The following is a 54683-nucleotide window of genomic DNA, read 5'->3' on the forward strand; positions in this document are numbered from 1 at the left end:
GGCGGCGTGCAATGGGCCGAGAATCGCGCCGGGCCGGGGAAAGTTCCCGCCTTGGAGCCGTTCCGACGCCTGATCGCGCCGGGCCCTAAGACCGAGTACGGGGTAATCGTTCGCGACTCCGACCTCAAGGGGCCGCAGACCGACACCCGGATCTGGGTCGACGACGTCAACTCCGACGGCAAACTCGACATCCTCGTTGGCGACCTGACGACGCTTCTTTCCCCAGCCGACAACGTCACCGAAGACGAGTTCAAGACGAAGTTCGCCGACTGGCATAAATCGCTCAATGAGGTGTCCAAGGCGATGAGTTCCTCGGAGAACGACCCGAAGGCGCGGAACGAGGCGAACCAGCGCTACCAAAAGCTCTATCAACAGCGTAGCGAATTCATGAAGGAGGACCGGACCGGCTTCATCTGGCTCTACCTGCGCAAGTGAGCTCGTGTCCGGCAAACGATCGGCAATGAGCCCTGGCAACACTCGACGTCATGTCCGAATATCGGCAGACGCAGAGGTGTTGCCAGGGCCGAAATGAGCTGGGAAAGTTCGGGAGAAGTGCCTGCGATCCTCATCCAGCACATGTGCGGAACGGAACCGCTACTTGCTAGAAACGTACGGAGACGGCCGTTGGTCCTATCTCGCGTCCTTCCGCTCGAACGCATCACACCGGAAATCGACCTCGCCATCCTGGTCGAGCCGAATCAGGGCACACAGCGGTTCCTCCGCCGGGTCGTCGTCCTTGGCACAGCCGAGGCATAATCCCGGCTTGGCGATCAGATCTGGTCTGATTTCTTCGCCGTCGTCATCGAAGAAGTGAATCCGATCGTCGTCCATCAACATCCCACTCCTCCTCGGACATCGGGCTGGGCACTATCACCACCCGAATTCCAACAACCCATCTGTAAACATCATCAGGCAAGACTCTCTCCACGCTGTCAAGGACGGCATCAGTGCGAGTCACAGATTCACTTGTTAACATCTCGACTCAAAAAAGACCGATCATCCAGGACTTCGGGGTTGCCCTAGCCTTTCTTGACGATCCGATAATGCACCGCCGCTTCGGAGGCCTCGAAGCCGGCCACCTGGTAATCCTTCTCCACCCCCAATCCGCCCAGGAGTCGCTCGCCTTCTCCCACGAAAACCGGTGACATGACCAGGTGCAGTTCGTCGAGGAGCCGGGCTTCCCAGAAGGCCCGGACCGTGGAGACGCCGCCGTTGATTTTGACATCCTTTCCACCGGCCGCGGCCTGGGCTTGCGTCAGGACCTGTTCCGGCGAGCCGTTGACGAAGCGGAAGGAGGTGCCGTTCTCGAACTCCAGGGTGGGCCGAGGGTGATGTGTCAGCACGAAGACCGGGTGCTTGAACGGGGGGGTGCCTTCCCACCAGCCCTTCCAGTCCTCGCTAGCCCAGGGGCCTCGAAGGGGGCTGAACATGTTGCGGCCCATGATGGAGGCACCGATGCCGTCGAAGGCCCTGGCCGCGTAACCATCGTCCAGCCCGGTGCTGCCCTCCCCGCCGCCGATCATGGACTTGAAGGTCTGGGTGGGGAAGAACCAGTTCATGATCGGGAAGGCATACTTGCCGAACGGTTCCGACAGGCTTTGCTGAAGGCCGGCTCCGAAGCCATCCAGGGAACAGGCAAAGGCGCGAACGACGACCTTAGACATCCAATGTCCTCCGATGAGACGCAAAGCGGCCATGGTTAACGAATCGGGTCACAGGGGACAGGAGGAGCCAGAGTTGCCAAAGGGCCCATCGGTGGTCCCGTCTGGCGATAACGGCACGCCCCTGCGTGACACGGTTCATGAACTTGTCGATCGCAAACCGGCCTGATCGACAATCCGCCCACGACTCTCCCGATTTTTTTTCAGCCTCGATCGCGGTCGAGGGCCGTGGACTCGATCGTCCGACGGAGCCCTTCCTCGAAGTCGACGGCCGGACGATAGCCGAGGGTGGCGCGGATCCGTTCGAGGCTGGCCTGGGAGTGTCGCACGTCGCCTTCGCGGGGTGGTTTGAATTCGGGGGTGATGCGGGTCCCGAGGATGTCGTTGATCGCCGAGACGAGGTCGAGGAGGGAGATGCGTCGGCCGGTGCCGACGTTGAAGACGTCGCCGGCGAGGGGATCCTTCGCGTGCATCGCGGCGAGGTTGGCGGCGACGACGTTGTCGACATAAGTGAAGTCGCGCGTCTGCCCGCCGTCGCCGAAGAGGATCGGGGACCGTCCTTCGGACATCGCCCGGGTGAAGAGGGAGATGACCCCGCTATAGGGGCTCGAGGGGTCCTGGCGCGGGCCGAAGATGTTGAAGTAGCGCAGGCTGACGCCGTCGAGGCCCATCGTCTTGGCGTAGACCGACACGTAGGACTCGCCGGCGAGCTTGCCGGCCGCGTAGGGGCTGAGGGGTTGCGGGAGGATCTCTTCGTGTTTGGGGAGGGCTTCGGTCTCGCCGTAGGCGCTGCTCGACGCGGCGAACATGAAGCGACGGACGCCCGCCTGCCTCGAGGCCTCGAGCATGTTGAGCGTGGCGGTGGGGCCGCTCGCGTGCGAGTCGAGGGGCTCGCGGACCGAACGCGGGACGCTCGGGATCGCCGCCTCGTGGAAGACGTACTCGGCCCCCTCGACCGCCGCCTGGCAGGTGGCGAACTCCGAGACATCCCCCTCCATCCAGTCGTATCGCCCCTCGAGGTGCGCGAGGTTCTCGCGACGGCCCGTCGAGAGGTTGTCGACGACTCGGACGGGGTAACCTTCGGCCAGCAGCGCCTCGACCAGGTGCGACCCAATGAACCCGGCGCCCCCCGTCACCACGACCCGTCCGGCAGTCTTCATGTCAGGAGCGCCCCGATCTCGATTCCCGTGTCGCGTCCGACCCAGGTGTCGGCTCGTGACGTGTTCATCACAACGATGTGATTAGAGACACCCAAAACGCCGCGACGTCACCCGCCGCGAGTTTTAGGAGGTGAATTCGCACAACGACCGGACGTAGTCGCGGCTCCCGTCGTTAGCCCAACCGTCGAGTTGGGCCGTGTCCTTGAGTTGCTGGCCTCGTCGACGATGCACGGCGAGGAACGAGCAGGGGAGGCCGGAGAGGGACGTCAGGTCGCCCCAGAGTTTCTCGAACTGGGCGACCGGGAAGACGTCTTCTTGCCCGTGCCCCCAGCGCCGCTTGACGTCCTTAATCGTCACGTAAGTCGGGACCCGCGAGGCCATCGCCCGTACGGCGTCGGCAACCTTGGACGGGTCGCCTTGCAAGTCGGCCCGGGTCAGGCCGAAGGCGGTCAAGAGGCCGTCGATGTCGACCCAGTTCGTGTTCGAGTTGTAATAGCGGAGCTTGAACTCGGTGTCCTCGCGCGGCGACGCCAGCCCCTCGAGCAGCCTGGGCCGGCCGCCGACCCTGGCCAGGCCGCCGCCTCGATCTTCGATCCGCCGGGCGATCACCTCGAAGCTCAAGGTGGCCCGGCTCTCGATCACCAGGCCGAGGGTCCCGGGGTCGATGTCCGCGCCGAGCGTGTCGATGTTGTGGACCATGAGCCAGCGGAGGCGGGGGTACTCCGCGAGCATCCGGGCGAGCACCCCGTTCCGCAGGAGGTTGGGGACTTCGTAGAAGTGCCCCGGCGGGTTGAAGCGCTGGATCGGGACGTTGTCGGTGTAATCCGCCCCTTCGCCTTGCGAGCGTGCCCAATCGAGGATCGCCCGACGGCCGGCCTCGCGGACCTTCTGCTTGTTCTCATCGAGAGTCTCGTGGGCCCCTTCTTCCCAAAGGAAGGTCAGGTCGCGGGCCATCGGGATCAAGCGCTGGCCGATCGACTGCCCGCGTGAGAGGTAGACCGGGCCCTGGTGCCCGTAGTTCCGCTCTTGCTCGAGGTGCCGCTCGATCGCGGAGTGGGTCAGGTAGCTCGTCGTGACCACGTGCGGGATGGTCGTCGAGTAGAGGCGCTGGACCCGAGTGGTCTTGGCCAGGTGGAGCTCGAGGAAGCTCCGGTGGCGTCCCGCGAGCATGACGAACGGGTTGACCGCCTTGACCACGCCGGCGCCGGAGGTCCATCGGCTCCCGACCCCCGCCGCGAGCGAGACGACGGCCACCTCGCCGGCCCGGATCGCCTCGGCCCCGAGGTCGATGGCCCGTTGGGGCAGGAGACTGTGCTCGGCGAAGATCAGGTCGGAGTCCTCGACGTCGCGGATATCGCTATCGACGGGGAGGCGATTCCGCGCCAGGCCGATCCGCCCGCGCTGGATGTCGTCGCGGAGCTGGTTGTGCTGGACGGCGTCGAACCCGTTTTCCTTGCGGATCCTGGCCGCCGCCTCGTCCCAGGAGCTCGAAGCCGAGTCGGCGGCCGAGCGTGTGACCGGGAAGAGGTTATTGATCATGGTCCGAAAGACCCGGAGCAGCTCCCCGGTGTCTCGGCTCTGATTGGCGAAGTGGTCGACGTCCGACATCCGCAACGGGTCGAGTCCGGCCGTTCCCTCGGCGATCATCCGGGGGACCTGGAGGGTGTAGTACCGGGCGGGCATCATCGCCTCGGCCCCCTCGTGGAGCTCGGCGAAGGTCCCGTGCGGGTTGACGCGGAAGTCGTAGACGACCGACTCCATGGCGAAGGGCAGGGCGTCGTCGAGGCTCTCCTTGACCTTCCTCATGATCCGGGCGATCTCGCCTCGGAACTCGGCCTGGCGGTGGGGCGCGACGAAGAACGCCATGCCGCCCCCCGACATCCCGCCGAGCATCAGGAAGCCCCAGAAGTCTTCGCCCAGGACCTCGCGAGCCTCGCGGATGATCGACTCGGTGAACCGGTTGCTCACCCAGGGGATGATCTTCTTGAGCGGGCCGTCCCAGTTCTCGGTGGTCAGCCGGCCGAGGGCCCGGACGTCGGCCGCCTTGACCGCTTTCACGATCTCCTCGAAGATCCGGAGGGCCTCGTGCCGGGCCTCCCACTCCGCCTTGCTGCGGAGCAGGTATTTCTCCGTGACCATGTTGAGGATCGGCCCGACGTTCTGGGCCATCCCGCCGTGGACGAGGACGAGGCTCCGCGCCAGCTCTTCCTGAAAGGCCCCGGGAGCCCCAGGCCCGGAGCGGCCGTCGAGCAGCTCGTGCTTGGGGAGGAGCCGGCCTCGGCTGATGCCCGACTCGGGGTCCGTCTCGCCCGCGGGGACCCCGTGGATCACTTTGACGCCGGGGAAGACGCCGCCGGAGTCCTGCCAACCGCCGCCCGAGCCCCCGAGCCATTCGCCGAGGATCGCGCGGGCGACGACGACCTTCGCCTCCTCCGGCTCGAGTTCTCCCGTGAGGCTCCTCGCCTGGCTGGTCGCACGCATCAGCAGGCTGATCAGCGACGCAAGCAGGTTCGTCGAGACCGCGAGCCGAGACCCCTTGGGGATGTCGTTGACCTTGCTCACGACCTCCAACCCGTAACCGGGCCGGACGATCCGGCCAAGGAGGTCGTCCAGGCGGGTCGCCGTCCCCTCGAACGAAGGGGGGATCAGCCCCGAGGCGATGATCCCCGCCTTGACGAGGCCGAGGTAGTCGTTGCCGAAGTTGAAGAGCTCCTCGAGCGTGGTGACGTCCTTGCACGCCGAGAGGTCGATGCTGGTGAGCCGAAGCAGGGGCTCGGGGATCACCCGGACCCTGGTCTCGATCGGCGGCCGGGGCTGGTCATCTCGCCCGTGGACGCCGAGGTCGACCGAAATGTTGAGGACTCTCGCTCCCTCGGGGAAGTCCATCCCGAGGAAGAAGATGTCCGACCAGGCGCTGTGGGAGAGGTCGAGGCGGACCGGGGTCCGCTCGACCAGGATCGGGAACAGGCCCTGGTCGGATTCGCGTTCGAGGAGTTGGGGGTGGATCCGGATCGGGTGCTCGTCGGCCTGCCCGACGCGGAACATCCAACGATTCCCCTGGCAGTTCCGGACGGAGCGCCGGACCTGGTCGGCCAGGCTCTGGAAGGCGATCTGCTCGTAAGCCTGCGAGAGGGCGCTGGCGACCGTCCCGTTGAGACCTTCCCGGCGGATCGCATTTCGGAACAGGCCGATTGCCTGTTCGAACCGGCGTTCCAGGAGGTCCTTGAAGCCGTCGAACGGGATCGTCCCGGTCGCCCGGATCGCCGGCTCGTCTTCGAGCCGGAACCGGTAGATCGCGTGGAGGAACAACGACGCCCGGACCCGTTCGTAGAGGTTGTCGGCCGACCGCCGGAAATTTTCGAGGTCATCGCAGGCGCGCAAGACCTCCTCCGGGCCGGCGCCTGCGATCAGCTCGTAGACGGAGCGATCGCGCGACGAGGGATCCTGGCTCGTGATGGTTTCGATCAAGAGCGTTCCGCGAGGGCTCATGAGCCGCCTTGCTAAAGGTCAGGGTGCCGGGCTCGCCGGACCGTTATGCTGCTCGATCCTGACGATCGACTCGAGGAGCTCGGCGAGCATCCGCTCGCGGTCGACCCCCGCCAAGGCGAGCGCGATCTGGGTCTCGACGAAGCCATATTTGACGCCGAGGTTGTGCCGGGTCCCCTTGGTCTCGAGGGCGAGGTACTCCTCGCGCCTCGCCAGGGCGTTGAGCGCGGTCGTGAGCTGGATCTGCCCTTGCTCCCGGACATCCCGGGCGACCAGGTCCTCCAGCAGCTCGAAGACCGTCGGCGTGAGGACGTGGACCCCGAAGAAGCAGAGGTAGTGCCCCGTCCGCAGGCCGGGGACCTGGAGCCGGAGCTCGGCCAGCGTCGGGTTCGGCTTCTCGATGATCTCATCGACCACATAGACATCGGGCCGATCCTGGCGGCGCTTCCCGGAGACCGTCCCATACTGTCGGATCAGGTGTTCCCGCGTCGCTTGCACGGCTGAGACCGCGCACCCCTCGGCGGCGGCGAGGTCGAGCAACTGCCGGGCACATCGCCGCGACTCACTCGAAATATAGAGGTGGTCGCCGAGGAGCAGCAAGAACGGCGCGTTCCCGACGAGTTCGCGGGCGCACCAGACGGCGTGCCCATACCCCTGGGGGTCGGGCTGCACGGCGAACCTCAGCCGCTCCTCGAGGTCGACCAGGCGTCGGGCCTGGAGCTCCGCCCATTCCACCCCTCGGAACGACGACCGGAGGTTCTCGGCATACCGGCGGAAATGCCCCCGATAGACGGCCTCATCGCCCGGTGCGCTGACGACATAAACCTCTTCGATCCCGCTCTCGATCGCCTCTTCGGCGATGATCTGGAGGACCGGCTTGGTCAGACCGTCGCGGTCGACCAGGGGGAGCATCGCCTTCTGCACCGTGTCCGACGCCGGATACTGCCTCGCACCTCGTCCCGCCGCCGTGATGACCGCCTTGGAGATTTGCACGTCCGCCCCTTGCCCTGGCCCGCAGCGCATCCCGATCGGATCACTCGCGCCGCCCTCGCCGCACCGCCGACGCGACGCGTCGGCACGACGGGTCGTCACTCGACCTAGGCAAGCCTATCAAGCCCCTCCGAACCTGACAACGGGGTCGATTCTTACCGGGTGCTTGACATCGCGCGTTCCGTCCTGTATCTTACATTCCGTCGCCGCTAGCGAGGGGATGTAGCTCAATTGGTTAGAGCACCGGCCTGTCACGCCGGAGGTTGTGGGTTCGAGCCCCATCATCCTCGCTGAATCGCGAACCCCTGGGAAACCAGGGGTTCTGTGTTTCGAAAGCCACCTCAAAATTGCCCCCGGAAATCACGTCCCCCGGATTCAATCCCCCGGTTATCCCCCGGATTGGCGCACTGGACTGGTGCCTAAAAGAGGTTTAAACTCCTCTTACGGTACACTTAGACAGTGCGACGGAGGACGTGACATGGGGCGTCGAGCGTCATTCCATTGGGACAAACGGGAGCAGGCCTACCGGACCGAAACCGGGGGAAAGACCAAATATTTCCGGGGGATCGCTCGGGAGGACCACTCGGGGATAGCCAATGCCTTCGCGACTTACCTAGAAGACCTGGATGCCGCAACTCGCCCAATCGAGTTGACTGCCGAGGATATCGCGACGGCGTTCGTGAAGGCAGGAAGAGGGGTAAAGGCCCGGACGGTCCGCACCCACAAGGAGCGTCTCGTCGCATGGATGGAGTGGGATCCGAAGGATGGTGGCGGGATCATCGCGGGGAGGCCGGTCTCCTCTCTCGAGGCGAAGCATCTCCGCAAGGCGCTCTCCACCTGGGCGGAAGAGGGGTTATCGGATAACTACCGCGCCGGGATCTGCCGGAGCGTGAAGGCGGCCTTCACCTGGGCCACATCGGAGGAAGGGGGGAGGCTCGTCGCCTCGAATCCCTTCGCCGAGGTCAAGGTGCCTTCCGTGGGCCGATCGCCCATCCGGTATGCCGAGCGCAAGGAGGCCGCCGCGTTCCTCCGGTACACCTGGCGTCGAGCCGACGAGTCGGTCGGAGTCTACCGGCGCTTCGGGAGGCTCCTGGCCCTGATGGTCCGCGTTGCCGCCCACACCGGGGCTCGGCCCGGGGGAGCTCTGCTCCGCATGGTGGGACGACTTCGACGCGACCCGCGGGACGATCTCCATCCCACCCGACCGCCACAAGACCGGGAGCAAGACGGCCAAGTCTCGAGTCATCTTCCTGACCCCCACCCTCGTCAGTGCGCTCGAGAGGGAGCGGATGCACCCCAACCGACACCCGATCTCGATCTTCGTCCACAAGCGAGGCAAGGGAGGGATCGCGCGAGGCGGAGAGAAGGAAGTCGGCGAGCCCTACGGGACCTTCACCACGACACCGAACGGGCGGCCAAGCTTCGAGGCCAACTCCACAGTGCTCTCGCGGAAGATCAGGCTCCTACGTAAAGAGGCCATCGCCGAGGGGAAGCGGCTGAAAGAGGCGGGGAAGCCGACGCGGGGGTTGGACATGATCAAGGATGTGGGTGATAACCGCTTCGTCATGTACCAGCTCAGGCACACGACCGCCAGCGATCACCTGATGAACAAGGGCGATGCGTCGACCGTGGCGGAGTTGCTCGGGACGTCGGTCCGCATGCTCGAGACGACGTACGGCCATCTCCTCGACGACCACCTGGCGCGAGCGCATTCCGAACTCACGGGCAAGCGGCGGAGCAGGGGCAAGGCGTAGGCGAATCCTACGCCTGCCTCAGCTTGTTCGCGCGGGTCGGGGGTGCCTGGGGTGTCTTCCGAGGCTGGGGGGAGGTTGCGGGGCGAGTGTAGCGCTGTCGCGGTTCGGGAGGCTTCGTCGAGGCATCCCGAGCGGCCTCCCAGTCCGAGCGACGGAACCGGGCGGCGGCCATGACGGCGCGTTGAGGCTCGAGGACAGGGACCCCAATCCTACGGATCATGGCCCATGCCGCCCGGTCGCTGATCTTGAGCTCGGCCGCCACTTCAGCGACCCCGATCCATTCGTCGGTCGTCGTTGCCACCTTCATGCTCCCTTCGCCTTCCATCGATAGACCGTCATCACCTTCCCCGTCCGCGTCGCCTGCTCCGCGCTCTCGACGAACCCGCCCGCCCGGAACTCGGCGAGCGCTCGATGTATCTCCTCGGCACTGGCCGTCGGCGTCACGAAGTTCCGCAGCGAGCCCGTCGTCTGGGGACGCTCGGCCAGCGCCAGGACGATCCGGCTGTGGTCGAGTCGTCTCACGTCGCCACCCCTATGCCCAGGTCCTGGGCGGTAGCGCTCCTACCCGCGTTCGGCGGCCAGCTCGACGGCGGAGAGTAGTCCGCTGGGATCTCAGCGAGCTGGCTCGACGCTAACCAGCCGACGAGGTCGAGGCTACATGCCGAACAGAAGTCCAACTCTTTGAACCGCGTCCGCAGCGGGCCGGTCTGGACGGCCAGGAGGGTTCGCTCCTCCAAAATCGTGGCTCCGCATCGGTCGCAGTGATAGCGGGTCTCAGTCATCGCACAAGCCCTCCGATCGGGGTCGGTTGCTTCGGCCCCGCGACGGGTGGGAGCCAGAGCGGAGTCATGAACGGGTTGGCTGCGAGAGAGGCCTCGACGGCGGCGCGGGCCGCTTGTCGCTCCGCCTTGCGCTCGGCCTTCTCCCTGGCGATTTTGGCTTCCCAAAATTCATAGGCCTCATGCGCCACTCGATGGACTTCGGCGTTGTGGGCCTCGGCCGCTGGGTGGAGGCTCAGCCAGTAGGGCAGTCTCGTCCCGCGTCGGCACTGGGCCGCCTGGTGGCTGACGACTTCGGCGGAGAGGCCCCAATCCCAGCGCCAGGGGTGGCGATGCTCCGTCCCGCATCGTTGGCAACGGATGACGATCCCAACGAGCGGACGGTTGCGGGAGCCTCGATACCACTCGAGCCAGCCGAGTCGGATGCTCTCACCGGCCGGGACGTCGGCTCGGGTCAAGGGGACGTCGGGGAGGTCCCAACTGTCGGATGCGGGGGTAAGCCGGCCTTCCAACTCATGTCTCCCGTCGATAGGTTCGGTCATAGGTCCTCACCTGTAGAAGGGGCCTCGGACCCCGGCCATGTACTCCTCGACCACTCCCGACTCGACGAGCCGCCGACAGATGCGTTTCACCCGGCCCTTCTTGAGCTTCGTGACCACGGCCAGGTCGCTCGCCTCCAACGGTCGGATCCGGTTGCGGATCGCCTTCAAGACCCGGTCGGTGTCGGCCCCCTCGCGACGGCTCATGGCTTGGCCCTCCGGCGCTTGTCCCAACCCTCCTGGAGGACGCGGACCTGATTGGTGATCTTGTCGTTGTGGTTGACGTGCGAAGGGTCGAGGCCGACGTAATAGCCAGTCGGGGCCGCTGGGGAATTGCAGTGCGCGTTTCGGTGGGAGACGTCGTCCCGGCGGAACGGCGGGTCTCCCCACCCGTGGCTGTGCTCGCGCTTGCAGAATGGGCACCAGGCAACCAGGCCCAGGTGCGGTCGCGTGTTCTTCAAACCCGCGTCGAGGACGACGAGGCGCCCGACGAGGAGGATGTCTTCGGGCTTGAGGCCGCGAACGATCATCGGGGCTCTCCAGGTTCGTGGGACGTGGAAGCGATCTCCTCGAAAGCCAGGCGCTCGGCCTCCCGCCAGTCGTGGCCTTCGTCCTCGAGTTGGTTGGCCCGGCGACCCCAGCGCTCTCGGATCGCGACGGACCAGTCGGCGACGGTGGCACGCCAGGGCGTCGAGGAAGGGCGACCGTCGACGCGTCCCCACCATGCCAGGATCTCAGCCTTCCGCGCCAGGACCTTTCGGGCGAGCGAGTCGGCGCCCTTCGGTCCATCGACGAGGACGCGGGAGCCCTCGATCTGGATCGCCACCCCGGCCGCGTGGGCGGCGTCGAGGAGGGCCATGAGGCTCAATTCGCCACCCTCCCGGGGGGGGACCGTGATTTTTTTATATACCTGGGGGTAAGTGCCTACAAAACCTACAGAACCCCCCTCAGAGGGCTCCGAACGGGGTTCTGTAGGTTTTGTAGGCACGTCGCCATAGGTATTCTCAGAATTCGCAGGGAGCGGAGGACTGGCCAGGAAGGCGTCGAGATACTTCATCAGCCCTCCCCGAAAGCGAGGGGGTTGATGTGGTAGATGACGCTACTCCGGCCCCCGGTCGGCCCGGGAGGAATCTCTTCTCGCTGGATCCACTCGTGCTCCTCGAGGATCGAGACGGCCCTCTCGACCTCGTCGGTCGACGACAGTCCCGACCAACCCTTCTGGACCACCTGCCTCACCGTGAAGGGGTTGGGGAGGCTGTTCGAGATCCGTTCCGCCAGGCGCTGGGCCGGCTCGACGTCGCCGTCGAAGGCGAGCTGATAGATCCGCTTCGCATGCTCCTCGAGATAGTCGCACCACGCCGCGGCTCGGCCGGCGGCATGGATCGAAACGTGTTCGTTGGTTGCCCCGCCCGCGAGGTCGATCAGGTGGAAGATCAGGGCGAGGGACGGCATGAGCGACCGGTACTTCGCCAGGTGGGATTCGGTCTGGGGGGTCTCGCGCCCCGATCGGAGCTTGTTGACCTCGAGGTCGGTCCGCCACTGGTTGAAGAAGTCCTGCGCGTCGGGGTCGAACCGCATGAACGGCGGCGCCTCGTCGTCGTCCGGGTCGGCCGTGGCCCCGATCGCCAGGGCGTCGAGCCCGTCGAGGTATTGGAAGACTTCGAAGGCCAGGTTCTTCGCCGCGGTGTCAGGCCAGTGGTCGACGTTCCTCCACTCCCCAGCTTCGTCGGGAAAGACGCCGAGCTGGAAACGCGAGACGAGGCCGTCGTCATTCGAGCCCGAGACGCCTTCCCTGATGCACCGGGCGATGGGGCCGGGTTGCGTCCCCCCGAAGACGGAGACAACGGCGGAGGGGATATAGACCGTCCCCCTCGCGATCCGGTCATAGGTGAACGACCCGTTGCCGTTCCAGGCCTCGATGTAGAAGGCACGGTCGGACTCGTGCCCTTGCTTCTCCATCGAACGCAGGAAGCCGAGTAGCTCGTCCCGGAAGACGAGGACGCCATTCGGGTTCGCCTTGAGGACCTCGCCGAGCTTCTCGACGGTCGTGTCATTCAGGATGTAACGGCGCTCCTTCGGCTCCTCGGCCGCGGCGGCCGCGAGGGTCTCCTCGGCGAGCCGCTGGAGGTTCTCCGCGGAGAAGTCCTTCGCCGCGGCCTTCTTCAACTTTGCCTTGGCGGCATCGGCCTGGGCCTGCCCCACGATCAGGTTGACCTGATGTTCCTTGATCCGAGCGGCATAGTCCTCCCTCGCCATTGCCTCCAACCGCCGGAGCGGCTTCATGGCCTCGTTGAGCGCGGGGGTCTTGAGGAGACCAGGACGACCGACGATCATCCCCCAGAGGTTCGGGACGACGGTCCAGTCGTCGTGCCGCTTGGGGCGGATCGCCACCTTGCGGCCGATGACGGTTGCCGCCGCGACCATCGAGGCGACCGCGACGAAATCGAGGGAGCAGCCCACCCGGTCCGATATGTCCCCGAGCCATGGGCGGAACGGCTTGGGGAGCAGCTCCAGGCGCATCGGCGGGACGGGCCGGAGATCCGTCCGGATCGGGCGGGGCGCTGAATTAAAGAAGTCCTGCCCCTGGGACCCTACAGAACCTACAAAACCCTCCTCAGGTTGCCCGTCCGCCCCCCACGACTGATGAGAGGGCTCCTCGTCTCCACCCTCGCCATTGGGCGGAGACGAGGAGCTCCCCCGGCCGTTCGAACCGCCCCCTCGGCCATTGCCGCTCGCCGTGTGCTCCCGGGGCGGTGGACCGTCGGCATGGTTTGTTGCAATGAAGGGACGCGACCAACCGACCAGCTTCGCGTCGTGGAAGAGGGTCCCCAGCTTGAGACCGCCGTCGCGGGAGAACGTCTGCCATTTCCGCTCGCAGGCGCCTTCGTCGAACTTCGCCCCCTGCGCCGACCAGTCCTCCCAGAGCGCGAGTCCCTCGGGACCCAGGGACGTCAAGCTCATGCCGATCTGGATCCAGGCGTCATACTCGTCGACGACGTGGCGGAGCGAACCGAGCGCGTCCCGGGCGAGCGTCGCGTCCTGCGAGCCGTCCCATTGACGGTTCGGCCCTCGAGCCTTGGCGCGTGGCTCGGGGCGCAAGGCCTCGGCCGGGATGACTTCCGCCGGTGTCCCGCCGGTCGCGAGGATCGCCGCAACGGCCTCATCCCCCTCGAGCCAACCGAGACCATCCCACACCCGCGAGTAGTGGTCGCGGGTGTGGTGACGACCCGGGAGCCGGAGCCAGTTCCCATAGCCACCGAGCTTGATGGCGAATTGCTTCGGGAAGGTCTCCGGTTGTCCCGATAGGCCCTGCGCTTGCCAGTCCCTCGTCAACCATCGCCCGAAGTTGAAGACCTTCGCCGTCGAGACGGGCCGGGCGAAGACGAGGAGGAGGTGATAGCCTCCCCGGCCATTGGAGTCCAAGAGGAGCGGCGAGAACCCGATCGACCGCGACGCAACGTACCAGGCGTGGGCTGCCTCCCATGTCGCGCCCGGATCCGTGGCGTCGTCGTGCCGGTCGATGTCGACAGCGATCCACCGCGACCAGCACGCGCCAACCTCTCCATCGCCACTCGCCTCGTCGCGAGCGGTCGAATGGAGCCCGATCACGTCTCCGGCGTGCGAGGCACGGAAGTGCCTCACGAGGACTTCTCGAGTCAGGCCGGACTTGTCGGTGTACGCCGACAAGTCCGGGTCCCGGCGATCCTCGGGCCTGATGTAATGGCCGAACGCATCCCTGCGATTGACCATGTGGGCCTCGACCCAGTCGGCCAGCTCGCCGGCACGTTCCATCCAACTTTGGGCGATGCTCTTCGTCCCGGCGCTGCTGACTGTCAATCGAGGATCCTCCGTTCAAAGCGAGGACGTCGCCCCTCGGCCAATGCGTCGCCGAGGGAGACGAGGAATCGATAGCCGACGCGGACCCGGCGGATCCGCCGGGCCGCGACGAGGCGGTAGAGTTGATAGGGAGTGATCCCGGCGAGCTCGGAGGCGACGCGCTGCAGCACGAGGCCCGTGCCGTCGCCGGGGATTGGATCGGGTGGGTTCCGAGCCATCACGAGCCCCCCGGATTGGAGGCCAAGACCGCGTCGAATTCCGGCCAGTCGCGTTGCATCGAGGCCTCCAACGTGATCCACCCGAATCCGGGGATGTGCTGCGCCTCCTCAGGCCTCTCGGCCTCGTGCATGAGTGACCACTCGTCCTCGCTCCAATGCTCGAGGATCGCCTTCATGCTGAAAGAGGTGAACTTGAACCCGACGAGGCGACGAGGCCTCGCGGATAGGGAATGCGCGGGGAGCACGCGGAGTCGAGGGCGACGTTTGCCGCGGCTGATGGCCATGTTCATCGAGCGCCCCTCCTCGTCATGTCCTCGGTGATGAGGTCAGACCAATCCGAGTCGCTCAGCCCGACCGGCTTGATCGAGACCACGACGACGACCGGCCCGGCCTTCATGACCCAGGGGTGGGCCAGTCGGAACCTGACACACTCCCTCAGGTCTCGTCTCCGCCATGCGAGCCGTGAGGCCACGCAGACGGAGAGGACGCGATAGCCGCCGCTGGGGTCGCGATAGAGTTGGCTCCAGAGCGCGGTGAGGTCGCGCCAGGAACCGGGCAACTCGAGGGAGGCCCCGTCGCCCCCCAGCGTTCGGAAGATGCGGTTGGTCACTCGGCACCTCCCTTCGCGAACGTCCTGTCGAAAAGATCCCCGATCTCCCCCTTGAATCCAGGTTTGAACACCCATCGAACCCCAACGAGGATGACGATCGGCCCTGCGGCGATCGGGTGAAGTCCCTCCGCCCAATCGCCGGGGCCACGCTCCCACTTTCCGCGGGCCACGGCCGCGACGGTGACCTGCAGGTGCATGTCGGGCCACATCTCGTAATGGACATGCTTCCCGACGAAGGGGAAACGGGCCTTCCGCCGAGGGACGACCATCGAGGCACCGTCCCCGCCGACTTGGGCGGGGATGAGGTGGCCGAACTTGACTCGTCTGCTATGATCCATGCGGGTCTGACTCCAAATGAGCCTGGGGTTTGAGACCAGAGGGCCGGGGACCGATGCCAGTCGGGACCCGGCCCGACGTTTTGTCAGGGCAACGGACGCCCGAACGGGTGGTAAAAGAAGAAGTCCGAGGAGTCCGGCCACTCGGCCGGATCCCTCTCGACGGCGCCGGCTGGGTTCGTCTCGTCGAGCCCGAGCTTGATGGCCAACTCCTCGGCTGACAGTGCCGAGGGGTCGCGTGAAGGCACCTTGGGGCGGGGCGTCCGCTCCCGTGGTGCAAGGATCCGGATCGGCGCGGTAGACTGAAACATGAGGCTTCTCCTTACGCGGGGGAACCTACTCAGGGCCGGGGGGTGGCAAGACCCTCGGCCCCTTTCCATGCGCGGACGTTGACCGGGTCCGTGCGAGCCGGATCGAACCGAAAACGGTTTGCTCTGAGCGAGAGATTAGGCGGGAACCGGCACCTTGATGCCACGGAACTCTGCCTCGCGATCGATCTCCGCGAAGGCGATCTTTAGCTGATCGAAAGCCTCGTCCGTGAGGCCGATCGATCCTCCCAGGTGGATGGTCGGAATCCGACGCGCTAGGATCAACGTCCGTGAGTCGCGAGGGTTCCGCCCCAACTCCGCCGAGGCTTGCGTCATGGTGCGAATGGGGACCTCCTTCCTTTCATGAGCTGAAGAATGTGTGCGGTCAAGCGAATATTACATTCTGATAACCGAACAGTCAATGCGTCGATTGAGATTCGGCGTGCGATCCGGCGTACGGGATGGACTTGCCGAATAATTCGTGCCAGAATCCGCAAATGAAATTCGCCGACAAACTCACAATGCTCTGCAACCAAAAGGAATGGAGCCAGCGACGGCTCGTCCCTGTCGTTGGTCGAAGCGCGAGCACGCTGAGCGCTTGGTTTAAGGGAACATCCCTGCCCGATATGTCAGACGCACTGAAGTTGGCGCAAGCGTTCGATGTGCCACTGGATTGGCTTGCCGACGACGAGAGGGAATTTCCCCCTCCCACTGACCTCCCAGACAAGGATTTTAGGGAAGACGAGGCTGCGATCGTCGACTTGTTCCACGCCCTACGTCTGACTAGGACCGAGGCATTACGGGCGCTAGCGTTGGAGGGCCAGCAGGGAAGCGAGCTCCTCCCTGAAATCATCCGCGGGCTGAATAAGGGTGGCGATGAAGCGAGGGACTTGGCTTTCGATATCATCGCTCTCGGGTGGCGTGATTTTGGTTACCACCATGCATTAAAAGGTGTGGATTTGACCGGCGAAGACGTCGACCGCTGGCAACGCTCAATGAATCGGGCTGAAGAAGGGAAGAGAGATAGATGGCGCTGGCGTCGACCCCCCATGCATGAGAGGCATCCGACCGAATCGTTGCGGACCAATCCGGTTACAGGCCGATCCGAGCGTATGACCCAGGAGGAGTGGGAGGAGGAGATTCGCGAGGCTCGTGAGGCGGAGGAGAAGCGAGCCAGGGGAGTGACTTCTCTAAGGCCCAGCGAGGAGCCTCAGCCGATCACCGTCCATCATGAGCCCATCCCCGACGAGGATTTGCGGGACGAGATCCATCGTGCACGGCTTCATGAAAAGGCCGAGAACGAACGGATGCAGAGGGAAGAAGGAGATTGGCCTGAATACGCCATGGGCGCCATGATCCATGTCGGCGCTACCCTCATCGTCAGGATCGACAGTAAGCCTTCGAAGATTGGCGAGTGCGATGGCGGCGAGTTTAGAAATCCTCTTGATCCATCTAACAGAATCCACCGCTTGTATGGTGGTGCCGAGATGTTTATCCCATCAGAGGATGATGCGGCAGCAGCCTTGCTTCGCACGAATCCGAAAAGACGTGAACTCGCGGCTCCGACGATTGGCCCGACTATCGTGGTACACTCTCGCGCGGTAATCGATTGGGGACGGCCAGGGTGGGCGTCATCCCGATTGACTGGCCCTGCGATCTACCAAGTCGTTTACAATCCGCCGGCGCAAAGCGATCGCAAACCCAAGAAGAAGTAACCCCGCCGAGGTCACTCAGAAACCCCTATAGGGGTTTCTGAGTTCTTGAGTGACCGGCGAGGGTTGGGCCTTGCTGACGATCAGCTTTAGTCCGCGACCTGGGTCATGACTTGGACGACGTGCTCGATCAGGATCCACTTGGCCGAGTCGTCATCGTTGAGGATGACGAGTTTCGACCCGCCCTTCCTGTAAGCGATCGCATCTCGGTTCGACACGACCACCTTGCTATAGTCAGTCAGGTAGATTTCGAACGGCAGGAACGGGCGCTGGTTGATGGTCCTGTAAAGATCGCTGGCTGTGATCGCGGTCTGCTCTGTCATCGGAACCTCCATCGTGTTGGACTCGGGGCGAGACACATTTCGCCCTACTAACCCGCCGGCACCGAAACGACATTTGGCCTGCAGACCACCCTTAATTGGGGTGGGCAATAACCTTCCCCTGGGTCTCGAGCGAGGGAAGGGCCGTTCCACCGGAGCGCAACTCACATGGCCACTGACCCGAGCAAGCCGAAGGGCTACCTCAATCGGCGCCTTGCCTGGTGTCAAATTGCGCTCGGTCTTGTCTACATCCCGGTTGCGATTGCGATCCTCGGACCAGGGAAGTCGGACGGCGCAGTGGTGGCAATTGGGATCCTCATGACTGTCATCGGGTTTCGTTGGCTCTACAGTTCCAAGCCAACCACTTGAAGCCTGATACGCGAGGCCGACCCATGCGGCTCCCCAGGCTACGGATCACCACCATGCGGCTCATGATCGTAGTGGCGATCGTGGCATTGGCCCTCGGCGTCACCGACCAGATTAGGATGCGAAACAGGGCCGCGGAGTACCGCAAATTGGCGGCTCTTTTCGCGAGCGAGGCCGACCAGTTGCGTGAGTGGGCAAATAAGGACGTGGCGAGGCGGCTCCACGCGCCGGGGGATGCAGTTGATGACCTCAACCTCATGGTTCTCAAAACAACCCGGGGGCTGATCCAAGCTCTTGAACAATCGAAGCGCCGCTATGAGTACGCCGCCGAGCATCCCCGTGAACCGCTCCGCAAAGACTAGACCTCGACGTCGAGCCGTGGCAAACCCGATATCAGCTCTCGCGCAGTATCGAAAATCCTAATAGTGATAGGTGTCGGACGTCCTCCTTGGGCCGACCTTTGGTTGAGGGTCTTGAATCAAGGAATGAGCCCCTATGCGAGTCCCCAAGATGACGGTCAGGCGACTCATGATTGCGACCGCGATCGTAGCCTTGTGCCTCGGGGTCGCCGACGAGTTGAGGATGCGTGCCAGGTCTGCAAGGGACCGTTCGTTTGCGGTCAAGTATGGCGAGCTGTTAGGTCGCTTCCGTGTGCTCCTCGCAGATCGCAAAGCGTCGTTGGCGACTGCACCTATGAACATGCAGGCTAGTCCCGGCGTTGAACTGATACAGGAGAGGATCGCGCAGTACGAGAACTTGAAGCGGGTTCACGAGTACCGCGCCGACCATCCTCGAGAGTCGTATCGCGGTCACTAGGACCTCTCCGGACAGTCGCGGCCGTCACCTGTCGGCGACAGCCGCTCCGGCCGACAAGAGCATAGGCGTCGCCTCAAAGACGACGCCTATGTTCGTCAGGCCCATGTCCCCGCCGGGGTCAGTTCGGGTTCCGGATCCGGGCATCCGTCCTCGAGCCAGGCATGGAAGTCGGAGACCTCGGGCTCGACGACGACCGCGCACCGACCGACGACGTTGTACAGCTCGTTGCGCGTGGGCGAGTGCTCAGCCCACCACTGTCGATCGGACTGGGACGGGATGAACAGCCGAGGGGCCGCGACCGGCTTGACGACGGAGAGGCTGGGGGTGAGCTCCTCGATGGTGGGCTTGGCCACCTCGACCACTCGGGGCTTGAGCGGGGGAGCCGCCGGCCGGTCTCGAAGCGTCCGCCGGAGCTCGTCGGTTGCCGCCTTGCGGGCGACCACGTCGCACTCGGCAAGCGAGGCCTCGGGACACGATCGGGCATACTCGGCCCGCGCCCGGTTCTGACACCCGGTAACCCGCCTCGACTCCTCGGCGGTCAGGCCCGCGCCTTCGACAGTCGGCAGGTCGCGCTGATCGATCGGGGTCGCTCGGACGACCTCGGCCAGCGACAGGGGGATGTCGGGGAGCAGCCCGGCCCCGAAATGAAGCTCGGACCTGGGGGAGATACGTCTCGGCTTGACGGGCGCACGGCGAACGGCGAGCATGGCCATCGGACTGGCTCCTTAGACTCTTGACGGGGTTCACTGGGCTTTCCACCAGGGCCGTCTCCCGTTGGCGCGGGGGGCGGCCCACTCCACTTCGAACAGACCGCTCAGGCGGCCCGGCGACGTCGTCGGTAGCGGCGGGGGATCGAGGCGACCCGGACGGGCTCGTGCCCGACGAGCCGGCCGCACCAGCGCGGCAACTCGATCGATACGGATAGGCGGACGATCGGTAGCAACGCGGCGACGATTGGCACGACGTGGGACACGGCTGGGGTCCTTAGATTAAGTTTAGGCTAGGCAAAGATTGGATTTCGGGCTACGCAGAGGACGGCGGCAGAGGCCCTCATCACCCGGCCTTGCGGTCGCTGATCGCGACCCGCATGGCCGACTGCTTCACCGACCGGATCCGGCCGACGACGGCCTCCAGGACCTCGCCCTTCGAGCGGTGCGTCATCCCGACGAGCCCGATCGCCTGCGCCCCCTCCAGGACCTCGGCCTTGGGAAGGGCCGCCAGCTTGACGCCGAAGGCCACGATCGCCTCGAAGGTCACCAGATCGGTCGCGGCGTTGTCCTGGAGGCTGACGGCCTCAGCCTCGATCGTGGGCTTTGCGGCCAGGTTGGCAGCCATGATCGTCTCGAAGGCGTCCTGGGTAGCATCCTTGACGCTGGCCAGATAGGCGGTGTCGTGGGTCAGGAGGACAGCGGAGAGGGTGGCGGTCGTCATCGGTCGGATCCTTTGGGCTTGGGTTCGTTCCTCGTCTCGACAGGGATATAGTATCCGCAGATTGCGGACATATCAATAGGGTAGAGCGGATTTTTTGCGGATACTTTATGGCTTGACCGTCCGCATGTTATCCCGTACACTCACTGCGGATGTTTCTGGTACAGACCCTCCCCGCAAGGTACGCTGGTAGCGGATACTTTGCGGAACGGAGGGGCCTAAATGGGGCGTAAGAAGGTGAGGACTGAAGACAAGATCGATATCCGCTTGCGAGTGGACGAAGACCTCCACAACCGGATTCAGGCGGCGGCGGATCAGGAGGGGAATTCGGTCGCGGCGTTCATCCGCTCTGCTGTCGTGAAGGAGTTGAAGCGACGAGAGAAGGAAGCGTCCGAGTAATCCATCCCCAGGTCACTCTCGTTCCCAGAGGCGAATGACGCGGCCCCGACCACCCCGGCCGGGGCCGCTCTCCTCTCGACCCGGGTCCTCTGCCGCGATCAGAGTCGGAGGGAACCATGCGTCAGATCCGGTTCCGCATCGGTCTCCGCACGGTCATGATACTGGTCATGTTCTCGGCCCTCTTGAGCTGGGTCGGCGTCCGAGTCGTGCCCTGGGCGTTGCAGATGCGGGAGAGGTCGGCGATATACGGCGCCTTGGCGGACGCCCTCCGAAACCAACCGCAGATAGACCTGCAGATCGCTGATGAGGTCGAGGCCAGGGCCCGAAAGTTCCTGGAGTGGGCCAAGCCCGAGGATACGGCCGCCCAGCAGCAAGGGGCCATCGAGTTGGCATGGGCAGCCCATTATCGGAAGATGGCCGAGTACCACGCGGCGTTGGAGCGATGGTACAGGCGAGCGGCGGCCCGCCCCTGGGAGACCATTCCACCGATGCCGGAGGAGCCGGAGCCGGAGCTTCCCAGTGTCAGCTCGCGTTGATGCGGAGTGATTGAACCCAGCGAGAGCGGCCTCATCCGTTCTCCCTCCGACGAGGAGCCTCCCCGTGGACGACGTGGCGCTCGGCCGACTGATGAATCGGAATGCGGTCCTCTTCGCCGTCTACGCGCTCGCGGACCGTCAGGGGCTCCTGTGCTCAGCCACGAACCGGAAGATCGCCGAGGCCTCGGGCCGCTCGCTGGGGATCGTCGGCTATACCCTTCTGAAGCTGGAGCGGGAGGGGATCATCAGGTCACTCGGCCGGTGCCATGGCCTACGCCGGCGCGTGATCGTGCTGATGGACCATCGCGAGGCGGGGCGGCTGGTCTGGCGACTGTCAGGTACAGCCCCATCCCGATGACTGATCCATCCTTCCTATGAATGAGAGTTTTTACAAACGAACAATTGTATTGATAACGCATTATTCCGACTCTTGCGCCACGCCCCAGCAGGATGTTAAACATAGCAATGAACAGGATGGCCGCCCAAGCCAGCCACCTGTACTTGCCCCTCCCCAGCACGACGACTGCGACTGAGGCTACCACAGAGACGCCCATCTGGGCGTAAGCAAGCCGGTTCACAATGCGGACCGCCCACATTGCTTCGGCGAGCGATCCGGTATCCACGTACTCAGTGCCGATGAGAATTGTGGCGATTGGGCAGGCTACGAGAGCTGTTGACAAGAGCAGCCAGGGTAGCCATCCCCATAGGCCGGCTCTCTCCGTTGCCAAAGGCAATCGCAGACCTTGTAGGACCAGGATGCTCACCACCGAAGTCGCTAATGCCGCGGACACGACGATGGGGAGAAGTGCGAATGCGGATGCCAAGCCTGCGATCGCAGCCATGATGCCACCCAGGCTCGGCGGCGATGTGCGGGCCCGCGATAAGACGACTCTCGAGGACATGACTCTCTCGTTCAAAATTGGCCAGGGGAACGGCATCGGATCCAACACCTCGGCTCGCCGCGTGCGAGCCCTGCAGCCACTCGGATCCTATGTGAGCAATTTCCCGAGGCGTTGTCGATTGAGCGCTCCACGCCCGCGATCCGATAGAGGGCAATGGACAATCCTTATCCCGACCGTCCTGGAGGTCAACGGAATGGCCATCGACAAGCGCCCGCCCCGCCTCGACGCTGGCCATACGATCCCATCGCCTCGAGGTCGTCGTCCGGACGAAGCCTCGACCTACGGCGTGTTGCAGCCGGCAGCGCCGATCGACTTCGACCGCCTGGGCAGAGACCTGTCCGCGCAGGGGAGGTTCATCGACGACCCGGAGCGGATCCTGGCGGAGTTGGACGAGGGGATTGCTCAGTGCTCAACGAGCGCGGACGGTGACCCCTTTGAGCCCACCCGGTACATTAGGGCGGAGTAACGGATCACGCGAGTCCCGACCAAGGCGCGGTTCTCGGCCTCGATCCGCCAAGGGCGAACGGCCAAGTTATCTGAGGGAATTCATGAAGCGGCCTATCTCGATTGCGGGTTTGTGCGTTGTCGGGGCTTTGATAGCCGTTCCTCTCGGTTGCATTGTCACCTGCGGGCTCCTCCTGCTGAACTTCGCGGGACCGAGCCCGGACAGCGTCCTGGCAAATGCCCAGCCAATCTGCGAGCCGATCATCGTCGCCCTGACCGAATTCCACCGAAAGCACGGACGTTACCCCCGAGAACTCGCGGCCCTCGTGAAAGAGGGCTTTCTTTCCGAGTTGCCCGAATTGCCACCCCATTGGGGGACGTCATCGAGATACGGACCAACCTACGACGTAAACGAATCACTCGACTTTTATCGCTTATGCTATGGCTACGTCGTCGAGGGTGGGATAGGGCCAGGTGACGGTTTCACACGATCTTTCGTCTCGGATGAACCGGAAGGATGGTCAAATGACCGCTCAGAGAGCATGGAGGACCTGGTTGCCGGTCGTTTGCTAGCAATCTACCGGGAACGGCATGACGGGAAATCGCTTGGGCTCTTTATGAGTGATGTTATCGGCAATTCTGATTGCTATTACCTATACCGTAGTCGGGTAATCGGCTGGCTTGGCGAGGGAGACAAAATCGACTTGCCGGCCGGATTGTCCGGGGCAGTCGAGAAGGGCTATGTCTATCAGGCTGAAGACGACCCGGGTCGTCGCTATTGCTTTGTCTACAAGGACCAGTGGCTACCGGTTTCCAAGAGTTATCTTTCTTCCGAGGAAAAGTCGAAGTGTCCCCCGGAAGATGGAAGTTACAATTCGACATCCGTCGATAAAAACTATCCGGTCCTCGACAAGTTATTCCTAATTCAACATTCCGACGGCGACCCGATTTGGACAATCATACGTGAGTGTCCCGCATCCCCAAGGGAAAAGCCTTCCGGCCGCCACGCAATCCTGCCAAGCGAGAAATAAGCGAACTCGCACAGGTCTCCACAACCACAAGAAGCCGGACGGCTACCCGGCGCCGTGGACCTTCTCGATATGCCGTGTTCCCGGCTTCGCGACGTTTTATGTCCGCCTGCTACGGGAAGGCCTCGATGGTCCCGTCCAGGTCCGTGCGGAGCAACCGGACGCCCTGGCGTGCCACCTGGGCGAGCGTCAGGGGATTTGGATGCCCGTAGTCGTTCGTGGCCCCGACGCTGCACACTGCGAGGCGCGGGGCCGTCAGGCGGAGCCAGGCCGCATCGGTGCCGTTCCTCGAGCCGTGGTGGGCCAGCTTGAGGACCTGGACGTTGTCGACGAGCTCGGGGCAACGCTGGCGCCACCAGGCCCGTTCGGCGTCCTGGGAGTCTCCCGTCAGGAGCGCCGCGAATCCCCCGAGTTGGACGCGGATCCCGATCGAGTTGTCGTTCTCGTCGTTGGCGTCGAGCGGTGGCTGGGGTAGGACCGTGAGGACCGCCGATCCGAGCTCGATCCGCCGCGGGGCCTCGGTGGGGAAGAGCGCCCGGACCCCGGCATCCCGGACCGTCTCGAGGAGGCGGAGGTAGAGCGTCGTCGTGTGTGGTGAGTCGGTCGCGAGGAAGAACCGGGGCCGGTACCGGGCGATGACAGCCGACATCCCTCCATAGTGGTCGGCGTGGTGATGGGAGACGGCTACGAGGTCGATCGAGTTGACCCCGAGGGCTTGAAGGTTATCGATAACCTTCTTCGAGGGCCCGGCGTCGATCAGGGCGGTCTTGCCCTCGGGCGAGCGGATCAGGATCGCATCCCCCTGACCGACGTCGAGGAAGTCGATCGTCAGCTTGCCCGGCTCGACGGCGGGGTCGCTCGGGGCCTGGCCGAGCGCGAGTGGCGCCAGGAGCAACGCCAGCGCGAGCACATCGAACGCCCGCCTCATAGCTTCACGTCCCCGCCCGGGTCGGTCTTGCGGAGCTCGGCCTGCACCTGGGCCGTCTTGTCTGCGACCTGGCGGGTTGCCGCCTCGTCACGCTCGAGCGTCAAGGTGAGCACGTCCCCGGCCTTCGAGCCCTTGGGGAGCATCGATTTCGGGACGTTGATCTGATCGCCGTCCTCGGTTAGCAGGACGGCGAGGGTGCCCTCGAAGCGATCGATGGAGAGGGAATGTTTCACGGCGGGGGTCCTCCTTGGCGGTTCTTTCCGCAACCTTATCAGTGTGCGCGACCAACAGCCAAGCTATGCGGGCATGACTCCCGATCCTCGCGGCTTGCACGATCACGCGCGGGTCTGGGACCGCCGACTTTCGATGCTCGGCTTCCAAATCAGACCTCCAGGCCGCCGAAGTAGTCGACCACGCGGCGCAACTCGACGAACTCGGAATCAGGAAGGCGAAATACTATCTCGATCTCCTCCTCAAGACCCAGTTTCTGAGCCAGGGCGGGGCCGATACGAATCCTGATGCCGTCTCGTCGTGGCTCGACGAATTCAGGCGGGCCGGCCCCTGAGTAGATGGGCATCCGGCGACGACAGTTTCCATCGAGATCGATCGTGAGTTCCTCATAGCCGTAGCGTTCGTGAGGCCATCGGAAAACGACCCAACCCTCTCCGTGGTCGGTGTCGGCATTGACGCCGACATAACTGGCCACGTACTGCGACATCGACGTTGGCCAGCCATACTGCCTCCTTTGACAGTTCTATCCGGGCTTTTCTCTCGGCCGTTCGACCGACAACGCGTCGGCCCGTGTCACTTAATTCTTCACCAATTCCAAACGGCGTCAATGTCTCCCGCGATCCCCGGTGAAAGGAGATCGAGTTGGCAGGGAAGTCACGGTTCGACCTAACGACCAAACTCCTTCTCGAAAGCATCCAGGTCGAACAGGCCGGAGCGCAGGAACTTCAGGAAGCTCACGCCCTTGAGCCGGCAGGTCTCGTAGATGCTCAGGAACAGCAGGTAATCCTGAATCCCCTGCTCGACGTATGATGCGCCCATCATCTTGCGCCGGGAGGCGAACCGCTTGATGGCATTCTCGGCATTGTTGTTGTTCCACGGGATGCCATCGTGATCGAGGAACGTGAACAGACTGGATTGATACTTCTTGATCCTATTCTGATACTTCCTCGCCGCCTCCGATTGGTAGTCCGCCGAAACCACCAAGCGGATAAACCGGTCGACGTCCTGCTTATGTTTCCTCAGATGGCAACACCTGAGGCCGAACTTGTCGATCGTGTCGACGATCGGCTTTAGGACGGCAACGAACGCCTGGGCCAGTCCCTTCAGTCCCCCGTCGAATGGGCAGTGAAACAGGTCGTCGTTGATATCCCTCGCCAGGTGGATGAGGCACTTCTGCTGGGCACACTTGACAGAGTCATAGGCCGAGTAAAAGTCGGAGACGAGGACGCCCCCAAACCCGTTGAGCATCTCCTCGAGGATCGTACCCTCACGTGTGGGGGTGTAGACATAGACAACCTCTTCCAGGTTCGTGAACGCCCAGACGTATCCACTGTGCTTCTTGAGGGCGACCTTGCTCTCGTCGCCGTGGATCAGGGTTCCGCGTCGGAGCTTCTCTTTCAGCCGCTCGTACGTAGCCGCATGCCGACCGGCTTCCCAGGGAATAGTCTTCCTCAAGACATGGTAGCCAGCGGAGAATCCGAAGATCTCGTTAAGACTCAGTTCCACGTCCTCGTGTGTCTGACGCAGCGCCACGTGGTGGTAGAGTACCCAACTGGCGAGGTCGTTGCCGATTCGGATTCCAACGGATCGGTACTCATCGGCCAGGAACGTGTTCTTGCAGGTTCCGCACCTGTACCGTAGCGAGCTGTATTGGGTGACCCATCTCCTGACACCTGACGAGCTAAACCTCAGGTCAAACACCGTCCTGTGGCCCACCGGCCTCTGGTAAATGTGGATCTGGGTGCCACTGCACTCCGGACAGCGATCCGGCTTGCTGCACTCGATGTGCTCGTTGACCCTAAGAGTCCTCTTGCGGAGACGCTGCTTCCGCCGCAGACTCTTGCGGACGGCCGGGCTGGTGCGGACATAGATCTTTTCACGCTGGTAGTCGGAGTATGCGCGCCTGTTGATTTGATCGAGTTCGGGGCAGAAAAACTCGGTCTTCTGGAACCGGAAAGGCCCCTCCTGTCGGATGTCCTCGGCGGATGCGACGGGTGGGCCTGCCTCGCTGGTCGCCATTCCGTCGTTGCACGCCGACAGCAGAAACTCCGTGACCTTGCGCAGCGCCGAACAGTCCTCACGGTTATACAGCAGGAGTTGCTGCTTCAGCGCCTCGTCGTGGCTCGACTCCCAGGCCAGCCGCCATGCCAGGCTCTGGATTCCCGAAGCTTTCTCGGAGGACCATCCGGCGCCCACGAGCTTGCCGATGTCCTTCAGGCTGTTCGAGTGGGTCGGGAAATAGAAGTGCGAGTAGATCACCCCAAGGACGTTGCAGGACTTGGATCGAATGCGATCGATCGCCGCAGCCTCGTCCGCGTTCGCCGATTGCCTCATCCGGTCGAGGAAGCCCTGCTCGTACCGGCCGTAATGATAGACAGTGTAGTCCCGAAATCCCTCGATGACTTCAGCGCAGGCTTGCCAGATAGCCTTCTGCTGGGTCGAGTCATCGGCCCAGAAGGAGTAGCTCGTGGAACGGCCCTCCTCGACCGCGAGCAGGCCGATCAGGTAGTAGGATTTCTGGTCGGGCACCCCTTCGACGTCGAGGTAGAGGGCGACGCGCGGGATCGGCATCAGCGGCCGGTCGAGAACGAAGACCTTCCGCTCGCGGAGGGCCAGGGCCTGGAGAGCGGGTTCGTGCTTGCGGGCCGCTCCCGCTCTCCGCTTGCCCCGACGGCCGGGCCGATAGGTGTGCGAGAGCTGAGCGACTGTGGCGATCCCTCGGCCGCGCAGCTTTTCGACCTCCTTCCCCGAGAGTCCCCGGAGCAGGCTCAGGTCGTCCGTCGCCTCCGCGATCCCCCGGCAGGCACCCCGAAACTCGCACTCGTTGCAGTGCCCGTTCAGGGCCAGCGTGGGTGGACTATCCCGCCGGAGGTCGGCCTCGATCTGTTCGATCAACCCGCGCACTTGTCCAACCAGCGGCTCGATCCTGACTCTCAGGGCCCCGTACTCCTCACCGTGGACGATCCTGGCTTGGGTGGGCAACGTCCCAAGCACCGAGTTCAGGGCGTGGGCCTGGAAGGTGAGCAGGAGCTTGTCCCGCTTCGTGATCTTGTCGTTCCGGACGAACATCACGGGGACGTAGGAGGGGGTACCCTTTCCGGCTCCATCTTCGACTCTCTCCATCAGCTGGATCAGCGATCGGACGTTGCCTGCCGCGGCGGTGGCGTCGAGAATGATGCGAGGGCCGAATCTGATCGCTGCCTCTAGCGAGGGTGGACTGCGCACGATCTCTCGCTCGGTGTACCGGGCGAGGTAGACTTCGAGGGCCCGTTGGATGTAAGCCCGATCCAAGTCGATTCGGACCCGCTCAATGTCGTGTACTTCTCCGGGCGCACCGGCGGCCTTGAGGAACGCCTTCCGCCGGCAATGCAAGTGGTTGATCAGCGTCTCGTTGGTGATTATTCCCATTTGGCCGTCCGCTCCAGCAACTCCACGGGCTGCGACAAACTCGCCGTCACCCCCAGTCGACCAACTGAGGATCCCTCGAATGGTTCGGGTCGTCAGACTCGTCAAGGCAATCGACGTGGCAAGAACGCCATGAGGCTTGGATCGTAGCCGAATCGACTGAGCGAATCACGCCGACGTCCTCCGGTACTGACCGCACCCGGGTAGCAAAGGCAGGCGGCCGGCGAAGCTCGCGGGCCGCCCCTCCGGCTCACTGTCCCGGCCGCGACTTAGGCGTCGTCAGCTCCGATGGCAGCGCCGGGTCCCACCAACCCCGTGGCGTGTGGGCCAACCGACCGAGCCGGTCGAGCTCTCCGGCGTCGGCCCAGCACACGCACCGGCCCCGGTAGCCGGGCAACCGCCGGTACCGGACCCAACCCCGCTGGAGCCACGCGTGGAGCGTGTTCTTCCCGATCCCCAGCTTGCCGGCCAGGTCGATCACGAACCATTCGTCCCGACCCAACGCGGCCCGGTCCGACTTCCGGGCCGGCCGGTCGCCCGGTGTGTGACTCCGCACGAGACGGCTAACGATGTCCTTGTGGAACCGCACCGCCCCTTTCGGCGGGCGGAACCCCTCCGCGTTCAGCCGGTCGGCGATCGCGGCGGACGTCTGCCCCGTGGCACGAAGTTCCCCGATGCGGGCCATCAGCCGGTCGAAATCGGCGGTCTGCTCGTACCGCCCGACCGGGCGGATCAGCTCATGGCGGGTGTGCTGACCACCCGCCCAGGTGATGGTTACCCGGAGCCGATCACTGACCCCCTCGATCTCCACTTCGACCCGCTCGACCAGGAACCGGATGACCTGCTGACGGTCCACCGGTGTGGTCGTCGGGGCGTCCCACAGCGCCGGTAGGTCACGAGCCAACTCGCGGATCTGGTCCACCTCGTGACGGGTGAGCGTGATTGGCTGCGTCTGAAGGAAGCGGGCGTACTCTTCTTCCAGCCGCCGGACCTCCTGCAACGCCTCCTCCCACCGCCGCTCCAGCGTCCGCTGGACAAGCCGATTCTCCGGTTCGGCCGCCTGATACTGCCGCTCGATCCGGGCCGCTTGAGTGCGGCCCCGCTCCAGCCGCTGTCGCCAGTTCTCGTTCAACGCCGACCGCTCCCGCATCACGTCGTCGGCCGCGGCCAGGCTCAGCTCCAGAGCGCCGGGATGCAAGGCGGCCAGCACACGGTCGGCGACGAGTTGGTCAAGGACCCGGCCAGCCAACGAATGGCAGCACCCTCCGCGCGCATCTGGCACCCCGGTCCTGCACGTGTAGCGGAGGATCTGGGCCCGGCCGACGTAGTGGACCGCCATCCGCTTCCCACACCGGCCGCAGATGACGAGCCCGGCCAGCGGCGACGGCCCCACCGCCCCAGAGCTCGACTCGCTCCGAGCTCGGCTCCAGGCCCCTGAATGGTCCGCGCGGCTCGCCGCGACCGGGGCTTGAGCACATCCAAAACACCATCGAGGCCGCCTCGTCTTCACCCTCGTGGCGGCTTCGGCCTGTCTCGCCTGCTCACGGGCCCGGATGGACGAGGGGATTGGCTATCGCGCTTGGCTGGTGGGCCAGGAGTCGTTGCGATCCGGTACGTGGTCACCAGCAAGATGGCCGGCCTCGTCTTGCCGAACTGGGACCGGACCTCGCGAGTGATCTCCTCCGTGGCCGCGATCACCTCAACACGCTCGACGAGGGACTTGAGGGTGAGCTTGACGTACGTGTCCGACATCTCGTCCGCTATCGCGTGCCAGATATCGCTTAAGGGAAGAGGGCCGTTGGCCGCGAGGTAGGCGAGCACGATGGTTCGCATCTCGGCTTCCTGACCGCGGTGTAGGCGAGCTGTCATAGCGGTCTATTCACCAAACTCATTCGTTGGTGGCATCGTTAGATCCTGAGCCGACCCGGCGCGCGATCTTACCCTCTCATCCCATCGCGCGCAAAGAAAGGCCGGGCACCCATCGGCACCCGGCCTTCCTGTCGTGAACCTCGGCTCAGACCCTCCCTTGTTGCATCTTGGCAAGGGAGAACAGGCTAGGTTCAGGTAGTGGTTTTTTCTGCCGAGAACTCAGGTAGGAGGATGTCCCTCTCCTTCCCCTCGGGATCTCGGACGATCAGTCTGCTTCCGGCCGTTGCGGCCTCCCCCACGAGATCGTACAGGGAGAGAGCGCGGCGGATCACCTCGGAGAGACTCTGGTCGGTGTCCTGACTCAGCTTCTCGAGCTTCCCCCGAGCTTTCGAGGGCAGTTCCAGGGTCATCCGGGCCGGACGCTTCGTCTCTTTGGGCATTGGTTCGTCCGATCAGGATCACAAACACGGCGAACGCGACGGCAATGAGTTCGAAGGTAACTACGGGCCAAGGCTCTTTGAGCTCGTGGCACGCGAGTCCCAACAATCCCAGCGTCGCAAGAGAGACTACGAATTCCGGACGATGAGGCCTCAGGAAGTCAAGAATGCCGCTAATCAAAGATATGTTGGCATCCTTCAGACTAACGACCTCAACTGCCTCGAAACCTCGCTCATCCAAACAAAGAGGCGCTCCTTCGGGTTCCACGCTCACAACCCCCCTCTGGATCGGGGGAGCGATGGCTGGAACGCAGGATCCGGATCGCGAGCACAGGCTCGAACCCCCGAAACAGCGTTCTTGCCACCCGACGCTCGCACAGGGGCTAAAGTCCTCCCAGTACGCCGTCGGACAGTAAGAGACGTTCAAATGCTTCGCTGTGTTGATAGCGATGCCCAATGCTCGCCTAAAACTCAACAGCAGCGACGAACAGCGCAGTCGTCTTATGCGAACGATTTTGAAATAAAAATATATAACTAACTGGAATACCCGGGAAGCCCGGACTTTAGCGGCCCTCACGGCGGCAAAAATGAGCCCGCTACATTGCAAAGGCTCACCCATTACTCAGATATTATGCAAAAAATACAGCCAAGTCAAGGAGCGGCCCTAATCTGTTATCGCACGTATTTCATGTAGATTGCCTGACAGTTCCTCACTCTGAATTTCCCAACGAGTCGGCTGCTCATCGAGCGGACTGTCAGGACGTGGCGTCGCTGATGTCGATGTTGGCCAAGAGCCGGTCGACTGGGTCCAGCCTCTCCGCACACTCCTCGGCCCATGCCTGCCAGCGGCCGAGCCCGCTCTCCGGCGAGACGTCCTTGCCGATCTGCTCCGCCCGCTCGCGGACCGCGACGATGAAGGCCCGGAGCTGCTGGGCCTGGGTCCACGCGACTTGCATGTCGGTCAGCTTCCGCACCCGCTCTTCTTCCTGGCGTTTGAGACGCTCCACCTTTTCGGCTTGACGTTGCCTCTCCGCACGGATCTCAGCCTCACGTGCCCAACGGACTCGTCTCTCTCGCAGTTCCGCCACCTTGCAGATGATCCCGTCCACGAAAGAAGTCAGGGCCTCCTCAATGCGATGGTCCTCCGAATCCTGCCATGCCTTCTGTGTATCATCGTCCAGGAACAAACGTAGGTCGCCGGTGGGCAGGTATTCGACCTCTAAACCCAATAGGTCTTCGCGCAGTTGCCCATCCGGTCCTTTGACCAATCGGCGTGCTCGGCGGCGCGTTGTGGTGCGCTCCATGATGCGAAACGCGACGGACTCGCCGTCGATTTCCGCGTAGGTCTTCCGAGGAGGATCAGCGTCTATCCTGATCAGGAACGAGCGTCGCTCCAGAGCCTTGATCAGTGCATCCATGATCCGCATTGCCCTGTCGACGCTCCCAGACGTCACAGCGACGTCCAGACAATCCGGATATCCACAGACTTTTCCCCACCGGCTGAATTCGGACGACTTCAGGCAGTCGTACGTCCAGGCAACTAGGGGATGCGGGGAGCGTAGGCGCTTGGCCACGACGATGGGAGGAGACTCTCCGTCGCCTCGACGCGGAGCGGTCATGTTGGTCGGTCCCGGATGGATTGCGGGTTGATCAGCGACGGGAAGATATCCGGCCCGAGTAGCGAGATGGAAGAGTCGAGCGGATCGGCTGCTCTTAACGAGTCCGTCGTTTAGGAAGTGTGGATAAGATAGCAAGCCCGTTTTCGGGCTCTAGCAGAGGTTCTGCCGGTTTTGCCGGTAGGTACCCCCAGGTATCTCAAAAATTCACGGTCACCCTCTGAAGGGGTCTAACTCGCCACGCAGGCCCCTCGAATCGTCTCGAGCGAATCTCGAACGATCTGCCCGGCATGCTGGGCCGTGAACCCCATCCGGGCCCCGATCTCCTTGTGCATCAGGCCATCGAGGTAGTAAAGCCGCAAGACCTCGCGACCTCGGCCTTCGGTTAGACCGAGCAACGTCTCCGCGTCGAGCCCATCCTCGACGGCTCGACGAGCCCCATCGTCCTCGGCCTCGATGAGCTGGCCGAGGGTCCGTTGGTCGTCCGGTCCCAAGGGGATGTCGAGCGACTGCCGGACGATCTCCTTGGCATAGGTAACCGCGCCCGGGCTCCTCGTGAGGCGGACGGGATAGGCGACCTCGTTGACCTCGTCTTGCATCGCCTTCCGGATCCACCACACGGCGTACGCGGCGAAGGATACCTTCCCGGCCTTCTCGCTCTCCCATCGGTCGATCGCCGTCAGCATGCCGCACATCCCGGCCTGGACCAGGTCGTCGAACTCGACGTTGCAGTCCCGGAACCGCCAGGCGATGTGTTTCAACAACCGGACGTTGGCCATCGCGAACCGGTCTCGGAGTTGGTGGTAGCGCGGCCGGGACCCAGGATCGACGGTCATCGAGGGGCGGAGCTCCGCCAACTCCTCGAGGGCCGCGCGTTCCTCGGCCTTCCCGAGTTGGCGGGGGAGTTGGCCGAACATGTCAGGGCTCGAGAGCGTTCGCATGGTTCTCCCCTCATCTCCGGGAAGCCGGTCTTACCTGCTGACGACAACTCGTCCTCGGCCTCGATCCTTTCAACCGGGCACGGAGCCTCCCCAGCGCCCTTGCCCTCTGGCGATGGTGCTCCCTCGTCTTCCTCCGAACCTCGAAGCTGAGGGGCCTCGATCGGCCGAGGCGGGGGAACGGGTCGGTGTCGGCGACGAAGACGGTGTCTCCGTCCTCGGATGCCTCATAGGCCCGGTTGACCGTCTTCCACGGTTTACGGTGGGACCCGGTCCCGGTCGCGTCGTCGCCTGCCCTCGAGATGTAGCGTGTGAGCATCGATCCCCTTTCGTGGTGCGCTGACCTCAACAAGCCGCGGCAGTCGCCCGGACCGCTTCGAGGCGACGACGAGCCATTGCGATCCCATGGCGGACCGTGCGCTCGGGGACGCCCTCGAGCACGGCGATCATCGAGATGGGCCGACGCATGAGCCGGCCGGTTACCGGATCGAGTTGGCCGACGTCGTGGGCTATCCTCCAGTCCTCATTCCGTCTGGCTCGGATCTGGGCCTTGGTGAGCTTCGGGGCCCTCTTGCTGCCTCGAGGTCGCCCCTTGGCCTTGCCCTTGGCTTGCCCCCCGATCAACCGGGGATCGACGACGACCGTCCTCCCGAATAGCACAAGCGGCTCCCCGTCGGCCGGGTCGAGGGCGAGGGGACGGCCAGTCTCGTCGTCGAGGTAGCTATCCGGCGGAGGTGCCGGGCAGACGAGCCGAGCCTCATCGGGGATGCGATAGCCGTGGCCCTTACCCTCGCGAGGGACGCGGTAGTAAAACGGTTGCTCGCTCGGCCACCCCCAACGGAGCTTGTCCCCGTTCGGATCCTCGACGAGCTCGACGGGTGCCGGCTCGAAGGTGGAGGCGCCGAGGGGGCTGAGAGTCCAGGCCGGTTCCCCGCCGAGGTCCCAGCGCTCGATCAGGTGCGCCGCCTCGAACGCCGCCAGGTCCTCAGTCGAGAACCCGGCGGCCTCAAGGGCGCGTTGCGACGTCCAGGCTTCCTTGCCGGCCACGATGGCGCGGAGGATGCCTTGCTGGGCGTCCGTCAGGCTCTCTCGCGGCACGTTCATCGTCGCCCGTCCCTCTCCGTTGAGGAGCCGCCCTGTCGACGTCGAGGGGCGACTGTGTCCGTGGTGTGGGTCGAGGTCCTCAGTTGATCCGGTTCCGTCGCGTCCGGCTGCGGACCTGGGCGGACCGCTCGAGTTGGCCGATCTGCATCCCTTGCTGTTGGACCTGGGCCAGCATCTGGGCGAGCTCCTGGTTGAGCTGGCCCGCGACGGCGATGAGGCGCTGGGTGTTGTTCATCCCGGCACCGCTGAGGTTCATCATCCGTTGCTGGATGTCGGCGTTGGCTCGGACCGTCGCGACGGTAGCCAGGTCCTCACGGCGTTGGGGATCCATGCCCGGGTTGTTGGCCGCGAGTTGCTGCTGGATCATCCGGTTCACTGCGACCATCATCTGGTCGTTGTTCATCTTGTGGAACCGGCCGAACCTGTCATGCATGCCGCCCTGGGCCTGGAGTTTGGCAAGCGCGGCCCCAGCCCCAGCCTCATAGCCACCCGACTTGAGGCTGGCGTTCTCCGCCTCGATCTGGGCCTCGATCTGCTTCTTGGTGTCGGCACCGTCCTTCGTCTTCGCGGCCTTCGCATCGGCCGCAGCCTTGGCCTTCGCGGCGGCGATCCGGCTCCGGGCGGTCCCCATGATGGTGGAGGCGGCCCCGCCGATGGTCTTGTCCGACCCGGCACCGAAGGCGATTCCTTGCTGAGCGAGGCGCTTCCGGATCTCGGCCTCGACGATGGACTTCACCAAGGCGAACTGGGCTTCCGGGGTGTCGGCCTTGTGGAAGGCCCCATCCTCGCCAGTCAAGCCCCCTTGCTTCTCGGCGACGGGGATCGCCTTGGCCGCCCTTTCGGCGATGTCGCTGGCCTTCGCCAGCGCCTCGAGCGGCACGGCGAGGCGCTTGTGCTCCTCCTTCTCCTCCTTCGTCTTGAGGGACTTCTCGAGCGAGCGGAGGAACTTCCGCATGTCGGTGTCGGCCTCGTCGTGTCGATCGGAGGTCTCCTCGCGCTCGGCCTGAGCGACCATCTCGGGAGTGGTCCGGGCGATGTCGTTGGCAAGCCGCCCTTGGCCGATCTTGCGGAGCTCCTCGGCCAGTCGCTTGCGTGCCGCCGGGTCGTTCCCGTTCGACACCCCGGCGAACAGGCCGCCGACTTCGCGATGGGCTTCCCCGCGGACTCCGAGCGCGTCGTCGCCGAGGATGGCGCGGCGGCGCTTGTCGATGTCGTTGGCGAGGGCTTTGGCATGGGAATCAGCCCGTCTGGCTTCAGCAGCAAAGGTCGCGGCTGCCCCATGCACCCCAGCCGCCCGCTCTGACGCCTCCATGGTCCTCGAGTCGGCGGCTTTCCTCTTCGCGGACTCGAATTGGCGCTGCAGGTCCGCGAGTTGACCATCCTCCCCGACGAGCCGCTTGCCGATGGCCGCTGCGAGGTCGTCGGCCAGCTTCTTAGCGCCGCCAGGTGCCATGCTGAGGAGTTGCTCGGCCTGCTCCCCGGCCTGCTTTTCGTTCTCCCCCTTGATCCCCCGGAACCGGTCAAACGCCTGCTCCGTCGTCGCCATCTCCTTCAGCTTGGCGCGGGCCGCATCGATCTCCGTCTGGTCGATGGAGAGCTTGACCTCCTTCTTCTCCAACTCCTCGATCCGCTTCTTGATCTCGTCCAACCCGGCCGTGGCGAGTCGGAACGGCTCCTTCGAGGAGAAGACTCCCAAGAGGTCGTCGTAATGGTTGATGAGCTGGTTGACCCCGATGGAGCAAAGCGAGATCGCGGCCGTCATCCCCATGCTCCCGCCGAACGCCGTGACGACGCCGGGGATGTTGTTCACGACCCCCGCGAACCCGTATTGCATGTCCTCGATGGCGCGGGAAGCCTCGAGCGCCGCACGCCCCACGTTCGCGGTCGAAGCTCCAACGCCCTTGTTTGCGGCGTTGGCGGCGTTCTTCGAAGCTGTGGCCCTATCCTGGGCATCCGCCATCTGCTTCGTGGCGGTGACGACATCGGCGGTCGACACGACGAACTTCTTCTCAGCCTGCGCCACCAGGTCATAGGCGTCGGCGAGGTCGTATACCTCGGGGCTGGCCGAAGCGTTCGTCTGGTTGAGCTTGGCCTGGACGTCTCGGAGGGACTCGAGGAGCTTCGTCTCCCTGGCGAGCTCGGCCCCGTATTTCCCCATCGTGGAGATCATCTCCTCGACGGTGATCTCGCCGGCCTTCTGGGCCTTGTCGAGCTCGACAATGAGCTCTTTGTAGTTGGTCGTCGACTTGTCCAACTGCTCGATGGACGAGAGTAGCGAGCCCGTACCGGTCTGCTTATAGACCAGTTCGAGTACTTCCTGGGTCACCATTGGATAGTCCTGTTTGAATGGACCGGATAGGATGCGCGGCTTACGCGACGAGGGTTTGGGACCACTGATGGGGCGACGCCATGATTCGGGCTGCGGTGTTTGCGACGACCATGCTCGTGATCTGTGGATGCGGGGTCCGCGAAGGTGGCACCATTGCGGTCAAGTCCGAGATGGTGACTCTCCATCTGGACAAACAGTACTTCGATGCCTACATAGATCGAATCGAGCACGGTCCAGGTAACGGGCCCGACCCCGAACCAGATTCCGACCGTTACCGCCTTCTCTACAAGGGGAGCCGACTCCGCGTCATGGAAACGCTCCCCGACGGCTACATGGTGACCGTGGAGAGCGCGATCCAACGGGATACTTCGCGACCCGGCCCCGACCAGTACCATGAGGACCCCACCTTGAAGGGCAAGGTCGGCTGGGTTGGTAAACGCGAGCTCAGCTTGAAGTGACCCGGGCGCGTTGAGGAACCTTCCGATCGCCATCACCCGATCTCCCGATAGACCTGGACCGTGGCCCGGATGCGGTCTCGGATGGTGGCCATCCACTCCCGAGCCGGGAGCGTGGAAGTGTCCGGCGTCATCGTCGCCTCGTCGAAGGCGCGTTGGATGGTCGCGATGTAGGTCTCCGAGTTGTGGGCATCGAGTCCGGCCTCCTCGGCAATGGTGACCAGTCGCTCGAGGATGGTGCGTCGGACGACCGAATAGATCGTCTCCCGGTCGACGCCTGGGAAGACGGCCGGCCCGACCTCGAGGGCGAGCCTCATGAGCTCCCGGGCCGTCGCGGCATGGGCGTAGAGGTAGCGAGCCCGCTCGGCCGGATCGGTCCGCATGTACGCCTTCACCCCGGCGACGACCATCGGGTCGAACTGATCGCCGAGGCCTTTCAAGTCGAACACGTCGCCTCCCTCCTCGAGCCAAGGGGTCTGCAACACGTCAGGGCGGTTGCCGACCAGCCTTGTCGACGCAACTCGATTCGTCGCAACGGAGATTGACCCGCTCCAAACCTGGGAGGGATCGCTTTGGATGTTGCACGGTGATGCATGAGCCGGGGGTCGGCACGGCGTCGATGGGTTGAAATGACCATCAGGCCCCTCCCGTCGTGTAGGCCGCCAGTCGCTGGCATGAGGCAATCCAGGACTCCGCCAGCCACGACTCCGTCCCCGTCATCTCCAGGGCATCCCGGGTCCATTCCATGAACGTCTCGCGGATCTCGTGGGGCGCGTCGCCCTCGAGTCGCATGGCTTCGGAGCGGGAGATCATCTCCGCCATGAAGTCGACGTTGAGGGGGTAGGCCCCAAGCGAGATGATGTGGCCGCCGAGCTCGCACGAGACCGCCGGCCGGACCCCGACGTCATCCCCCAGGTCGGCGAGGATCCGGGTGTAGAGGGCGAGGGCGAGGAGCCCGGTGTCGGTGGCGCCTGGGAGTGGGGGTGACTCCTCGATCGGAGGGCCGCCGGCGCGGGGAGCGGGACGTCGAGGCTTGCGCCTCATGCCCCAGGGCCGGATCGCCAGGTGTGCCGTTCCAAGGTGCCGTCCCATAATTCCTCCCCACCCGAGGCCCCTTCGGTCGCTCCGTTGCTCACCCCGCCAGGACTCCAAAGTCGTGGTGCACGGTCTCGAAAGGATCGTGCAACACGGTCGGCTTGGCTCGTTAGCCGGTTCCTGGACGCAAGTACCTACCTGTCAGAGGGAACCGCCAGAATTCCAGGCCCCGATGCACCCGAAATCGCGCTGCAAAATGTTGCATGAGGTCGCGCGAGAAATGCACCACGATGCACCATCGCCGGTTATCCCGACGCCTTCGGAACCGCCACGAGGTTGGCCTCGGCCAGTGCCTTGAGAGTCAGGGGGATGGCGTTGGCGATGGCACACACAGCGTTAGTCATCCCGGCCCCGGCATGGAGCGCTTGAAGCGTCGGCCGGACGTTGTTGAGGATGCCCATGGCGCCTTGCTCGAGGTCCTGTGCGATCGGATCTTTCATGGCTTCCCTTTCGACAATGAGGGGTGAGATGGGCACCGAACCTGGCCGACTTCACACCCGGATGGGGAGTGGACCCCGACCCGGGTGGCGGTCGCCGGAAGGCCCAGCGGAATCGTCTGTATACCCCGGCACGCGGTAGCCTCATCGCCACCGTGGCACGGGGACTCCAATGCCCGCGACTGTACGTTAACGGACAATTGTAACGATAGCGGGCGCGACAGGCGAGGGGCGGAGGATGGGACGGTTGCCGATTCGGCGAGGATGTGAGGAGGGGCGGGAAGTCCACACCATCCCCCTGGCCCCCGGGGGGATTGGGAGTGGGGGTCGGCGCGGAGTAGCCCCCTGAACCCCCCAGGCTTTGGGCTACCTCGATGCTACGGGGTGGGTCAACTAAGTCGGCGAGCCATAAGGCCAACCCTTCAGCGATTGGCGGTATAGGTCGTGTGGTCGCCGAAGAACACGAACTCATCTTCGTCGATGAATAAGGCGCATCCGAGCCCGATGAAGGACTCGAAGTGATATACGAGGCGATCGGTGGCTACTCGCGTCTCAACACGCTCGAGCCGCCCGCGGACGCTCAGCCAGGCCAACTTCTCCGCCGCGGGTCGGCCGGACAGGAGATGCTGGACTGCGATGGCTTGTGACGGGAGATCGAGTAGATGGAACGTGTCGGACATCGTGCTGCCTGGCAGAAATCGGATGGAGTGAAGCTCGCCGGTCGGGGCAAGGTCGACGACCAGAAGGCGGTTCCTGATCGTGAATGGCTCGACGCCACAGGCCTTCGGATATGCAAGTTATGACCGAAGCAGGTGTGACCATCGAGTAGGCGGGATAGGCAAGGATTGTCGCTCCGATTTGCCCTCTGAGGGGGGTTCTGTAGGTTTTGTAGGCACTTACCCCCAGGTATATAAAAAAATCGAGGGTCGTCCCTGGCGAGGCCTCTACCCGGCACCGCGGGCCGCTCGGGGTCGCCTCGAAGCTGGCCATACACGGCAGCAGTGGGCGAGGAAGAGGGCCTTCGGATATGCAAGTTATGACCTGGGCACCGGCTCTCGCCACGAGAGCGACTATCGGACCTTGGCACTTCGCGCGTTTGCATGCAACCAGACCGAGCCCTTGGCTGCGAACCACGCTCCGACGATTGCCAGAGACCCAAGGGCGAGAGCCTTCTCGAAGACCGAGGGCCCGTTGTCGCTGTGCAGGCCAATGCCGACGCAAAGCACCATCAGGCAGGTCAGGAGAAACCCAACCCAATCGGACAAGAGCGTTCGAACGATCATGGGAGGGGTCCCCCTTACTGGAGAGAGATGGGAGTAAGTCGAGGTCGTGCGCCATGACGCCCCGTCCCATCATAGTCGACCACGGCGGCCGAGATGCGGAAGACGCCCTATTGCGGGGCAGTCACATGGCCATCCCAAGGTCACATTTTCCATAAGCGGCAACCAATCCCAGACCCCATTTCCCCCGGTTATTCCCCCGGATTGGCCGTTTCCGGCTCGATTTCGGACTATTTTTCGGGATTTCTCGGGATTTCACGCACGCCACAACATCATTCCAAATAGCAACTTAGAGCGTGAACCTGTTTTTTCGATCACTAGGAAGGCTCGGCCTGTCACGCCGGAGGTTGTGGGTTCGAGCCCCATCATCCTCGCTGAATCGCAAACCCCTGGGAAACCAGGGGTTCTGTGTTTCGAATCCCATCTCAAAGTCGCCCCCGGAAACGTTGCCGAACGTCCTCAAACGGGGCTGATGGCCTGAAATCAAAGGCCTGCGATTCAAGCGACGTCAGGTTCTCGACCCGCTTGCCCACCTTGTCCTCCGCCGAGGAGGATCGACACCCATCACAGGATACCTGCTCGATCGCCCATTGCCACCTGGCCACGATGGTCCCGAGGTCATCATTCTCGACGGCCTCGGCCGAGATCGATGCCCGGAGCTCGTCCAGGATTCGACGTCTGGCCTCGGCACCGTCCAGGCCCTCGGCCCGGTGGCGGGCGAGCAATGCCCGGATCAAGACCAGCGTCGCCGAGTCGGGCTCGAGGGGGCTCAACGGGACTCTCCCGGCTCGCGGGCGCTCACATTCGGGGCCATCATCGAGGCGACCCACGCGCCCAACGAGAACCACCAGCTTGCGAGCCAAGCCGACGACGCGATTGGGGCCCAGGAGTCCATCCCGTCCGAGAGCTCGATCATCTCGCGGAGGATGAAAGCCTCAAGCGAGGCGAGGTAGGCAGCCCACGCGATCGAGGCCCATCGTTCCCGGTCCGCACACCAACGCCCGTTGATCGGCACGGAGACTACACTCCCTCGCTCTCGTCGTCCCGCCGATGCGCACCCCGGCCGCCCCGAGTATGATGGGTAGGGGATCCGTTGCTCGTAGGCTCTCCTCGGTCGGGAGCGATGCTCGCTTTTCCCCTATACGATTCCGAGCTTCCCCACCTCATCTACCACCAGGACACCAGGCCATGGCGAATATCCTCTTCAACGATAGGGACCTCCAGGAATACCTCCGAGACAGACAAAAGCCGGTCGTCGAATCGATCGACAGACTGAAGAGGGAGGCATTGCTCGTCGAGGACACCGGGTTGCTCTGCGAAGAATTGGTGGCCAAGAATTCGATCGCTCCGATCCGACTGGTCGAAGCTGGGATCACCTGGGACAAAGACGACACGACCATAAATCAGGGTGCCGCCAACCCGACACCAGCCATCAGGGTCTGTTTCTACGTGCCTTTCGAGGGGGCGGTCGAGCTCTTCCGTTGCTTGCCACCAGAGACCAATTTGCGAGATCGAGTCGCGGCCGACATCTACGGAACCAGTGGGGAGATATCGCTCACATACGAACACACCGCCGCCGACCCCTCCGAGTTTCGCACTCGGTTCGAACGGGATCTTGCCTACATTAAGCCGAAGGTCGCGAACATCAACGTCGCCGTCGAAAAACACAACGAGTCCCTGCGAGGGATCATCCGAGAACGCATCCTTGCGCGAGCCAACCTCCTCCAGGAAAGAGACTGGGAGAAGGAGCTCGGGTTCCCACGGAAGCAGCCTGGAGCAACGAAGGGCCACAAGCCGCGCTGATGGTCAGCGGGCCATGCTCGACGAGGTAGCCGAGCACCGCCGCTTGGCGGTGAACGTGGAACGTGCCGAGGTTCGCGTGATAGCGGGCAGCGCCGCGGTCCTTGCGTCGGTTATCTGTCCCATTGCGACTCACGCCCCTCCCTTTGCTTTCAACCCTGATCGAATCCTCCCCATCGCCCTCGACCTCTGGCGATCGTACTCCCACGCCTTCCTCACTACCCGAGAGCCACGTAATAAGGCCTCCGTCGAGGGCCCTCACGTCGGACGGGTCGCTCCGTTGCTCATTCCTCCAGGGTTCCAAAGCCGTGAGGCACGGTCAGGACCCTTCTTTGCACACCCGGACGACGCTCCCCTTGGCTCTCATGGGGGGATCGTCGCCAATCTTGGACGGTGACCGCCGGTACCTGGAGACAATACGGCAATTCTAGGACACGAGTTACTAAGCATTATTTCATCCGTGGATGCGTAAGGTGTCTTTCTGGGCCGCATTCTGGGGATCGACCAAAGAGGGCGAGGACGCTGGTGTCGACTACAGAGGTGGACTGAGGGCGGGAGTCAGTGGGCGGGAGACTCGAAGGCGCCGAGGTCGAGGGCAGGTCCCTGAGGCCTGGGGCTCCCTCGAAGGTCGGTCGGGATTCGCCCTGAGCCTGCCGCAACTCCGGTGGCGGCGTCGAGGGCGGGCGAGGGGTTGGACAGGGAGTAGTCACCGCTCGAGGGCGCGACGAAGCGCGGATCGCCGTCGCGCGAGTCACGGTCTAAGCCCAGGTCTTTCCCTGCCTGGAGGGAGAGCAACGCGCTCGGCCGTCATACCGCGTCTCGAAGCGAGCGTTCGGGGCATAGAAGTTGGAGGAGGCCACGAGCCCCTTGGGCTCGAACCCGGCGAACCACGTCCGCACGGCCGTCCCGTTGGTCATGAGGATGTTGCCATACCAACGCAGGCCGCTCCCGTTCCGCTTCAAGCTGATCGCCGCGTCGAAGTCCGGCGCCTTCGGGTCCAGGACGACGGTACAAAACCGCACGCTGTTGTCCGTCCCCCCTTCGACGATCGCCGCCTGGTATCCCGAGAATCCGGGGTTGGATCCTGTAATGAGCACATTCTGAAGGACGTTCTCGCGTCCTTCGAGCACGACACCGCCGCGAGGGCCGGAGACCGTCAGGCCGTCGACGACGATCTTTTCGCCGTAGATCCCAAGCACGGCATCCTCCAATCGCCCCCTTTGACTCGGATCTCGGCCCCCGACTTACTGTTGCCAAGCGAGACGTCGCCGAGCCGTGAGGTCAAGTCTTCCGGCACGATCGAGCCGATCCCCTCGCCGTGGGTCACGAACGCCGGGTAGCGTCCGCCCGTCCCGGTGTCCTCGGGATGTTCGGCGACGCAACGACGGTAATGCGACGTGTCTCCCTTTCGAGAGCGTTCGCTGTAGGTAATGAAGGCCGAGGCGCCCCCGACACCTTGGTCGGGCATCGTCCGGGACGCAAGCAGATCCTCGCCGACGAATCCCGTCGAGTTGATGATCCCGAAGTGATGCTTGCCGCAACGGTACGCCTCGCAGCGCTCCAGGCGAATCCCCGAGCTCCCGAAGACGCGGAACCCGTAACCCGAGTCGAAGCGGGCCGTTTCATCGACGACGAGGTCGCGGAAGGTCAGGTGGTCCTTCCCATTGGTATGGACCAGATCCTCGCGCACGACGGCCGTGAAGGTCCGGGGGTCGTGGCGAGGGTCGACGCTCCCGGGGTTGAGATGCAGACGTCCCCGAGTCGGACACCACGACCTGGGATGAGTTTTGACGTAGGCCAGGGCAACCGCCTCCTGGGTTACGTAGTGGAGAGCGATCATGCTCTCCCACCAATGATCCCAATGCCGTTTGGCACCGAGACCAATCGCGAGGATCGCGATGGCCACCATCAGGTGCCGGATCGTCAGGCGGGGGAGTCGCAGCGCTCGTCTCCTTCCGTTGCGAACACACCCAATCCCGACGTGATCCTATCAGCCGCATTCCTTCGGGTCGAAGCCGAATCGACCAACGACCCACCGAACGCTCAACCATCATAAGAGACGGCCGCGCCGGAGCAATGTGCGTGCCCGCATGCGAATCGGGGGCGAAGCCGTCCAAATGGCTACGAAGTCACGCCGCAGGGCTGCATCCACTCACGATCTTGTTCGACTTAGATGAGGGCGGAGCGTGAGCGGCCGACCTCAAAGACCTGATGGCCTGATGTCGGGCGAGCATGCATGGTCAGACGACACGCAAACGCGATCCGTGATGGATGGAGTTTCACGTGAGAAGTGCGTTGAGAAGTGTGTCGAGTGCCAGGCAGGTCAACAACAGAATGCATGGGTGAGGGCACTTGCGATTCGAATCCGGTCACCGAGGACCATCACGACCGTCGGCCCATCATTCTGAGACAAGGCAGTGATCAGTTCCTTGCGAATGAAGACCCAGTCGATGACTGCATGGTCAAGGAGGGCTCTGTGCATCAACTCGAGACCGGTCGCGCCACAGTAGGTCTCATCCGCGGACAAGGGCGTTCGTGCACCGAGCAGGACCCGCGCAAACGTCTCGAGGTAACCCGTGAGGGCATCGCCCGTGATCAGGAACGCGACTGGATATGCGACCCGGGCTTCTCGCTGTTCGTCCCAGGCACGCGCGAGTGCGTCCGAGTGGCCTTCAAGCAGAGCATCTTCGCAATCAACCGCGTGATTCATTGACGGCCGACTCCTTGGAAATTCACTGGATACCGCTTCATCGCAATTCAGCCCGCGATCGACGTCGACCGTTGGGTGGGAGGAGGCGGACATGGGACATCGATATCGTAAACACCGAGGAAAAGTTCACCCTCGCCCAACCGGACTAAAATCATTTTAATTTTCATTACATGTATCAATTTAACAAATACCAAACGAACACTCTCGGATCCCCGTGGCTCCGGACCGGGACGAGGGTGGTCCCTTCCCCGTTTTGGGGGGCTGCCAGCGCAATCTATTCTTATCGAGGCTGAGCGGCCGGGTACGACCCGGCGAGGAGGTAAGTCCGGCGTCATCGCCCTGAGTTCTCAAGCGCGGAGCTCGAGGCTGGCGCATTCGAGAAGGGACTACCCAACGGAGCTTAGGTCATAAAAAACCACCCGTCAAAATTGAACGGCCAAAAAACCCAGGTCGAGTTTGCCGCCAAGATCGATGGGATTTACAAGACTTCGACCACGGCAATTCTTATGCGTTCCCCATCGCAGACCTGAGCGGCGAGATGGAGCCGGAAACGCCCGGGCCATTGGACCTCGCAGGCGGTCTCGGGAGAGATCCCTGCCGAATGATTGAAGGTAGCATCGGATCCGAAGCCCGACGTCCGCGGGGCTCGTCCCACATCTCGTCAAGTCGACCCGAATTCGGGCGATTGCCATGCATCCATCGAGGGAGCGAATCGCTCCGGCTTATCGAGAACCTGCCGTGAGCGACAACCACGAGGCAGCCTTGGAATCGTTTTCGCTTGCGATGCGACGTCGGAGGAAAACCGCTCGAGGCCATTACGAAGTGGATTCCGGCGGGATCGCCCTGCGGCCGAGCATCCCCAGGGTCGCGGCCTGCTGACAGGCCCCGTGCCAGGCTTCGTCTCGCGTCGTGGCTTCGGATCGGACCAGGTTTTCACCGTTGGATCCGGACACGACCCAGTGGTGGACGTTGATCCCGAACTCCGCGGCTTCGACGAGGATCCACCCGGCCTGGCGGAGGCGTGCGCTCGACTCGTTGGCGGCCGGGAGCGACGCCGCCTCGACTGCACGGATCCAGCGCCCGAGCAACGTCTCGAGGTCTCGCCCCTCGGCCGTTTCGGCGTCGAGCGTCGCCAGGAGCCCATCGAGGATCCGCTCCCTGGCTTCCGTTTCACCCAGCCCTTCGCGACGGTATTCGGCGAACAACGCGCGGATCGTCTCGAGAAAATCGGCGTCGGGCTCGGCCGGAGTCATGTTCGCTATCCGCGCATTCGCCATCGAAGAAATGGAGATCGACGACCCAATGGGGGCGAAGTCCGCGGTTGGCCGAGTGACGCCATCGTCTCAGGAGCTGCGGCCGACTCACCGCGGATCTGAAGGATCTTGAGAGGAGCCCTTCGGAGGAAGGTCCCCGGCCCGATCCGTCAATGTCCTCCGTTGAATTCCACCGTACGCCTCGGTCTCGCCCTGTTCATCGGGACCCTTCTTGTATCCTAGCCCAACCAAAATATCGAGGATCTCGGTCCAGGTCTGATGATCTCGACCGGTGACCTGGATTCGCGACCGAATCGCGGCTTCGAGCTCGCGGACGGCTTCGGCATGCGCGGAGTCCTCGACCCCGCCTGGACCTCGAACCTCGGACATGGATGGTTCTCCGTATCGGGCATGCCGTCCCGGTCTCAACAGGAGTAAGCCGACCGTGTACTCGTCGGCTGCACGGACGGCCCAAATCCGCTCACAAGGCCCGGCGCGTTGATAGGCTTGCGCCCCACGGAGACCTGGGTCAAAGACAGCGCAAACCCCGGCTCTCGATGACCGACGAACACCCTACAGACCCGAATCTCAGCAAAACCGATGCCGGATTCGCCTTGTAGCCATCCTCACGCGAACCGTTCATCTACGTTCGCCTACCTACCGGATTTCATCGGCTCGTTCTAAAACGAGCACGACATCTTTATGGCCCCGAGTGTGGGCCAGAGAGAGGGCCGAAATTCCGTCCTCCCAAGTCGCACTCGGGCTGGCCCCGGCGGACAACAGGGTTTGAACTTGCGCCAAGTCCCCTTTGGCGGCCGCCACCAAAAGCCGCTCGTCGAGCCAATAGACCTGATACAGGTGGCGTCCGAAGACCGCAAGCATCATCAGCCCGACAAGCCACAGACCGAACTGAGGCCATCGTTTCGAGGAGCGTTTGATGAACACGGCGACGACGAACAGGCTGCCGCCGAGCAGTCCCAGGGCCAGGAGTAACCAGAGGACGAACCCACCGAAATCCATCGACCTGAGCCCTCCCGATTTCGGGTGGTAAACTCCGCGACTGATTCGGATCGTAACGCACCCAACCTCGTCGACGAACCCTCTGGTTCCCAACGACCTCATGATTCTGACGTCGAGCCTCCATGGCCCCCTAGCCCCGGAGCTCCCGGCGCGTCAAGGAAGCCGCCCCGGGGCTCTCCACTTGTCATGTTGGATCGAGCCAAACGTCCCACGCGAAGAGCTTTGGGCGCAGCCCCCGTGTACCCGTTGTCGACAGTCGTTTCAAGAGCCGGGGGAGGCGTGGGACAGGAAACGCGTGGAGAGGAAGGCGCGAGGCGAACGAAGGCGTCGTCGATCATCCTGTGTCGGAAATAGCTCGACGTCCGGTTCGGGTTCGGAGGAGCGCCGGCACTTGACGAGGTGAAAGAAGCAGGGCCCAAAGCGAAACCCCGGCTTCGAAGGAAAGCCGGGGTTTGGTTTGGCATTGGGGATGGGGAGAGAGCAATGGTCAGGGACCACTGCGAGCCCCGCCAGGCATTTGGGAATTCATCATCCCCGGGTTCGACCGCAAGGGGTCGCCCAGGGGGTTCCGTCCGATCGCGGGAGTCGGCATGACTCCACCGGCGTCGGAACCGTCCCCACCTTGCATGGGCGAGGGTGACTCGGGCATGGCGGGGTTGGTGTAAGGAGGTGCGTCGGTCATGTCGCCGCCACCCCCGAAGGTGTGGACGGGGACCGACCCGAGGGTCGTCGCGGTCATCCCGTAGTTGTTCGTCGGGCTGAGGGCGAAGTTGAACCCGCTGCTGAAGGAGCTGCCGTAGCCGCTGAACCCCGAGCTGGTCGTGCCTGGCGTCGCGTTTCCACCGCCACCACCGCCTCCGCTCCCGCCACCACCACCGCCGCTGCGCGACATCAAGGTGGCGAGACCGGTCCCGAGGAACGGGCTGGTGGTGATGCTGAAGGGGATGAATTGCGCCCGATATCCGCCGATGCCCGGGGAAATCCAGGACGAACCCATCCCGTTCGAGGCGAGGCTCACCCCGCTGGCGAAGTTGTTCCCGACCGAGTAGGAGAAGAACGTCGGGCCGGGATACGTCGAGCCACTTCCACCACTGCTGCCACCACCGCCGCCGCCACCGCTACCACCAGAACCGCCGGCCGGCGAGATCACGGAATTGGTGAACGGGCTATAGGGCAGGAACGGCGAGGGACCGCTCGCCATCAGGCAACGGTCTTCGAGCTGGCAGTCCCAAAGATCGGGTCGTAATGCGAGTCGAGATCTCATCAGTGAGTCCTTGGTGACCCAACCACGGATCGATCCAAAAATCGCGGGGAGTCAACATTGGGGATCAATCAATTATGGATATCAATCGATATCCGTTTCGACCGGAGGTCGTGGTGGGGGGACCGCTCGGCGTCTTGATGGCGCCCGAGGGCGTCAGGTCGAGGCCGATGTCGCCTGAGGACCAATCCCGATCGTCGCTTGCCGAGGGCCTTTCATCCCGAGGTCCTATGGCTTAAGGCCTCGTGCAAACTATTATAGAGGCAAACCCAAATCGGTGTAGCCCAGGACCTCAAAAACACTATCGCAAACCACGTGCCCTCGACCCGGCCGACCCGATCGTTCGCACGCATTGCACGTCCGAAGGCCGTCCACACCAAGCCGGGAGGCCGGGTGGCCCCTCCCAAAGAGAGCGACAAACGAGGCCGACTGGGACCCTTCCGGGATCGGGATTTGCAAGAACCGGGAAACGAAAACCGTGGTATCGTCGGGCAAATTGAACTACGTTCGAGGGTTGGCCAGTTCAAATATGATCGATGACTTTCGTGGCGTCTCGAGGCGATTCTTCCTGGACTTGAGGAGCTTCTTCTCGTCAGAGGTCCGGTGGAAGGCGCTGGGCTGGTCGGGGACTCTCGTCGTTGTCTTGCTCTCCATCAACGTCCTGAACGTGCTGAACAGCTACGTCGGCCGCGACTTCATGACGGCCATCTCCGACCGCGACAGACGCGGGTTTCGGCTCTACGCGATCCTCTACCTATGCGTCTTCGCCGGTTCGACGGTTGCTGCGGTATTCTCTCGGTTCTCGGAGGAGCGGCTCCGGCTCCTCTGGCGGACCTGGCTGACCGAAACCCTGATGGACCGATATCTCGACGAGCACGCCTACCTGCGACTCGAGACGGCCAAAGAGGTCGACAACCCGGACCAGCGAATCACTGAGGATGTGAAGGCGTATACTCAGACGACCCTCTCGTTCTTCCTGCTTTCGTTGAACGCGACGATCACGTCCGTGGCATTCCTCGGGGTGCTGTGGTCGATCACCCCCTGGCTCGTCGCGACCGCGCTGGGCTATGCGACGGTCGGCACTTTGGCGACGATCGGCCTGGGCCGGTCGCTCGTCCGCCTCGACAACCGCCAGCTCAAGGTGGAGGCGGACCTGCGCTACGCGCTCATCCGCGTCCGGGAGTGTTCCGAGACGATCGCCGTCATGGGGATCGAGGGGACGATGAGGGCGAGGCTCCAGGCCCTCCTCACAGACCTCGTCCAGAACAACCGGGCTATCATCGCCGTGAGCCGAAACCTCGGCTTCCTGACCAACGGCTACAACTATCTGCTCCAGATCGTCCCCCTGCTGATCGTGGCGCCGCTTTATATGAGCGGCCGGGTCGAGTTCGGCGTGGTGACGCAATCGTTGATGGCGTTCGCCCAGGTCCTCGGCGCATTCTCGCTCATCGTCACCCAGTTCGAGACGCTCTCGTCGTTCGCCGCCGTCTCGGGCCGACTCCACACGATCACCTCGGCCCTCGAAGAGGCGAGGACGCCCCTGGCTTCGTCGATCGAGGTCGTCGAGCGATCCGAAGGCATCACCTTCGACCAACTCACGCTCCGCGCCAGCAACCGCCGGGCTCCCTTGATCAAAGGGCTTTCGATTTCGATCGGCGAGGGGGAAAACCTATTCGTGAGCGGGCCGGACGACCGCGCCAAGATGTCGCTCTTCCTCGCGACGGCCGGGGTCCGGCAGGAAGGCGAGGGGCGGATCGAACGCCCGGGGCATGGTGAGCTCATGCTCGTGCCTCGACAACTCTTCGCCCCGCGCGGAACTCTCCGCGAGCAATTCCTCCTACGGATCCCATCCGAGCCGCCCAGCGACGCCGAGATCCTCGCGGTGGCCCGAGAGGTCGGTCTCGGTCCCGCGTTGACCAGGGCCGGGGGACTCGACTCCGTGCAGGATTGGTCGACCGTCCTCGCGCCCGGCGATCAGAGCCGTTTGATCCTGGCGAGCATCCTCCTCGGCCATCCCCGATTCGTCTTCCTCGACCGGGTCGCGGACTCGCTCGAGGCTCACCAGGTGGAAGGGTTCTATCGCCAGCTCGCGGAGGCGTCGATCACTTACCTGAGCATCGGCGAAGGGGACTTCGCCCGCTACCACGACAAGACGCTCACGATCGAGGAGGACGGTCGTTGGCAACTCACGGTCGTCGACCGCGTCCCCTCCTCGCGGGCCTGAAACGGTCCTCGCACATGTCATGCACTTCGGAAGAAGCGGGGACTGGCTCCCGGCCAAGCCTGGCCAGGGCCCTCGCGGTTTGACACCGGGGCCGGGTGCCCGTCCTGGTTTCCCCGGGTTGAGCAGGATGATGCGCAGCAACGCACGGGGCTCCTCGACATCCCGCGGTCCGGGGCGTCACCAAGCTCCGAGGCATCCTACTCAGTCATTTCCCGCTTCGAATCCGAGGCTAGGGGACGCACCAGTGGCCGAGTGAGAGGGAAAAGGAACGCGCACTCGGCTTCGATGTCGATTACCTCAGTCGTAGGTAACGCGACCGATGACCTTTCTAAAACAACACGAGCTTGATTAACCAAAGAATTAGGAGCCATAACAAAATTCCTAGCGGCAAGGCAAGAAGGTAGCCCCGCCAGAAGTGAAAACCGTCTTCATGATCCGACGGCATCTTAAACGCCTCTCGTGGGGGGGGATCCAACTTCGCCCCGGAGTCATGAGACCTCATCCACGTAGTTACCTCCGAATGTCCCGGCTTTCGTGGCATGGCACTCGGCTCGCGAGAGAGGGGCGAGTGGAAGGCGACCGTCGGCGCGGCCCTCGACAGCCCGAAGGCTCGGCGAACCGAACTTCGAGCCTAAGGAAACGGGAAGGATTGTTGCGAAGGACCACCGACCGGTCGAGTAGGTCTTCGCGCCATCCGCTCCCGTCGCCGAACCAGACGGCTACCCAGAGTCGCCGTCTAAGGTATTCGCCGGGGGTGTCGAAGGAAAGCCTCGGGCGCCTTTTGCCATTCCGTTCCAGGGCAAAAAGCCGTTCCGATCCTCATATCAGCCAACCATCGCGGGGACCGCGCATCCGAAGCAGTCGGCAAGATTCCCGCAGAGGATACGGAAATCCGGCCCGGACCCATCCATCGGAGGGGCAGGTGTCATACAGGATATCACACGGAATCACCGCCCCCATTCCGTCTCGTAAAGAATTCGGAAGGAGTGCGGCCCTCCCGATCGGACCCGATTCCCCTTTGTCAGGAGTCGATAAGGCCCCGAGACCACGGCGGGTCCTGACGAAATCGACTTGCGTCGGGGCTGATCGGGCGGCATAATGGTGAACATAAACACAGAAACCCCGGATCCCTGGAAAGGGTGGTGCCTTCGTTGATCTCGCAAATTCGAGGCATCCTCCGCACGGTCGCCGAGGAGGAGTTGACCCTGTCGGTCGAGCCGATGGAGATCGAGGTGCTGATCCCCGAGCACACTCGACGTCAGTTGCAAGGGAAGGTCGGCGAGATCGTCGCGCTCCACACGATCTTCTATATCGAGGGGAATGCGATGGGGGGGAGGATGTCCCCCCGGCTGGTCGGTTTCCTCTCGTCGATCGACCGCGAATTCTTCGAGATCTTCTGTTCGGTCGACGGCGTCGGGGTCCGCAAGGCGCTCCGGGCGATGGTCCGGCCGGTCCGCGAGCTGGCGCGGACGATCCAGGACCAGGACGTGAAGATGCTGGCCACCTATCCGGGGATCGGCGAGGCGACCGCCGAGCGGATCGTCGCGAAGTTGCGTCGGAAGGTCGGCAAGTATGCCCTGATCGTCGGGCAGGAAGCCGCCGGGGCCACTCCCGCGCAGGTCAATGGCTCGCCCGAAAACGCCGAGCCCGACGTGATTCGTGACACCTACGCCGCGCTCCTGTCGGTCGGTCACACCGAGAGTCAGGCTCGGCAGGCACTCGACCGCGCCTTGGCCGGGAAGAAGAAGTTCAAGAGCGTCGCCGACATGATCGATGCCATCTATCAGCAGAATCGCGACGCGGATTGACGCACAAGCGACCCGCGAACACCGATGGGCTGGCAAGGAGGGGACCGATGCGAGAGGCAATCATCACGGGAGGGCAGGGGGGGACACCCGAGGAGCCTCGCCGGCGCGTCGAGGAAGGACGTCCGGTCGACCCGGTTGACGAGAAGCTCCGACCACAACGACTGACCGAGGTGATCGGCCAGCGGAAGGTCGCCGAGCGGCTCTCGATCGCCCTCGAGGCGTCGAAGAAGCGAAAGGAACCGCTCCCGCACATCCTCTTCGACGGGCCCCCCGGCCTCGGCAAGACGACCTTCGCAACCGTCTTGCACAATGAGTTGGGCGTCGAGCTCAACATGACGAGCGGCCCGGCGCTCGACAAGAAGATGGACGTGATGCCTTACCTCACGAACGCCGCGGAAGGCTCCATCCTCTTCATCGACGAGATCCATCGGATGCCCAAGACCGTCGAGGAATTCATCTATCCCGTGATGGAAGATTTCCGGGTCGACGTGGTCCTCGGCGAAGGGATGTCGGCGCGGACGATCAACCTCCCCCTGAAGAAGTTCACGATCATCGGCGCGACGACCCGCAGCGGGATGCTCTCCGGGCCCCTCCGCGACCGCTTCCACCTCCACGAGCACCTCGAGTTCTACGACGTCGACGACCTCGCGAAGATCGTCCTGGTCAATTCGGAGAAGCTCCGGACGACGATCACCCCCGAAGCCGCCTGGGAGCTCGCGCAGCGGAGCCGAGGGACACCTCGCCTCGCGAACGCTCGCCTGCGTTGGGTCCGGGACTACGCGACGGCCCGTGCCGACGGCCACATCACGCTCTCGATCGCCCGAGACGCCCTGGCCATGCAGGAGATCGACTCGGAGGGCATGGACAAGCAGGACCGCCGCTACCTCGAGACCCTCGTCAACGTCTTCGGCGGCGGCCCCACCGGCGCCGAGGCGCTCGCGGCCACGATGAACCTGGCCGTCGACACGCTCACCGACGAGGTCGAGCCCTACTTGCTCCGACGGCACTTCATCATCCGCACCCCTCGAGGCCGCCGAGCCACCCCGATGGCCTACCGCCACCTGGGACTCCCTGAACCCGCCCCCGAGTTCGAAGCGTTCGGCCTCCTCGACGAGCAACGTCGCCTGTTCGACTGAGTCCCCTGTCGAACACCGGTTGATGCTGAGGTTCGTGTCGGGTGAGCATTGCCCACCGGCATTTCGGAAGTTCCGGTGGGCAGTTGCCCACCCGACAAAACCCTCGAAACCCGGGTATCTGCGGGAGTTGAGGATGACACCCCAGGAGGGGTTGTCAATCGCAGCGTCAGAAACCCGGTTGATGAAAAACCGGGTTTCAAGAGCCTAAAATATCAGCCAGGCCATGGACGTGACGCGCGACCGATCCGGTCGAAGATAGCGACCCAAACCGGCTCGCTCGGTGGCGTGCTGATGACGAGGAAATCCAGGCGTCGGGAATCGAGGGCGTGAAGAGCCGCATAGAGGCGGGCTTCCGCGACGGCCGGGTCTGGGAGTCGGACGTGCCACGTCGGCCGGCTCTCACCAGGGATTCTCGGAGTCGACCCGATCGAGATCAGAGCCCAGCGGCCCGAGCCCGGCAACGTCGTCCACGCGTCGAGTTGGACCCGAAACGTCGGGGTCATCGGTGCGTAGTGGATCGACATCTGGCCGGGGCTCGAGTGCGCCGATGTTCCATCGGCGACGTTGATCTGGCCAACGACCTCGATCCCGAGTGCCCCGCTCAAGAGGCTCCCGGTGATCGTGCCGGGGCGAAGAACTTGGGGCGGATCGGAAGTCAGGTCGAGGACCGTCGACTCGATCCCGACGGAGGTCGGTCCGCTGTCGATGATGAGGTCGACGCGGCCCTCGAGTTCCTTGCGGACGTGTCGAGCGTCGGTGGGCGAGATCCGGGTCGAGCGGTTGGCGCTCGGTGCGGCGAGGGGAACTCGGGCCAGTTCGATGACGGCCCTGGCCACCTTCGGGCGGGGGATGCGCACCCCGACGGTACCTCGACCCGCGGTCACGATGTCTGGGATGAAGGCCGACCGGGGAAGGACCATCGTGAGCGGCCCAGGCCAGAAATGATGGGCAAGAACCTCGGCACGCTCGGGCCACGTTGAAACGCAACTCCGAGCCATTTCGAGGTCGCTGGCGTGGACGATCAGAGGATTATACGAGGGGCGTCCTTTGGCCTCGAAGATCCGAGCGACCGCCTCCGGGTTGGTGGCGTCGGCGCCCAGTCCGTAGACGGTCTCGGTCGCGAAGGCGACGAGGCGGCCCCGACGCAGGAGCTCGGCGGCCTCTTGCAAGGCGCCGAGATCCGGCTCGTCGGGGCTGACCTTGATCGTGCGAGTTGGGACGGAGAGGGACACGTAGGCACGACCGTCGTCGGTCGCCTCAGTTCAACTTCTTCCTCGCCGACGGGTCGGGCTCCCCTTCGGACTGACGCTTCAGATACTCAGAGCGGAGCGCCTCGTACGAGGCCTCGCGCTTGTCGTAGAGCCGCCGGAGCGGGCGAGGGGCGTGCCTGGCGAGTGCGTAGGCCGTCAGGAGCGGCAAGGCAATCGTGCTATCGGTATAGCACGTAACCGAGTCGGGAAGCTTGTCAGGGTCGACCTTGCCCCAGGTCATCGCCTCGCTCGCCGTCGCACCCGAGAGGCCGCCCGTGTCGGGGCGTGCGTCGGTAATCTGGAGGAAGTAGTCGTGGCCGCTCTCCGCCAGCCCGAGGACTTCCTGGATCTGGGGCTCAGTCTGGAGGATGAAGTTCTTGGGGCTGCCGCCGCCAAGGATCAACACCCCCGACTTACCTCCACTCCGCTTGGCGTCGTGGACGATCGAAGCCGTCTCATTGACGTCCCG

The 54683-nt window shown here is 63.8% G+C and carries 62 protein-coding genes and 1 tRNA gene (2 of these 63 cut by a window edge); 15 read left to right on the top strand and 48 right to left on the bottom strand.

Going from position 1 to position 54683, the window contains the following annotated elements; translation table 11 throughout:
• Positions 1-435, top strand: the 3' portion of a protein-coding gene (locus ACYOEI_RS32345) for an FG-GAP repeat domain-containing protein (RefSeq protein WP_462854049.1). 381 nt of this gene lie to the left of the window's left edge; 435 of the gene's 816 nt are visible here — the last part of the coding sequence; its start codon lies off the left edge, out of view; the stop codon is at positions 433-435.
• 195 nt (positions 436-630) lie between these two features.
• Here the strand turns inward: ACYOEI_RS32345 and ACYOEI_RS32350 are convergent, their stop codons facing one another.
• From ACYOEI_RS32350 to ACYOEI_RS32370, 5 genes are all read right to left on the bottom strand, one after another.
• On the bottom strand, positions 631-837 hold the full coding sequence (locus ACYOEI_RS32350; RefSeq protein WP_462854051.1) for a hypothetical protein: 207 nt from the start codon (positions 835-837) through the stop codon (positions 631-633).
• 182 nt (positions 838-1019) lie between these two features.
• Entirely contained in the window at positions 1020-1664 is a 645-nt protein-coding gene (locus ACYOEI_RS32355) for a dihydrofolate reductase family protein (protein WP_462854052.1), read from the bottom strand.
• 200 nt (positions 1665-1864) lie between these two features.
• Positions 1865-2821 carry an SDR family oxidoreductase gene (locus ACYOEI_RS32360; protein WP_462854053.1) on the bottom strand — a complete coding sequence of 319 codons (957 nt, stop codon included), beginning with the start codon at positions 2819-2821 and terminating at the stop codon, positions 1865-1867.
• 123 nt (positions 2822-2944) lie between these two features.
• Positions 2945-6310: a UTP--glucose-1-phosphate uridylyltransferase gene (locus tag ACYOEI_RS32365; protein WP_462854054.1), complete on the bottom strand. Its 3366-nt coding sequence runs from the start codon at positions 6308-6310 to the stop codon at positions 2945-2947.
• 18 nt (positions 6311-6328) lie between these two features.
• A complete protein-coding gene (locus ACYOEI_RS32370; RefSeq protein WP_462854056.1) occupies positions 6329-7300 on the bottom strand; it encodes a UTP--glucose-1-phosphate uridylyltransferase in 972 nt (323 codons plus the stop codon).
• A gap of 213 nt (positions 7301-7513) precedes the next feature.
• Here ACYOEI_RS32370 and ACYOEI_RS32375 point away from each other — a divergent pair.
• Positions 7514-7587: transfer RNA gene (locus ACYOEI_RS32375), tRNA-Asp, on the top strand.
• Between the two features lie 574 nt (positions 7588-8161).
• On the opposite strand, the gene ACYOEI_RS32380 is transcribed toward ACYOEI_RS32375, so the two are convergent.
• A complete protein-coding gene (locus ACYOEI_RS32380) occupies positions 8162-8308 on the bottom strand; it encodes a hypothetical protein (protein ID WP_462854058.1) in 147 nt (48 codons plus the stop codon).
• Between the two features lie 98 nt (positions 8309-8406).
• Here ACYOEI_RS32380 and ACYOEI_RS32385 point away from each other — a divergent pair, with 98 nt between their 5' ends.
• The gene (locus ACYOEI_RS32385) at positions 8407-9051 is read left to right on the top strand and encodes a hypothetical protein (protein ID WP_462854059.1); all 645 of its coding nucleotides are present in this window, start codon (positions 8407-8409) and stop codon (positions 9049-9051) included.
• Positions 9052-9058: 7 nt separating this feature from the next.
• Here ACYOEI_RS32385 and ACYOEI_RS32390 read toward each other — a convergent pair whose 3' ends face one another.
• The 12 genes from ACYOEI_RS32390 to ACYOEI_RS32445 form a co-directional block, all read right to left on the bottom strand.
• On the bottom strand, positions 9059-9352 hold the full coding sequence (locus tag ACYOEI_RS32390) for a hypothetical protein (protein WP_462854060.1): 294 nt from the start codon (positions 9350-9352) through the stop codon (positions 9059-9061).
• Positions 9353-9354: 2 nt separating this feature from the next.
• Positions 9355-9573, bottom strand: coding sequence for a hypothetical protein (locus ACYOEI_RS32395; RefSeq protein ID WP_462854062.1), 219 nt, complete (start codon positions 9571-9573; stop codon positions 9355-9357).
• A 256-nt stretch (positions 9574-9829) separates the two neighbouring features.
• Positions 9830-10372, bottom strand: a complete 543-nt coding sequence (locus ACYOEI_RS32400) for a hypothetical protein (protein ID WP_462854063.1) — start codon at positions 10370-10372, stop codon at positions 9830-9832.
• Positions 10373-10378: 6 nt separating this feature from the next.
• The gene (locus ACYOEI_RS32405; protein ID WP_462854064.1) at positions 10379-10576 is read right to left on the bottom strand and encodes a hypothetical protein; all 198 of its coding nucleotides are present in this window, start codon (positions 10574-10576) and stop codon (positions 10379-10381) included.
• Positions 10573-10899 carry a hypothetical protein gene (locus tag ACYOEI_RS32410; protein WP_462854065.1) on the bottom strand — a complete coding sequence of 109 codons (327 nt, stop codon included), beginning with the start codon at positions 10897-10899 and terminating at the stop codon, positions 10573-10575. Before ACYOEI_RS32410 ends, ACYOEI_RS32405 begins: the two co-directional genes overlap by 4 nt.
• Positions 10896-11237, bottom strand: a complete 342-nt coding sequence (locus ACYOEI_RS32415; RefSeq protein WP_462854066.1) for a hypothetical protein — start codon at positions 11235-11237, stop codon at positions 10896-10898. The genes ACYOEI_RS32410 and ACYOEI_RS32415 overlap by 4 nt, the downstream gene beginning before the upstream one ends.
• Positions 11238-11425: 188 nt before the next feature.
• Positions 11426-14206: a DUF3987 domain-containing protein gene (locus tag ACYOEI_RS32420; RefSeq protein WP_462854067.1), complete on the bottom strand. Its 2781-nt coding sequence runs from the start codon at positions 14204-14206 to the stop codon at positions 11426-11428.
• The gene (locus tag ACYOEI_RS32425) at positions 14203-14424 is read right to left on the bottom strand and encodes a hypothetical protein (protein WP_462854068.1); all 222 of its coding nucleotides are present in this window, start codon (positions 14422-14424) and stop codon (positions 14203-14205) included. The genes ACYOEI_RS32420 and ACYOEI_RS32425 overlap by 4 nt, the downstream gene beginning before the upstream one ends.
• A complete protein-coding gene (locus tag ACYOEI_RS32430; RefSeq protein WP_462854069.1) occupies positions 14424-14714 on the bottom strand; it encodes a hypothetical protein in 291 nt (96 codons plus the stop codon). Before ACYOEI_RS32430 ends, ACYOEI_RS32425 begins: the two co-directional genes overlap by 1 nt.
• Complete coding sequence (locus ACYOEI_RS32435) at positions 14711-15034, bottom strand: hypothetical protein (RefSeq protein WP_462854070.1); 324 nt, start codon at positions 15032-15034, stop codon at positions 14711-14713. The genes ACYOEI_RS32430 and ACYOEI_RS32435 overlap by 4 nt, the downstream gene beginning before the upstream one ends.
• Positions 15031-15372 (bottom strand): hypothetical protein, encoded by a 342-nt coding sequence (locus ACYOEI_RS32440; protein WP_462854071.1) that lies wholly within the window; start codon positions 15370-15372, stop codon positions 15031-15033. The genes ACYOEI_RS32435 and ACYOEI_RS32440 overlap by 4 nt, the downstream gene beginning before the upstream one ends.
• An 83-nt stretch (positions 15373-15455) precedes the next feature.
• Positions 15456-15680: a hypothetical protein gene (locus tag ACYOEI_RS32445; protein ID WP_462854072.1), complete on the bottom strand. Its 225-nt coding sequence runs from the start codon at positions 15678-15680 to the stop codon at positions 15456-15458.
• A gap of 494 nt (positions 15681-16174) precedes the next feature.
• Between ACYOEI_RS32445 and ACYOEI_RS32450 the strand changes: the two genes are divergently transcribed.
• The gene (locus ACYOEI_RS32450; RefSeq protein WP_462854074.1) at positions 16175-17392 is read left to right on the top strand and encodes a helix-turn-helix domain-containing protein; all 1218 of its coding nucleotides are present in this window, start codon (positions 16175-16177) and stop codon (positions 17390-17392) included.
• A gap of 86 nt (positions 17393-17478) precedes the next feature.
• Here the strand turns inward: ACYOEI_RS32450 and ACYOEI_RS32455 are convergent, their stop codons facing one another.
• Positions 17479-17712 (bottom strand): hypothetical protein, encoded by a 234-nt coding sequence (locus tag ACYOEI_RS32455; protein ID WP_462854075.1) that lies wholly within the window; start codon positions 17710-17712, stop codon positions 17479-17481.
• Between the two features lie 419 nt (positions 17713-18131).
• On the opposite strand from ACYOEI_RS32455, the gene ACYOEI_RS32460 reads away from it, so the two are divergent.
• Positions 18132-18437: a hypothetical protein gene (locus ACYOEI_RS32460; protein ID WP_462854076.1), complete on the top strand. Its 306-nt coding sequence runs from the start codon at positions 18132-18134 to the stop codon at positions 18435-18437.
• A 549-nt stretch (positions 18438-18986) separates the two neighbouring features.
• Here the strand turns inward: ACYOEI_RS32460 and ACYOEI_RS32465 are convergent.
• From ACYOEI_RS32465 to ACYOEI_RS32475, 3 genes are all read right to left on the bottom strand, one after another.
• Positions 18987-19604: a hypothetical protein gene (locus tag ACYOEI_RS32465; RefSeq protein ID WP_462854077.1), complete on the bottom strand. Its 618-nt coding sequence runs from the start codon at positions 19602-19604 to the stop codon at positions 18987-18989.
• A 101-nt stretch (positions 19605-19705) separates the two neighbouring features.
• Positions 19706-19864, bottom strand: a complete 159-nt coding sequence (locus tag ACYOEI_RS32470; protein WP_462854078.1) for a hypothetical protein — start codon at positions 19862-19864, stop codon at positions 19706-19708.
• Positions 19865-19944: 80 nt separating this feature from the next.
• The gene (locus ACYOEI_RS32475; protein ID WP_462854079.1) at positions 19945-20322 is read right to left on the bottom strand and encodes a hypothetical protein; all 378 of its coding nucleotides are present in this window, start codon (positions 20320-20322) and stop codon (positions 19945-19947) included.
• 219 nt (positions 20323-20541) lie between these two features.
• Here ACYOEI_RS32475 and ACYOEI_RS32480 point away from each other — a divergent pair, with 219 nt between their 5' ends.
• The 5 genes from ACYOEI_RS32480 (at position 20542) to ACYOEI_RS32500 (ending at position 23631) form a co-directional block, all read left to right on the top strand.
• The gene (locus ACYOEI_RS32480; protein WP_462854081.1) at positions 20542-20718 is read left to right on the top strand and encodes a YlcI/YnfO family protein; all 177 of its coding nucleotides are present in this window, start codon (positions 20542-20544) and stop codon (positions 20716-20718) included.
• Positions 20719-20834: 116 nt separating this feature from the next.
• Positions 20835-21254, top strand: coding sequence for a hypothetical protein (locus ACYOEI_RS32485; protein WP_462854082.1), 420 nt, complete (start codon positions 20835-20837; stop codon positions 21252-21254).
• 64 nt (positions 21255-21318) lie between these two features.
• The gene (locus ACYOEI_RS32490; protein WP_462854083.1) at positions 21319-21612 is read left to right on the top strand and encodes a hypothetical protein; all 294 of its coding nucleotides are present in this window, start codon (positions 21319-21321) and stop codon (positions 21610-21612) included.
• Positions 21613-22349: 737 nt separating this feature from the next.
• Complete coding sequence (locus ACYOEI_RS32495; protein ID WP_462854084.1) at positions 22350-22622, top strand: hypothetical protein; 273 nt, start codon at positions 22350-22352, stop codon at positions 22620-22622.
• Positions 22623-22704: 82 nt separating this feature from the next.
• Positions 22705-23631, top strand: a complete 927-nt coding sequence (locus ACYOEI_RS32500; protein WP_462854085.1) for a hypothetical protein — start codon at positions 22705-22707, stop codon at positions 23629-23631.
• A gap of 109 nt (positions 23632-23740) precedes the next feature.
• Here the strand turns inward: ACYOEI_RS32500 and ACYOEI_RS32505 are convergent, their stop codons facing one another.
• The 11 genes from ACYOEI_RS32505 to ACYOEI_RS32555 all read right to left on the bottom strand — a co-directional run bounded on the left by ACYOEI_RS32505 (position 23741) and on the right by ACYOEI_RS32555 (position 36485).
• Positions 23741-24556, bottom strand: a complete 816-nt coding sequence (locus tag ACYOEI_RS32505; protein ID WP_462854086.1) for a ComEC/Rec2 family competence protein — start codon at positions 24554-24556, stop codon at positions 23741-23743.
• A complete protein-coding gene (locus ACYOEI_RS32510) occupies positions 24553-24789 on the bottom strand; it encodes a DUF3006 domain-containing protein (RefSeq protein ID WP_462854088.1) in 237 nt (78 codons plus the stop codon). The genes ACYOEI_RS32505 and ACYOEI_RS32510 overlap by 4 nt, the downstream gene beginning before the upstream one ends.
• 149 nt (positions 24790-24938) lie before the next feature.
• The gene (locus ACYOEI_RS32515; protein ID WP_462854090.1) at positions 24939-25274 is read right to left on the bottom strand and encodes a hypothetical protein; all 336 of its coding nucleotides are present in this window, start codon (positions 25272-25274) and stop codon (positions 24939-24941) included.
• Positions 25275-25453: 179 nt separating this feature from the next.
• A complete protein-coding gene (gene tnpC, locus ACYOEI_RS32520; protein ID WP_462854092.1) occupies positions 25454-28195 on the bottom strand; it encodes an IS66 family transposase in 2742 nt (913 codons plus the stop codon).
• 247 nt (positions 28196-28442) lie between these two features.
• A complete protein-coding gene (locus tag ACYOEI_RS32525) occupies positions 28443-29585 on the bottom strand; it encodes a recombinase zinc ribbon domain-containing protein (RefSeq protein WP_462854094.1) in 1143 nt (380 codons plus the stop codon).
• 113 nt (positions 29586-29698) lie between these two features.
• Positions 29699-30025: a hypothetical protein gene (locus ACYOEI_RS32530; RefSeq protein ID WP_462854096.1), complete on the bottom strand. Its 327-nt coding sequence runs from the start codon at positions 30023-30025 to the stop codon at positions 29699-29701.
• A gap of 227 nt (positions 30026-30252) precedes the next feature.
• A complete protein-coding gene (locus ACYOEI_RS32535; protein WP_462854097.1) occupies positions 30253-30471 on the bottom strand; it encodes a ribbon-helix-helix protein, CopG family in 219 nt (72 codons plus the stop codon).
• A 782-nt stretch (positions 30472-31253) separates the two neighbouring features.
• A complete protein-coding gene (locus ACYOEI_RS32540) occupies positions 31254-31916 on the bottom strand; it encodes a hypothetical protein (RefSeq protein ID WP_462854098.1) in 663 nt (220 codons plus the stop codon).
• Positions 31917-32344: 428 nt separating this feature from the next.
• Entirely contained in the window at positions 32345-33055 is a 711-nt protein-coding gene (locus ACYOEI_RS32545; RefSeq protein WP_462854100.1) for a sigma-70 family RNA polymerase sigma factor, read from the bottom strand.
• A gap of 342 nt (positions 33056-33397) precedes the next feature.
• Positions 33398-34156, bottom strand: coding sequence for a hypothetical protein (locus ACYOEI_RS32550; protein WP_462854101.1), 759 nt, complete (start codon positions 34154-34156; stop codon positions 33398-33400).
• A 79-nt stretch (positions 34157-34235) separates the two neighbouring features.
• Positions 34236-36485, bottom strand: a complete 2250-nt coding sequence (locus ACYOEI_RS32555) for a coiled-coil domain-containing protein (protein WP_462854103.1) — start codon at positions 36483-36485, stop codon at positions 34236-34238.
• Between the two features lie 80 nt (positions 36486-36565).
• Here ACYOEI_RS32555 and ACYOEI_RS32560 point away from each other — a divergent pair, with 80 nt between their 5' ends.
• Positions 36566-36943, top strand: coding sequence for a hypothetical protein (locus ACYOEI_RS32560; RefSeq protein ID WP_462854105.1), 378 nt, complete (start codon positions 36566-36568; stop codon positions 36941-36943).
• 32 nt (positions 36944-36975) lie between these two features.
• Here the strand turns inward: ACYOEI_RS32560 and ACYOEI_RS32565 are convergent, their stop codons facing one another.
• The 6 genes from ACYOEI_RS32565 to ACYOEI_RS32590 all read right to left on the bottom strand — a co-directional run bounded on the left by ACYOEI_RS32565 (position 36976) and on the right by ACYOEI_RS32590 (position 40767).
• Positions 36976-37389, bottom strand: a complete 414-nt coding sequence (locus tag ACYOEI_RS32565; RefSeq protein WP_462854106.1) for a hypothetical protein — start codon at positions 37387-37389, stop codon at positions 36976-36978.
• Positions 37390-37576: 187 nt separating this feature from the next.
• Positions 37577-38032 (bottom strand): hypothetical protein, encoded by a 456-nt coding sequence (locus tag ACYOEI_RS32570; protein WP_462854107.1) that lies wholly within the window; start codon positions 38030-38032, stop codon positions 37577-37579.
• 248 nt (positions 38033-38280) lie between these two features.
• Positions 38281-38475 carry a hypothetical protein gene (locus ACYOEI_RS32575; RefSeq protein WP_462854108.1) on the bottom strand — a complete coding sequence of 65 codons (195 nt, stop codon included), beginning with the start codon at positions 38473-38475 and terminating at the stop codon, positions 38281-38283.
• Positions 38476-38894: 419 nt separating this feature from the next.
• Positions 38895-39152: a hypothetical protein gene (locus ACYOEI_RS32580; RefSeq protein ID WP_462854109.1), complete on the bottom strand. Its 258-nt coding sequence runs from the start codon at positions 39150-39152 to the stop codon at positions 38895-38897.
• A gap of 1025 nt (positions 39153-40177) precedes the next feature.
• Positions 40178-40525, bottom strand: a complete 348-nt coding sequence (locus tag ACYOEI_RS32585) for a hypothetical protein (protein WP_462854110.1) — start codon at positions 40523-40525, stop codon at positions 40178-40180.
• Positions 40522-40767: a hypothetical protein gene (locus ACYOEI_RS32590; protein ID WP_462854111.1), complete on the bottom strand. Its 246-nt coding sequence runs from the start codon at positions 40765-40767 to the stop codon at positions 40522-40524. The genes ACYOEI_RS32585 and ACYOEI_RS32590 overlap by 4 nt, the downstream gene beginning before the upstream one ends.
• Before the next feature lie 35 nt (positions 40768-40802).
• On the opposite strand from ACYOEI_RS32590, the gene ACYOEI_RS32595 reads away from it, so the two are divergent.
• Positions 40803-41555 carry a hypothetical protein gene (locus ACYOEI_RS32595; RefSeq protein WP_462854113.1) on the top strand — a complete coding sequence of 251 codons (753 nt, stop codon included), beginning with the start codon at positions 40803-40805 and terminating at the stop codon, positions 41553-41555.
• A 555-nt stretch (positions 41556-42110) separates the two neighbouring features.
• Here ACYOEI_RS32595 and ACYOEI_RS32600 read toward each other — a convergent pair.
• From ACYOEI_RS32600 to ACYOEI_RS32630, 7 genes are all read right to left on the bottom strand, one after another.
• Positions 42111-42347: a choice-of-anchor Q domain-containing protein gene (locus tag ACYOEI_RS32600; RefSeq protein ID WP_462854114.1), complete on the bottom strand. Its 237-nt coding sequence runs from the start codon at positions 42345-42347 to the stop codon at positions 42111-42113.
• Positions 42311-42751, bottom strand: a complete 441-nt coding sequence (locus ACYOEI_RS32605) for a hypothetical protein (protein ID WP_462854115.1) — start codon at positions 42749-42751, stop codon at positions 42311-42313. The genes ACYOEI_RS32600 and ACYOEI_RS32605 overlap by 37 nt, the downstream gene beginning before the upstream one ends.
• On the bottom strand, positions 42709-43461 hold the full coding sequence (locus ACYOEI_RS32610; protein WP_462854117.1) for a hypothetical protein: 753 nt from the start codon (positions 43459-43461) through the stop codon (positions 42709-42711). Before ACYOEI_RS32610 ends, ACYOEI_RS32605 begins: the two co-directional genes overlap by 43 nt.
• 414 nt (positions 43462-43875) lie before the next feature.
• Positions 43876-44262, bottom strand: coding sequence for a hypothetical protein (locus ACYOEI_RS32615; RefSeq protein ID WP_462854118.1), 387 nt, complete (start codon positions 44260-44262; stop codon positions 43876-43878).
• Positions 44263-45077: 815 nt separating this feature from the next.
• The gene (locus ACYOEI_RS32620; protein ID WP_462854120.1) at positions 45078-45515 is read right to left on the bottom strand and encodes a hypothetical protein; all 438 of its coding nucleotides are present in this window, start codon (positions 45513-45515) and stop codon (positions 45078-45080) included.
• Positions 45516-46172: 657 nt separating this feature from the next.
• Positions 46173-46535, bottom strand: coding sequence for an ankyrin repeat domain-containing protein (locus ACYOEI_RS32625; protein ID WP_462854121.1), 363 nt, complete (start codon positions 46533-46535; stop codon positions 46173-46175).
• A 487-nt stretch (positions 46536-47022) separates the two neighbouring features.
• On the bottom strand, positions 47023-47799 hold the full coding sequence (locus ACYOEI_RS32630) for a hypothetical protein (protein WP_462854123.1): 777 nt from the start codon (positions 47797-47799) through the stop codon (positions 47023-47025).
• A gap of 526 nt (positions 47800-48325) precedes the next feature.
• On the opposite strand from ACYOEI_RS32630, the gene ACYOEI_RS32635 reads away from it, so the two are divergent.
• The 3 genes from ACYOEI_RS32635 (at position 48326) to ruvB (ending at position 52964) form a co-directional block, all read left to right on the top strand.
• A complete protein-coding gene (locus ACYOEI_RS32635; RefSeq protein ID WP_462854124.1) occupies positions 48326-50020 on the top strand; it encodes an ABC transporter ATP-binding protein/permease in 1695 nt (564 codons plus the stop codon).
• A gap of 1151 nt (positions 50021-51171) precedes the next feature.
• The gene (gene ruvA / locus ACYOEI_RS32640) at positions 51172-51828 is read left to right on the top strand and encodes a Holliday junction branch migration protein RuvA (protein ID WP_462854153.1); all 657 of its coding nucleotides are present in this window, start codon (positions 51172-51174) and stop codon (positions 51826-51828) included.
• Positions 51829-51875: 47 nt separating this feature from the next.
• The gene (gene ruvB / locus ACYOEI_RS32645; RefSeq protein WP_462854126.1) at positions 51876-52964 is read left to right on the top strand and encodes a Holliday junction branch migration DNA helicase RuvB; all 1089 of its coding nucleotides are present in this window, start codon (positions 51876-51878) and stop codon (positions 52962-52964) included.
• A 212-nt stretch (positions 52965-53176) separates the two neighbouring features.
• Here the strand turns inward: ruvB and ACYOEI_RS32650 are convergent, their stop codons facing one another.
• On the bottom strand, positions 53177-54196 hold the full coding sequence (locus ACYOEI_RS32650; protein WP_462854127.1) for an L-threonylcarbamoyladenylate synthase: 1020 nt from the start codon (positions 54194-54196) through the stop codon (positions 53177-53179).
• A 25-nt stretch (positions 54197-54221) separates the two neighbouring features.
• On the bottom strand, positions 54222-54683 hold the 3' portion of the coding sequence (locus tag ACYOEI_RS32655; RefSeq protein WP_462854128.1) for a homospermidine biosynthesis protein. 690 nt of this gene lie beyond the right edge of the window; only the last 462 of its 1152 coding nucleotides appear in the window; its start codon lies off the right edge, out of view; its stop codon occupies positions 54222-54224.

This window comes from Singulisphaera rosea (assembly GCF_054877945.1).

Bases quoted from the DNA above. Each gene is read 5' to 3' on its own strand.
- ACYOEI_RS32350 (WP_462854051.1), bottom strand. From the start codon at position 837: ATGTTGATGGACGACGATCGGATTCACTTCTTCGATGACGACGGCGAA.
- ACYOEI_RS32355 (WP_462854052.1), bottom strand. From the start codon at position 1,664: ATGTCTAAGGTCGTCGTTCGCGCCTTTGCCTGTTCCCTGGATGGCTTC.
- ACYOEI_RS32360 (WP_462854053.1), bottom strand. From the start codon at position 2,821: ATGAAGACTGCCGGACGGGTCGTGGTGACGGGGGGCGCCGGGTTCATT.
- ACYOEI_RS32365 (WP_462854054.1), bottom strand. From the start codon at position 6,310: ATGAGCCCTCGCGGAACGCTCTTGATCGAAACCATCACGAGCCAGGAT.
- ACYOEI_RS32400 (WP_462854063.1), bottom strand. From the start codon at position 10,372: ATGACCGAACCTATCGACGGGAGACATGAGTTGGAAGGCCGGCTTACC.
- ACYOEI_RS32405 (WP_462854064.1), bottom strand. From the start codon at position 10,576: ATGAGCCGTCGCGAGGGGGCCGACACCGACCGGGTCTTGAAGGCGATC.
- ACYOEI_RS32410 (WP_462854065.1), bottom strand. From the start codon at position 10,899: ATGATCGTTCGCGGCCTCAAGCCCGAAGACATCCTCCTCGTCGGGCGC.
- ACYOEI_RS32425 (WP_462854068.1), bottom strand. From the start codon at position 14,424: ATGGCTCGGAACCCACCCGATCCAATCCCCGGCGACGGCACGGGCCTC.
- ACYOEI_RS32430 (WP_462854069.1), bottom strand. From the start codon at position 14,714: ATGAACATGGCCATCAGCCGCGGCAAACGTCGCCCTCGACTCCGCGTG.
- ACYOEI_RS32440 (WP_462854071.1), bottom strand. From the start codon at position 15,372: ATGGATCATAGCAGACGAGTCAAGTTCGGCCACCTCATCCCCGCCCAA.
- ACYOEI_RS32445 (WP_462854072.1), bottom strand. From the start codon at position 15,680: ATGTTTCAGTCTACCGCGCCGATCCGGATCCTTGCACCACGGGAGCGG.
- ACYOEI_RS32450 (WP_462854074.1), top strand. From the start codon at position 16,175: ATGAAATTCGCCGACAAACTCACAATGCTCTGCAACCAAAAGGAATGG.
- ACYOEI_RS32455 (WP_462854075.1), bottom strand. From the start codon at position 17,712: ATGACAGAGCAGACCGCGATCACAGCCAGCGATCTTTACAGGACCATC.
- ACYOEI_RS32460 (WP_462854076.1), top strand. From the start codon at position 18,132: ATGCGGCTCATGATCGTAGTGGCGATCGTGGCATTGGCCCTCGGCGTC.
- ACYOEI_RS32465 (WP_462854077.1), bottom strand. From the start codon at position 19,604: ATGGCCATGCTCGCCGTTCGCCGTGCGCCCGTCAAGCCGAGACGTATC.
- ACYOEI_RS32475 (WP_462854079.1), bottom strand. From the start codon at position 20,322: ATGACGACCGCCACCCTCTCCGCTGTCCTCCTGACCCACGACACCGCC.
- ACYOEI_RS32480 (WP_462854081.1), top strand. From the start codon at position 20,542: ATGGGGCGTAAGAAGGTGAGGACTGAAGACAAGATCGATATCCGCTTG.
- ACYOEI_RS32485 (WP_462854082.1), top strand. From the start codon at position 20,835: ATGCGTCAGATCCGGTTCCGCATCGGTCTCCGCACGGTCATGATACTG.
- ACYOEI_RS32495 (WP_462854084.1), top strand. From the start codon at position 22,350: ATGGCCATCGACAAGCGCCCGCCCCGCCTCGACGCTGGCCATACGATC.
- ACYOEI_RS32500 (WP_462854085.1), top strand. From the start codon at position 22,705: ATGAAGCGGCCTATCTCGATTGCGGGTTTGTGCGTTGTCGGGGCTTTG.
- ACYOEI_RS32505 (WP_462854086.1), bottom strand. From the start codon at position 24,556: ATGAGGCGGGCGTTCGATGTGCTCGCGCTGGCGTTGCTCCTGGCGCCA.
- ACYOEI_RS32515 (WP_462854090.1), bottom strand. From the start codon at position 25,274: ATGTCGCAGTACGTGGCCAGTTATGTCGGCGTCAATGCCGACACCGAC.
- tnpC (WP_462854092.1), bottom strand. From the start codon at position 28,195: ATGGGAATAATCACCAACGAGACGCTGATCAACCACTTGCATTGCCGG.
- ACYOEI_RS32530 (WP_462854096.1), bottom strand. From the start codon at position 30,025: ATGCGAACCATCGTGCTCGCCTACCTCGCGGCCAACGGCCCTCTTCCC.
- ACYOEI_RS32535 (WP_462854097.1), bottom strand. From the start codon at position 30,471: ATGACCCTGGAACTGCCCTCGAAAGCTCGGGGGAAGCTCGAGAAGCTG.
- ACYOEI_RS32540 (WP_462854098.1), bottom strand. From the start codon at position 31,916: ATGGATGCACTGATCAAGGCTCTGGAGCGACGCTCGTTCCTGATCAGG.
- ACYOEI_RS32545 (WP_462854100.1), bottom strand. From the start codon at position 33,055: ATGCGAACGCTCTCGAGCCCTGACATGTTCGGCCAACTCCCCCGCCAA.
- ACYOEI_RS32550 (WP_462854101.1), bottom strand. From the start codon at position 34,156: ATGAACGTGCCGCGAGAGAGCCTGACGGACGCCCAGCAAGGCATCCTC.
- ACYOEI_RS32555 (WP_462854103.1), bottom strand. From the start codon at position 36,485: ATGGTGACCCAGGAAGTACTCGAACTGGTCTATAAGCAGACCGGTACG.
- ACYOEI_RS32560 (WP_462854105.1), top strand. From the start codon at position 36,566: ATGATTCGGGCTGCGGTGTTTGCGACGACCATGCTCGTGATCTGTGGA.
- ACYOEI_RS32570 (WP_462854107.1), bottom strand. From the start codon at position 38,032: ATGGGACGGCACCTTGGAACGGCACACCTGGCGATCCGGCCCTGGGGC.
- ACYOEI_RS32575 (WP_462854108.1), bottom strand. From the start codon at position 38,475: ATGAAAGATCCGATCGCACAGGACCTCGAGCAAGGCGCCATGGGCATC.
- ACYOEI_RS32580 (WP_462854109.1), bottom strand. From the start codon at position 39,152: ATGTCCGACACGTTCCATCTACTCGATCTCCCGTCACAAGCCATCGCA.
- ACYOEI_RS32595 (WP_462854113.1), top strand. From the start codon at position 40,803: ATGCGCACCCCGGCCGCCCCGAGTATGATGGGTAGGGGATCCGTTGCT.
- ACYOEI_RS32610 (WP_462854117.1), bottom strand. From the start codon at position 43,461: ATGGTGGCCATCGCGATCCTCGCGATTGGTCTCGGTGCCAAACGGCAT.
- ACYOEI_RS32615 (WP_462854118.1), bottom strand. From the start codon at position 44,262: ATGAATCACGCGGTTGATTGCGAAGATGCTCTGCTTGAAGGCCACTCG.
- ACYOEI_RS32620 (WP_462854120.1), bottom strand. From the start codon at position 45,515: ATGACTCCGGCCGAGCCCGACGCCGATTTTCTCGAGACGATCCGCGCG.
- ACYOEI_RS32625 (WP_462854121.1), bottom strand. From the start codon at position 46,535: ATGGATTTCGGTGGGTTCGTCCTCTGGTTACTCCTGGCCCTGGGACTG.
- ACYOEI_RS32630 (WP_462854123.1), bottom strand. From the start codon at position 47,799: ATGAGATCTCGACTCGCATTACGACCCGATCTTTGGGACTGCCAGCTC.
- ACYOEI_RS32635 (WP_462854124.1), top strand. From the start codon at position 48,326: ATGATCGATGACTTTCGTGGCGTCTCGAGGCGATTCTTCCTGGACTTG.
- ruvB (WP_462854126.1), top strand. From the start codon at position 51,876: ATGCGAGAGGCAATCATCACGGGAGGGCAGGGGGGGACACCCGAGGAG.